Annotated in this window: 48 protein-coding genes and 2 tRNA genes (1 of these 50 only partly in view); 16 read left to right on the top strand and 34 right to left on the bottom strand. The window is 66.2% G+C overall.

Translation table 11 applies throughout. The annotated features are described in order from the left end of the window. The 3 genes from sppA to ACFQ27_RS09560 form a co-directional block, all read right to left on the bottom strand. Positions 1–1,048, bottom strand: partial view of a signal peptide peptidase SppA gene (sppA, locus tag ACFQ27_RS09570; RefSeq protein WP_377353434.1) — the 5' portion only. The gene continues 728 nt to the left of window position 1, outside the view; only the first 1,048 of its 1,776 coding nucleotides appear in the window; its start codon is at positions 1,046–1,048; its stop codon lies off the left edge, out of view. Between the two features lie 116 nt (positions 1,049–1,164). Further along, on the bottom strand, positions 1,165–1,836 hold the full coding sequence (locus tag ACFQ27_RS09565) for an OmpA family protein (RefSeq protein WP_374348412.1): 672 nt from the start codon (positions 1,834–1,836) through the stop codon (positions 1,165–1,167). Between the two features lie 67 nt (positions 1,837–1,903). Further along, a complete protein-coding gene (locus tag ACFQ27_RS09560) occupies positions 1,904–2,632 on the bottom strand; it encodes a DUF4386 family protein (RefSeq protein ID WP_377353433.1) in 729 nt (242 codons plus the stop codon). 130 nt (positions 2,633–2,762) lie between these two features. Between ACFQ27_RS09560 and ACFQ27_RS09555 the strand changes: the two genes are divergently transcribed. Then, entirely contained in the window at positions 2,763–3,398 is a 636-nt protein-coding gene (locus tag ACFQ27_RS09555) for a TetR/AcrR family transcriptional regulator (protein WP_377353432.1), read from the top strand. Between the two features lie 73 nt (positions 3,399–3,471). Here the strand turns inward: ACFQ27_RS09555 and ACFQ27_RS09550 are convergent. Beyond that, positions 3,472–3,548: transfer RNA gene (locus tag ACFQ27_RS09550), tRNA-Pro, on the bottom strand. A gap of 218 nt (positions 3,549–3,766) precedes the next feature. Between ACFQ27_RS09550 and ACFQ27_RS09545 the strand changes: the two genes are divergently transcribed. Further along, positions 3,767–3,840: transfer RNA gene (locus ACFQ27_RS09545), tRNA-Gln, on the top strand. A 10-nt stretch (positions 3,841–3,850) separates the two neighbouring features. On the opposite strand, the gene ACFQ27_RS09540 is transcribed toward ACFQ27_RS09545, so the two are convergent. From ACFQ27_RS09540 to ACFQ27_RS09515, 6 genes are all read right to left on the bottom strand, one after another. Continuing rightward, on the bottom strand, positions 3,851–5,035 hold the full coding sequence (locus ACFQ27_RS09540) for a tyrosine-type recombinase/integrase (protein ID WP_377353431.1): 1,185 nt from the start codon (positions 5,033–5,035) through the stop codon (positions 3,851–3,853). Continuing rightward, a complete protein-coding gene (locus tag ACFQ27_RS09535; protein ID WP_377353430.1) occupies positions 4,989–5,255 on the bottom strand; it encodes a hypothetical protein in 267 nt (88 codons plus the stop codon). Before ACFQ27_RS09535 ends, ACFQ27_RS09540 begins: the two co-directional genes overlap by 47 nt. Positions 5,256–5,460: 205 nt before the next feature. Further along, positions 5,461–6,357 carry a hypothetical protein gene (locus tag ACFQ27_RS09530; protein ID WP_377353429.1) on the bottom strand — a complete coding sequence of 299 codons (897 nt, stop codon included), beginning with the start codon at positions 6,355–6,357 and terminating at the stop codon, positions 5,461–5,463. Beyond that, positions 6,357–6,623: a hypothetical protein gene (locus ACFQ27_RS09525; protein WP_377353428.1), complete on the bottom strand. Its 267-nt coding sequence runs from the start codon at positions 6,621–6,623 to the stop codon at positions 6,357–6,359. The genes ACFQ27_RS09530 and ACFQ27_RS09525 overlap by 1 nt, the downstream gene beginning before the upstream one ends. Beyond that, positions 6,616–7,419, bottom strand: coding sequence for a hypothetical protein (locus ACFQ27_RS09520; RefSeq protein ID WP_377353427.1), 804 nt, complete (start codon positions 7,417–7,419; stop codon positions 6,616–6,618). The genes ACFQ27_RS09525 and ACFQ27_RS09520 overlap by 8 nt, the downstream gene beginning before the upstream one ends. 108 nt (positions 7,420–7,527) lie before the next feature. Next, the gene (locus ACFQ27_RS09515; protein WP_377353426.1) at positions 7,528–8,448 is read right to left on the bottom strand and encodes a hypothetical protein; all 921 of its coding nucleotides are present in this window, start codon (positions 8,446–8,448) and stop codon (positions 7,528–7,530) included. Positions 8,449–9,382: 934 nt separating this feature from the next. Between ACFQ27_RS09515 and ACFQ27_RS09510 the strand changes: the two genes are divergently transcribed. Continuing rightward, positions 9,383–10,774, top strand: a complete 1,392-nt coding sequence (locus ACFQ27_RS09510) for a hypothetical protein (RefSeq protein WP_377353425.1) — start codon at positions 9,383–9,385, stop codon at positions 10,772–10,774. On the opposite strand, the gene ACFQ27_RS09505 is transcribed toward ACFQ27_RS09510, so the two are convergent. After that, positions 10,771–11,562 (bottom strand): superinfection immunity protein, encoded by a 792-nt coding sequence (locus tag ACFQ27_RS09505; protein WP_377353424.1) that lies wholly within the window; start codon positions 11,560–11,562, stop codon positions 10,771–10,773. The two genes, ACFQ27_RS09510 and ACFQ27_RS09505, sit on opposite strands and share 4 nt — an antisense overlap. A 92-nt stretch (positions 11,563–11,654) precedes the next feature. Further along, on the bottom strand, positions 11,655–12,182 hold the full coding sequence (locus ACFQ27_RS09500) for a hypothetical protein (RefSeq protein WP_377353423.1): 528 nt from the start codon (positions 12,180–12,182) through the stop codon (positions 11,655–11,657). A 98-nt stretch (positions 12,183–12,280) separates the two neighbouring features. On the opposite strand from ACFQ27_RS09500, the gene ACFQ27_RS09495 reads away from it, so the two are divergent. Further along, positions 12,281–12,481: a helix-turn-helix domain-containing protein gene (locus ACFQ27_RS09495; RefSeq protein WP_377353422.1), complete on the top strand. Its 201-nt coding sequence runs from the start codon at positions 12,281–12,283 to the stop codon at positions 12,479–12,481. Between the two features lie 40 nt (positions 12,482–12,521). Here the strand turns inward: ACFQ27_RS09495 and radC are convergent, their stop codons facing one another. The 8 genes from radC to ACFQ27_RS09455 all read right to left on the bottom strand — a co-directional run bounded on the left by radC (position 12,522) and on the right by ACFQ27_RS09455 (position 21,693). Further along, a complete protein-coding gene (gene radC, locus ACFQ27_RS09490; protein ID WP_377353421.1) occupies positions 12,522–13,166 on the bottom strand; it encodes a RadC family protein in 645 nt (214 codons plus the stop codon). Positions 13,167–13,526: 360 nt separating this feature from the next. Continuing rightward, positions 13,527–14,492 carry a PGN_0703 family putative restriction endonuclease gene (locus ACFQ27_RS09485; RefSeq protein ID WP_377353420.1) on the bottom strand — a complete coding sequence of 322 codons (966 nt, stop codon included), beginning with the start codon at positions 14,490–14,492 and terminating at the stop codon, positions 13,527–13,529. Between the two features lie 99 nt (positions 14,493–14,591). Further along, a complete protein-coding gene (locus tag ACFQ27_RS09480; protein ID WP_377353419.1) occupies positions 14,592–14,963 on the bottom strand; it encodes a DUF2958 domain-containing protein in 372 nt (123 codons plus the stop codon). A 90-nt stretch (positions 14,964–15,053) separates the two neighbouring features. Further along, entirely contained in the window at positions 15,054–15,410 is a 357-nt protein-coding gene (locus ACFQ27_RS09475; protein WP_449305007.1) for a DUF2958 domain-containing protein, read from the bottom strand. A 689-nt stretch (positions 15,411–16,099) separates the two neighbouring features. Then, on the bottom strand, positions 16,100–17,338 hold the full coding sequence (locus ACFQ27_RS09470) for a thiolase family protein (protein WP_377353417.1): 1,239 nt from the start codon (positions 17,336–17,338) through the stop codon (positions 16,100–16,102). Next, entirely contained in the window at positions 17,335–18,585 is a 1,251-nt protein-coding gene (locus ACFQ27_RS09465; protein ID WP_377353416.1) for an MFS transporter, read from the bottom strand. Before ACFQ27_RS09465 ends, ACFQ27_RS09470 begins: the two co-directional genes overlap by 4 nt. Before the next feature lie 95 nt (positions 18,586–18,680). Next, positions 18,681–20,801, bottom strand: a complete 2,121-nt coding sequence (locus tag ACFQ27_RS09460; RefSeq protein WP_377353415.1) for a TonB-dependent receptor — start codon at positions 20,799–20,801, stop codon at positions 18,681–18,683. A gap of 241 nt (positions 20,802–21,042) precedes the next feature. Continuing rightward, complete coding sequence (locus ACFQ27_RS09455; RefSeq protein WP_377353414.1) at positions 21,043–21,693, bottom strand: TetR/AcrR family transcriptional regulator; 651 nt, start codon at positions 21,691–21,693, stop codon at positions 21,043–21,045. Between the two features lie 255 nt (positions 21,694–21,948). Here ACFQ27_RS09455 and ACFQ27_RS09450 point away from each other — a divergent pair, with 255 nt between their 5' ends. The 5 genes from ACFQ27_RS09450 to ACFQ27_RS09430 all read left to right on the top strand — a co-directional run bounded on the left by ACFQ27_RS09450 (position 21,949) and on the right by ACFQ27_RS09430 (position 27,415). Next, the gene (locus tag ACFQ27_RS09450; RefSeq protein WP_377353413.1) at positions 21,949–22,485 is read left to right on the top strand and encodes a cupin domain-containing protein; all 537 of its coding nucleotides are present in this window, start codon (positions 21,949–21,951) and stop codon (positions 22,483–22,485) included. Positions 22,486–22,537: 52 nt separating this feature from the next. Then, the gene (locus tag ACFQ27_RS09445) at positions 22,538–23,494 is read left to right on the top strand and encodes a fumarylacetoacetate hydrolase family protein (protein WP_377353412.1); all 957 of its coding nucleotides are present in this window, start codon (positions 22,538–22,540) and stop codon (positions 23,492–23,494) included. A 47-nt stretch (positions 23,495–23,541) separates the two neighbouring features. Then, entirely contained in the window at positions 23,542–24,090 is a 549-nt protein-coding gene (locus ACFQ27_RS09440; RefSeq protein WP_377353411.1) for a carboxymuconolactone decarboxylase family protein, read from the top strand. Continuing rightward, positions 24,091–25,602, top strand: coding sequence for a class I adenylate-forming enzyme family protein (locus ACFQ27_RS09435; RefSeq protein ID WP_377353409.1), 1,512 nt, complete (start codon positions 24,091–24,093; stop codon positions 25,600–25,602). It begins immediately after the preceding gene. A gap of 91 nt (positions 25,603–25,693) precedes the next feature. Continuing rightward, positions 25,694–27,415: an acyl-CoA dehydrogenase gene (locus tag ACFQ27_RS09430; protein WP_377353408.1), complete on the top strand. Its 1,722-nt coding sequence runs from the start codon at positions 25,694–25,696 to the stop codon at positions 27,413–27,415. 198 nt (positions 27,416–27,613) lie between these two features. On the opposite strand, the gene ACFQ27_RS09425 is transcribed toward ACFQ27_RS09430, so the two are convergent. Continuing rightward, a complete protein-coding gene (locus ACFQ27_RS09425; protein WP_377353406.1) occupies positions 27,614–28,087 on the bottom strand; it encodes a very short patch repair endonuclease in 474 nt (157 codons plus the stop codon). Between the two features lie 212 nt (positions 28,088–28,299). Between ACFQ27_RS09425 and ACFQ27_RS09420 the strand changes: the two genes are divergently transcribed. Further along, a complete protein-coding gene (locus ACFQ27_RS09420) occupies positions 28,300–31,278 on the top strand; it encodes a sigma factor-like helix-turn-helix DNA-binding protein (protein ID WP_377353405.1) in 2,979 nt (992 codons plus the stop codon). Position 31,279: 1 nt separating this feature from the next. Here ACFQ27_RS09420 and ACFQ27_RS09415 read toward each other — a convergent pair whose 3' ends face one another. Genes ACFQ27_RS09415 through ACFQ27_RS09400 form a run of 4 tightly spaced genes read right to left on the bottom strand, consistent with a single transcriptional unit; the run spans position 31,280 to position 38,682 of the window. Then, positions 31,280–33,361 carry an AIPR family protein gene (locus ACFQ27_RS09415; protein ID WP_377353404.1) on the bottom strand — a complete coding sequence of 694 codons (2,082 nt, stop codon included), beginning with the start codon at positions 33,359–33,361 and terminating at the stop codon, positions 31,280–31,282. Continuing rightward, positions 33,354–34,367, bottom strand: a complete 1,014-nt coding sequence (locus tag ACFQ27_RS09410; protein WP_377353403.1) for a PD-(D/E)XK motif protein — start codon at positions 34,365–34,367, stop codon at positions 33,354–33,356. The genes ACFQ27_RS09415 and ACFQ27_RS09410 overlap by 8 nt, the downstream gene beginning before the upstream one ends. Next, entirely contained in the window at positions 34,364–37,216 is a 2,853-nt protein-coding gene (locus ACFQ27_RS09405; RefSeq protein WP_377353402.1) for a Z1 domain-containing protein, read from the bottom strand. The genes ACFQ27_RS09410 and ACFQ27_RS09405 overlap by 4 nt, the downstream gene beginning before the upstream one ends. Beyond that, positions 37,213–38,682, bottom strand: coding sequence for an ATP-binding protein (locus tag ACFQ27_RS09400; RefSeq protein WP_377353401.1), 1,470 nt, complete (start codon positions 38,680–38,682; stop codon positions 37,213–37,215). Before ACFQ27_RS09400 ends, ACFQ27_RS09405 begins: the two co-directional genes overlap by 4 nt. 389 nt (positions 38,683–39,071) lie before the next feature. Between ACFQ27_RS09400 and ACFQ27_RS09395 the strand changes: the two genes are divergently transcribed. The 3 genes from ACFQ27_RS09395 (at position 39,072) to ACFQ27_RS09385 (ending at position 43,095) form a co-directional block, all read left to right on the top strand. Then, the gene (locus ACFQ27_RS09395) at positions 39,072–40,562 is read left to right on the top strand and encodes a DNA cytosine methyltransferase (RefSeq protein WP_377353400.1); all 1,491 of its coding nucleotides are present in this window, start codon (positions 39,072–39,074) and stop codon (positions 40,560–40,562) included. Between the two features lie 398 nt (positions 40,563–40,960). Next, a complete protein-coding gene (locus ACFQ27_RS09390; protein WP_377353399.1) occupies positions 40,961–42,451 on the top strand; it encodes a DUF262 domain-containing protein in 1,491 nt (496 codons plus the stop codon). Continuing rightward, positions 42,448–43,095, top strand: coding sequence for an MAE_28990/MAE_18760 family HEPN-like nuclease (locus tag ACFQ27_RS09385; protein WP_377353397.1), 648 nt, complete (start codon positions 42,448–42,450; stop codon positions 43,093–43,095). Before ACFQ27_RS09390 ends, ACFQ27_RS09385 begins: the two co-directional genes overlap by 4 nt. 549 nt (positions 43,096–43,644) lie before the next feature. On the opposite strand, the gene ACFQ27_RS09380 is transcribed toward ACFQ27_RS09385, so the two are convergent. The 4 genes from ACFQ27_RS09380 to ACFQ27_RS09365 all read right to left on the bottom strand — a co-directional run bounded on the left by ACFQ27_RS09380 (position 43,645) and on the right by ACFQ27_RS09365 (position 49,095). Beyond that, complete coding sequence (locus ACFQ27_RS09380; RefSeq protein WP_377353396.1) at positions 43,645–45,135, bottom strand: putative 2OG-Fe(II) oxygenase; 1,491 nt, start codon at positions 45,133–45,135, stop codon at positions 43,645–43,647. Positions 45,136–45,182: 47 nt separating this feature from the next. Beyond that, entirely contained in the window at positions 45,183–46,343 is a 1,161-nt protein-coding gene (locus tag ACFQ27_RS09375; protein ID WP_377353395.1) for an aspartyl/asparaginyl beta-hydroxylase domain-containing protein, read from the bottom strand. 109 nt (positions 46,344–46,452) lie between these two features. Beyond that, positions 46,453–46,998 carry a GNAT family N-acetyltransferase gene (locus ACFQ27_RS09370; RefSeq protein ID WP_377353394.1) on the bottom strand — a complete coding sequence of 182 codons (546 nt, stop codon included), beginning with the start codon at positions 46,996–46,998 and terminating at the stop codon, positions 46,453–46,455. A 9-nt stretch (positions 46,999–47,007) separates the two neighbouring features. Next, positions 47,008–49,095, bottom strand: a complete 2,088-nt coding sequence (locus ACFQ27_RS09365; RefSeq protein WP_377353393.1) for a S9 family peptidase — start codon at positions 49,093–49,095, stop codon at positions 47,008–47,010. Positions 49,096–49,260: 165 nt separating this feature from the next. Between ACFQ27_RS09365 and ACFQ27_RS09360 the strand changes: the two genes are divergently transcribed. Together ACFQ27_RS09360 and ACFQ27_RS09355 are read left to right on the top strand one after the other, a co-directional pair. Beyond that, positions 49,261–50,088 carry a trypsin-like serine peptidase gene (locus tag ACFQ27_RS09360; protein WP_377353392.1) on the top strand — a complete coding sequence of 276 codons (828 nt, stop codon included), beginning with the start codon at positions 49,261–49,263 and terminating at the stop codon, positions 50,086–50,088. A 2-nt stretch (positions 50,089–50,090) separates the two neighbouring features. Beyond that, entirely contained in the window at positions 50,091–50,588 is a 498-nt protein-coding gene (locus ACFQ27_RS09355) for a hypothetical protein (RefSeq protein ID WP_377353391.1), read from the top strand. A gap of 18 nt (positions 50,589–50,606) precedes the next feature. On the opposite strand, the gene ACFQ27_RS09350 is transcribed toward ACFQ27_RS09355, so the two are convergent. Beyond that, positions 50,607–51,053: a MaoC family dehydratase gene (locus ACFQ27_RS09350; RefSeq protein ID WP_374347033.1), complete on the bottom strand. Its 447-nt coding sequence runs from the start codon at positions 51,051–51,053 to the stop codon at positions 50,607–50,609. A 120-nt stretch (positions 51,054–51,173) separates the two neighbouring features. On the opposite strand from ACFQ27_RS09350, the gene ACFQ27_RS09345 reads away from it, so the two are divergent. Continuing rightward, positions 51,174–52,739: an aminoacyl--tRNA ligase-related protein gene (locus ACFQ27_RS09345; RefSeq protein ID WP_377353390.1), complete on the top strand. Its 1,566-nt coding sequence runs from the start codon at positions 51,174–51,176 to the stop codon at positions 52,737–52,739. 282 nt (positions 52,740–53,021) lie between these two features. Here the strand turns inward: ACFQ27_RS09345 and ACFQ27_RS09340 are convergent, their stop codons facing one another. From ACFQ27_RS09340 to ACFQ27_RS09325, 4 genes are all read right to left on the bottom strand, one after another. Beyond that, positions 53,022–53,606 (bottom strand): pyridoxamine 5'-phosphate oxidase family protein, encoded by a 585-nt coding sequence (locus ACFQ27_RS09340; protein WP_377353389.1) that lies wholly within the window; start codon positions 53,604–53,606, stop codon positions 53,022–53,024. 31 nt (positions 53,607–53,637) lie between these two features. Beyond that, a complete protein-coding gene (locus ACFQ27_RS09335; protein WP_377353388.1) occupies positions 53,638–55,569 on the bottom strand; it encodes a hypothetical protein in 1,932 nt (643 codons plus the stop codon). 31 nt (positions 55,570–55,600) lie between these two features. Beyond that, on the bottom strand, positions 55,601–56,152 hold the full coding sequence (locus ACFQ27_RS09330; RefSeq protein ID WP_377353387.1) for a hypothetical protein: 552 nt from the start codon (positions 56,150–56,152) through the stop codon (positions 55,601–55,603). After that, positions 56,149–56,577: response regulator (locus ACFQ27_RS09325; protein WP_377353386.1), on the bottom strand; the 429-nt coding region annotated here is incomplete at its 5' end. The genes ACFQ27_RS09330 and ACFQ27_RS09325, both read right to left, overlap by 4 nt.

Raw genomic sequence — 56,577 nt, 5'->3', positions numbered from 1 at the left:
AGTTCACCCGGAAGACGATGGCCTTGACGTCCTTGGACTCGGCGGCGGCGTAGATCGCCTCGGAGACGTCGTCGGAATAGACGGTCGAGCCGCCGGCGAAGGGATTGGCCGTGCCGTCCCGGCCGGTGACGATGGGACCTTCGGCCTCGACCACGGCGACCACCGGCCCGGAGCCGGCGCCGACCTCGCGGTTGGACCGCATATAGTCCTCAAACTCCACCAGCTTGGCGCGGGAGCCCGCCGACTTCAGGATCGCGGTCTGGGCCTCCTTCACCTGGCCGACCTTGTCGATCAGGCCGATCTTCAGGGCTTCCTCGGCCAGATAGGGGCCGGCCTCCAGGGCCTGGGCCAGGCCCGGGGCGGTGCGCTTGCGGTCGACGGCGGCGGTGGCCACGGCGGTGCGATAGATCGAGCCCAGCCAGGAGACCTCGCTCTCCTTGTGGGCCGCGGTGTAGTCGTCGTGCAGGTAGGGATTGACCGCGTTCTTGTACTCGTAGCGCTGCTCGTACTGCGGCACGATCCCGTACTTCTCAAAGAAGCGCTTGAAGAAAACGTCCTCGTTGGCGAGGCCCGTCACTTGGAACGAGGCGCCCGGCTGCATCCACAGTTCGTCGGCGGACGCGCCCAGCATGTAGGTCGAGGTGATCATGCCCGAGGGATAGAGCCCCTGGCTGTGGGCGATCACCGGCTTGCCGGACGCGCGGAAGTGCTTGATCGCCAAGCGCAATTCGTCGGCCGAGGCGGGCTCCAACCCACCCTCCGGCAGGCGGATCAGCACCCCGGCCACCCGGCCGTCCTCCTCCGCCTTGCGCAGGGTCTGGACGACGCTCATCACCGACATGGACCGCCGGCCCAGGGCCGCGAACGGGTTGTTCGGGTCCTGGTCCGTCAGCGGATCACGCAGGTCCAGGTTCAGGACCGCATGGGCGGGGGTGGGCTCCGGCTTGGCCGCGCCCGCCGCCATCACGATCAGCAGGAAGGGCACCCCCACCAGGAACAGCACGAGACCCGCGAAGACGCCGGCCATGGTGACGAGGAACTGCTTCATGCGAATCCCATGCGGGGAGGGAAGGTCGAGACCCAACTATATCGGGTCTCGTTTCGCCTAGATGAAGAGCCTGCAACCGCTGGGGGTTGAAGAATTCGCCGGAGCCCGCTGGGCGGTCAGCCCCGGAACGGCCGCACCACCACCTCGACCCGCCGGTTCTGGGCCCGGCCGGCGTCGGTGGCGTTGGAGGCGATGGGGTCGCTCTCGCCGCGACCGGCCACATACAGCCGCCCCGACATCACCCCGCGCCGCACCAGATAGTCCGCGACCGAGGCGGCCCGGCGCTCCGACAGGGCCTGGTTATAGTCGTCCGGGCCGGTGGCATCGGCGTGGCCGATGATGTCGATGGTGGTCTGCGGGTACTGGTTCAGCACCGAGGCGACTCCGTCCAGCGGGCCGAAGAACCGGCTCTGGATGTCGGACTGGTCGACCGCGAAGGTGATGTCCGAGGGCATGTTGAGGACGATGTTGTCGCCCTGGCGCTCCACCGTCACGCCGGTGCCGGCCAGCGACCGGCGCAGGTCGGCCTGTTGGCGGTCCATGTAGTTGCCGACGGCCGCGCCGGCCAGGGCGCCGACGCCGGCCCCGATCAGGGCGTTGGTGCGGCCTTCCTCGCCCTTGTTGGTGTTGGTCAAGTAGCCCAGCAGCGCGCCGCCCGCCGCGCCGGCCAGGGCGCCCGTGCGGGTGTTCGAGGCCACCGTCTGGCCGGTATAGGGATCGACCGTGGTGCAGGCGCCCAGCGACAGGGCGCCGACAAGGCCCAGGCTGATCAGGATGTTGCGCGACATAGGGGGAGGCTCCGTCAGTGTCAGGTTCCCGCCACAACGCCCCCAGAGCTTGACCGTTCCAAGGCGCTTAAGTCCGCGCAGGCCCCGCGCGCAGCAGACCCACGCCGGTCGCGATCAGCCACAGGGTCAGAGCCATGAAGCCGGCGACCGTGACCAGGGCGAGCGTCGCGTCGTCCCGGCCCAGGGCCAGGGCCACGCCTTCACCGGCGCCGAGCGCCAGAAGGCCAGCGGTGCAGAGACCGGTGACGGCGGTCAGCCGTGAGCCCGCTTCGGTGCGCTGCATCAGCGCCACCTGCAGCACGAAGGCGGCGGTCAGGAGCTGGCCGACATGCTCCCCGATGGCGACCCCGCCCCAGGCGTTCAACAGCTGGAAGTCGCGGGCTGCGGCGGGGGAGCCATCGCGGGCGAGGTCTGGCACGGCGAACACCCAGCGCGACAACCCGATGGCCTGGGCGAGGCCCGCCAGGGCGCCCGTCAAGGCCGCCCCCAGCGCCAGGGCCGGCCGGGCCGCCAGCCGGGCTGGAGTGACGGCGAGGCCAGGCGCCAGCAGGGTCAAGGCCAGGGCGCAGGCGAAGAAGCCATACCAGAGCAGGATCAGCTGCGGGCCGGCGGCCAGAAACATCGCCAGGGCGTCGTGCGCGGGGCGGCGCAAGACCTGGGGATAGTCGAAGCTGGCGGCGAGCCCGGCGTAGGGCAGGTTGAACCCGATCGCCAGGACGATGGTCGCTGCGCCCAGGGCGCGGGATCGAGGGGCGATACGGGTGGGGTCCAGGGCCCCGTAGCGGGCGTCGGTCATGTTGGCTCCTTGGATATCACCAAGCGGTGACATTAGGACTAGAGCAGCGTCGTCGCCTCCGCAAGCCTTTTTCTCACCAAGCGGTGACATCGTGTGGACAGGCGCGCGGGCGGCGTGCGAGGAAGGGACGGTGAGCGACGACGCCAATCCCAGACTGCGCGATCGGGCGCGCACTGAGGCCACCATCCTGGCCGCGGCCCGCGACGTCCTGGCCCAGACCGGCTTCCAGGGGTTCGGCGTCAACGCCGTGGCCCGCCAGGCGGGCTGCGACAAGCAGTTGATCTATCGCTACTTCGGTGGGCTGGAGGGCCTGGTCGACGCCATGGGCGCCGAACTCGCCCTGCGGCTGGAGGCCAGCCTGGATGCGGGGCCTGCCGTGGCGGCTCCCACCTACGCCGCCTTCGCCGAGCACCTGCTGCTGCGGTTCCTCGACAGCTTCCGCGATGACGTGCTGGTCCAGAGGATCGCCGCCTGGGAGATCTCCGACGCCTCGCCCCTGGTCGCCAGGCTCAGTCGCGCCCGGGGTGCGGCGATGCTGCAGTGGATGGCTCGCGCCCGCGGCGACCTCGTCGCGCCGGCGGGGGTGGACGCTCCGGCCCTCAACGCGGTGCTCATCGCCGCGGCCCAGCAGCTGGTCCTGGCCTCCAGCGCTATGGGCGGCTTTTCCGGGGTGGCCCTGCAGTCCGGCCAGGACTGGGACCGGATCCGGGCGGCCTTCGTGCGCCTCGTGCGCAGCAGCTACGCCGAGCCCGCGCCCGACGCCTGAACGCCACCCGGCGACATCGATCACGGCCGGGATTCGCCCGTCGTTCTGGAAGCTGGAATTTTGCGGGAGGAATTGGTCGGAGTGGCAGGATTTGAACCTGCGACCCCCGCGTCCCGAACGCGGTGCTCTACCAGACTGAGCCACACTCCGACTTGAGGAGGGGGCTTATAGAGGACGGATTTCGCCGCTGCAAGCGACCAAGGCGACCTCTTCGCCGGTTTGCGACAATCCTTTGAGGACGGACGAAAGCCCCGTCACGGCGTCCGCGCTTTTCCTGTGGGAAAACGCCCCCGAGGGGCGTTGCATCCGCGGATTCATTGCGCTAATCACACCGCCTCGCGCGGGCCCCGGCCCGACGCCGTTCCTGCTGGGGAATGGTGTAATGGTAACACTGCGGTTTTTGGTACCGTCATTCTAGGTTCGAGTCCTAGTTCCCCAGCCAAGGAATTCCCTCAGGAATTTGTCGCTCGACGAGGAGCCGCCTGCGTGCGGTTTACAAGGCGGTTTACAGCTTTTGTTTTCGGGGCGTTCTTCCCCATGCGCTTCACCATCGCCCGACCCATCGCCTCGGCGCTGATGTAGCGGGCTGCGATCTCGCGGACGCGCTCGGGTTTCCATCCCAGGATGAGCGCGACGTCGGCGATCTCAAGCCCCGCGAGCAGGTAGTTGGTGGCCGCGGTGCCGCGAAGATCGTGGAAGCGCAGGCCCTCTATCCCGCTTTCCGCCTGAGGGTCGTTTTGAGCCTTGCGCGCGGCCTCAAGCGCGTCGAGGCGGGCGCGACGGAGAGCGGCCGCAAGCCCAGCCTGCTTCCAGGGGCGCTTGCGGCTAGACGCCAGTACAGTTGTCGCGTGCTTTGGGATTTCGGCCAGCAGCTTCTGCAAGGGTTTGGTCATCGGGATGACGATGGTCCGGCGGCGACGGCTTTTGTTGGTCTGCCAGACGATCGAGTCTGTGCCGACCGCACTCCAGGGCAGCTCAATTAGGTCGCCTTCCCGCAGGCCGCTGAGCGCCGCCAGACGGACTGCAAACTGGAATTCCGGCTCTGAGTTCTGCAGCAGGATCTCCAGGTGGTGATCTTCCCAGATCACCTCTGCGCGGTTCGATTTGTACAGCCGCGGAAAGTCCTCGACCGGATTGGTCGCCAGTTCGCCCCGGTCATGCGCCCACTTCAAGACGGTCGAGACAGCGCCAAGGAGCTCGTCGGCCGTCTTGGGCGTCGCCTTGTAGCGGTCGCGCCATTCAATGAGAGTGGCCCGGGCGCGGCGGCTCTCAAGCGCCCGTAGTTCCATCTGGCCCAAGTCGCTGCGGGCGCGGTCCAGGTGTTTGCGACGGTCGGCCTTCGTCCGGGCGGCGAGAGTGTCGTCCTCTGCCATGGTCACCAGGTAGCGCGTAATCAGCCCGTAGAGGTAGTTTTGGTCGCCGCGGGGCTTCCTCTCGACCTCATAGGCCTGGATCGCCTTCGGTGTCGCCCGCGCCACCTCGCGTGCAAGCAGGACGTCGCTATTGGCCTGGGCCTTCAGGATTTGCGGGCCACCGCGCCAAGCATACCAGTACTCGGCCACCCCGCCATTCGCCCGGCGTTTCCGGACCCTATGAACGCCCGGCAGCATGACGGAGACCATGGTGGAAGCGGTCAAGGGCGGCTTCGGCATCATTGGCCTCGATGACGGCAAGTCGGGACGGTTTGGAAAGGCCGGAAATCTCGTCAAGGTGAGCATCCAGGGCGTAGCGGTCATAGAGAACCCGCGCCCCGAAGCAGACCCGGCCCAGTCGCAGGCGTTCGAAGGTCTTCACCGGCAGGCTGAAATAGGCTGCGGCCTCCTTCGCCGTGATCAGTCGAGGTTCCGGGCGGGTCATCGGACCGTCGTCGTCCAGCCCCCACCCGCAGCCGCCTCCCGACCGTGCGACAGCGAAGGACAGGTAGGCCGGCCGCACGTACCGATAAGGGCGCGGCAATTCCGGCGGCCTGTGCGGCGCAGGTGGACCGTGCCAGTCTTGGTCTGGAGACGACGCATGGGTGGGCTTCGGTGGGTGCGGTCGGAAGTTGCGGGTGAGGGCGCTTCTAGACGTCGAGCCCCGCGGTCATGTCCGCGAAGTCGAGGTCAGCCGGGGCATTGATGGCGGTCAGAGGAGGACGGACTCGGTCCAGAAAGTCGACTGGATAGAGCATTCGGACGTCCCGGAGGCCTTGATCATATCGGGACAGGAAGGGCGGTTGCGGACGAAGAACCGAAGTGAGCCCAAACGGATCGACAACCGAGGCATAGTTCGCGGGATCGTAAAGACCCGCCGGAATGCCAACCTTGCGCTGGCCCGGACCCAAGGCGTGGGACACGCCCACCCGATTGCGGAACATCCGCGGACCAGGATCGCGCCAAGGGAATGCGATCAGATCGCCGAGCCTCACGGCGCGGCGGTCAGGCGCTAGCTCGGCGGCCTGGACAATGGCTGCCGGATCATAGCCCTTCAGCAGGTAGTGGGTGTTCAACCAGTGCAGCCAGGGGGTCGGCTTGTTCGGCAAGCGGACACGCAACGCGCCGGGCACTTTGCGGCCGGTCCGGTGCATGCAGTAGCGGCTCGCCCACACCTTGAATTTGCTGCGATAGGGGAGCGCCCAAGGGGAGTCCATCACGGGCACAGCAATGGCAAAGTGCGTGTGCGGCCCAACCTTATGGCCGGTCTCATGCGAGTAGATCCAGGCGGGCGAGATGCCCCAATGGGCGTACCAGGCCCGCAAACACTTCAGGAACGCCGTCAGCTCAGCCTGAGGCGACGAGGCGCGCGCATCGGCCAGGCGGTCCCAGAGGATCGTCACGTGGCCATCAAGGACGAGGTTGAACTTGGACGCGAACTCCGCGGCCGCGTAGATGGCCGCAAAGTCGCGCTCGTTGATAAAATGCGCGGGCGGCGGAGCCGCCCGCTGGAAGGGGTTCGCCTGGCGTTGCACTTGCGGAGCCACTAATTGCCCTCCTTCTTCTCGGCCGGAGGCGTCACAATCTCGCGGGCGTTTTGGGTGGCCTTGCGGTTCGGCTTGCCGCGGGACCCGTTGTACTTCTTCAAGATGATGTGCGGACGTTGGCGCTGGGCCTCATCCTCTTCCCACGTCAGGGCCTCGAGCCAATCGGCTTCATCGCGGCCGTAGACGCCGCGCCAGATTTCGCCGTCCTCGCCCGGGAGGTTGCGGAGGCGATTGCGTTCTTCGGTCCCAGGATCGCGCTTAGGCATTGTTGGAGCCCTCAGCATCGGTGGCGTCCGCATGGACTTCGGCGCGATCAGCGGGCTCGCCGCGCTTGACCTCCATGGCCATGGAGTTCGGCGGGGTGACCTCGCCCGTGCCGGCTTCACGGTGGGCGTTGTCATCGATCGCCGCGAAGAGGTTGGGAAACGTGACGCGCTGGCGCGCATGACGCGGCTTCGACTTCGAACGGACCTTAGGCTTAGGGGTAGGGGGCGGGAGCAGCGGGCCGATGCCCCACGCGAAGGCAGCCATGCCCGCGGGGTTCAGGTCCTTCACCTTGTTGAGCAGGGCAAGCGCGCGGGGAGTATCGCCGCGGACCATGTTCAAATTCAGCGCGACGGCCAGAGCCCCAAGATCCTCGATCGCCTCCAGCTCGTCGATCTTCGCGGGGATCAGACGGAAGCTCGCGCCGCTGGGGACCGGGTCGATACCATTGCGGACAATCGGCACCACGCCATCGGACGTCAGAACCTCGTCGAGGACCGCGTTGCCCTGCTCGTCGACCTCAATGGAGACACCTTCGGTCGCCGAGTTAGACGCCTGAGCGATCTGGTCAGCGAAGCCCAGTTCGTGGGTGTCGTGGAGGCCGCTACCCAGGTCGGACGCGGGCGTAGAGCAGAGGGCTGCCGGATTGTTTGTCGTCGTCGGCGCTGCGACCGCCACCGGAGGCGTGGAGGAGTTGACGATGTCGGGCCGGACCTCGGGGCCGTCATCGTTGGAGCCATGTTGGGCATGAGTTTGGGTTAGAAGCATGTTCGTCCTCAGATTGATGAGGGCGATCAATTAACCCAGCTAATGCTCCACGGTTGTACGTAGGTCTTGTGCTGTTCAGAGGGTTTTTCAGGCTGCGCGCCGTGCCCCCACCCATACCCTAGGGGTTTTCCAGGGCCTCTATTGCATGTCTGACGAAGATTTATTTTGCATCCGTTCAAGATATGCGCGGCCACGCTGCAGTTGGTTGCGCCAGGTGTTGTGAGAAATTTCGACGCCTCGATCGAGAAGCAGCTTCTGCACGTCCCTAATCGACAACTCCTTGCCGCGGGCGCTGTTGAGCTCGTCGAAAATGACCACCGCAGTGGCGTCTGCGACGTCCTGGTCACGGTTGCTGAAGCTGGCCAACTTCGCATTGGCGGCGTCGAGCCGCTCCTTATAGTACATCACCTTCTTTTCAGCGCTGCGGAGCTCACGTTCCTGCCGGGACCGTCCCTGCAGCACATCTTCTGGGATGCCGTCAGTTGAGCCTGTCGCATGCTGGAGTTCTTGGGTAACCCGGACGCCGTGGCTGCGCGCGATACGAACCCAATCTGCAAGCGGTTGCTTGGCCGGCAACCTGTCCGCCTGGACTGCCGAGTCGAGCAGCTTCGTCGTCCGGTAGAGGTCTTCGGCGCGATCATCGAACGGGGAGTAGGCGCGGGCGAATTCCGCAATGAGCGGATTTGGACGCCAGCCATGGATGATCGCCGCTGCGTCGGGCGAGGTGATTTCAAGGCCTCGGGCGAATTCGTAAGCCTCTAGCTTCAATAGCTTGTGAAGGTGCTTCTCAGCGTGACTTTCGATTTCAGTACAAACGTGCCGAAACGCAAGCTTGCGGGTATTCGCATAGGCAAGATTGCGCAGATGGTCGTCATCAGAGAGTTCGACGGCGTAAGCGAACCGGTCAATATGATATCCGGGATGATCGATGTGTGACCCGGAGACTGGGGGGAACTCCAACGCGGCATATATCACGTGCAGTTTTATTTCGTCTGTCAGCGAAGTTTCTTCGAAGTTGTCATCCAAAGCGCGGTAACGAGGGTGAGTTTCGATGTTCATGCTGTGTCCGCAAAGGCTCGGCGTCGCCCTGCATAAGGCGCAACTCCAGAGGCCCTTACATCTTCAGATGGAACCCTTGGCAATCTGTCATTCTATGCAATGGCTTGGGTGGGCGTAATACATGAATAAATACAAATAATTATAAGTCTGTCTGACGCTAACCCGCGTTGCATTCCCGGCTTCTGCCTGCCCTTCATTGCCAGCTTAGGCACCCAGGCGGATGTTGGAGATCGCGATTCCAAGGCCCACGAGCCAGAACGCACACTGGATTGAAAGCGTGCTTGCTTGGCTATGACTCTGCCGAGATCGGTGAAACTCTTCAGCCTGGTCCAGCCTGACCGCACGCAATATCTCAGCGCGGAGCTCGTTAGGAGGCGTCCCGACCCAACGTAGGGGTCTCAATTCAGTGTGCGACCCCGGATCGGTGGCTGGGAGTGGGCCGGGCACCATGCTCAAACTTCGATGGCGACTAGCAGGATGCAATCTAAGGCGCTCGTCGGTGACGTGCGCGTATCTCATCGTAGCAACTGCCACAAACGCATGTGACGCCGAGGAGCTGGGCGGCCTCGCCATGCCATCCACGCCACTGCTGTGCGCGCGTCTCACATTCATTGCACCAAGCGTCCGGCCGAGGTCCGCTATGCGCGGAATTGATACCTAGGGGGCGGCCCGCGAAGGGTGCGGCGAGGTGCTGGCACGTGAAGGCAGCGGTGGATGGGCCGTGGATCGGGCATGCGAGGTGGCGGTCGTTGCTCAACATGCCGGCGAAGGGCCACTACGTTGAGACCATTGGGAGCCCGGCATCGCGCCTTCAAGGTCAGGTTCGGCCAGGCCTGCGCCCGATCAAGGCCACATTGCCGCGAACTGGATATGGGCCACGGCTAGCCGCCAGGCTCTTCGCCTAGGTGGACTGCGCCGCCACCAGGAGCTCGCCATGGTCACGCTCTCGCGAAAGGATCTGTTTGACGCTGTCTGGACCCGGCCACTCAGCGAGTTGGCGCCCCAGTACGGCTTGTCGGACGTCGGACTGCGAAAGGTCTGCGACCGCTTCGAGATTCCGACGCCCGGGCGAGGCTACTGGGCTAAGGTTCGGGCGGGCATGGTCTTTCCGAGGCCAAAGCTTAGGCCAGCTTCAGGCCCTCACCTCGATGTCGTCAGGTTTGCAGATGGGCCCACCCTGCCGGCCGCGGTCGCCGCAGCGATGCAGCAGGCAAAGGCGCTGCAGGCGCCTGCCGCACAGCCAAGCCAGGCGCAGGAGGTGACCAAGGGTGAGACCTCTGTCCAAGAGGTATCCGAGCGCTCGAGCCCGACGAGCGTGAGCGCCTCCCGACCCGATATAGCCAAGGCGCTCCTGCCGACGCAGCGGGCCCTCGAGAAGGGCCGCGAGGACAGCGACGGCTTCGTGAGCGTGCGGGGGCGCGCCGCGGTGCGAATGGCCATCGCACGAACATCTGCCCCCATTGCTCTGGAATTCTTGGAGAAGCTTCTCGCAGCTGGCGCTTCCCGAGGTTGGCGACTCGAGCCCGGCGATGAGGCCGCACATCTGGTTGTGGAGGGTGAGACGATCGCCTTCAAGATCGACGAGATCCCCCACAAGACGCCCCACACCCCGACGCCGCAGGAGCAGAGGCGCAAGACCGAACGAGATCGTTGGGGCGGAGACAGCCAGCCCTGGCCGACCTGGGACCTCAGCCCTTCAGGTCGTCTGGCCTTCATCATCCAGGAAAACGATTGGTCGGGGCTTCGCCGCACCTTCTCCCAGCGCCGGGGCTACACCTTCGTAGACGCCCTGGAGAGCGTGGTGGTGGGGCTGGCAGGTCATGCCGCCTACAAGATCGAGCGGCGACGCAAGGCTGAAGAACAGGCGCGGGCTGCTGCGATCGCGGAGGCTAGGCGCCAGCGGCTCGCCGCCTATCAGAAACGCGAAGACCGTCGTGGGCGGTTCGTCGCCCTCATCGCCGACCAACTGGCTGAACGCACGCGTCTAGAGGCTGTCTTGGCTCACCTTGAGGGGCTCCCTGAGGACGACCGACAGCGCCTTGCGAACATTGAGGCTTGGGGGCGCCGTAAGCTCAAGACCATCGAGGCGAGGCTCGGCGGGGCGTCGCTCTATGGGTCTGCCCGAGCCTCCAAAGTCTCCTTCGCGGAGCCGCCGCCTGAAGAGCAGTCTCCGTACTGGTACGGGCCGGAGATCGAGTTGCGGCTGTGGCGGCCGGATCCCGAAGCCGACCTGCTAAGGGCCGAGGATGAACTCGACTGGCTGATCACCGAAGGCTTGGTCGAGGATCCTCGCGCCGACCCCGACCTGCCCCCGGACGCGCCCTAGCCCAGTCGAGTTTTCTCAGCCTGGAACTCCTCCTCCGACAGGGCGCCTTGATCGCGCAGCCGGGCGAGGCGCTCGAGGATGGCCAGGCGATCCTCAGGGGCGGGGGCTGTCGCAGCTTCAACCGTGCGGCCGCGGTCAACGCCGTATTGGGCCGCGCCAACCGCGTCTCCCGCATTGCGGACGCCCACGCCGGTGACGTTGCCGATGAGCGGATCGATAAGCGCCTTTTCCGTCGGCCAGACCGCCCAGACGAAGGCGACAATCCAGCCGGCCCCGGTCCACCCGCCAAACAGGTTCACGCCTGCGATGACCCAGGCGTAGGCGTGCTTGCGCCAAAAGGCGACGATCGTTGGGATCATATAGATCGCCATGCCGATCAAGACCCCGAGCGAGAAGAAGAGGAGGCTGAAGTCTTCTTGCGACATTCCAATGCTTTCTGTGGCTTCGCGCGAAGGCGCGGCGGCGGCCATGATGTCGGAGGCGGAATCTAACGACGGCGCGACTGGAGCCTGAGCAACTGGCTCCGGGGCGAGCGCTTGCGGCGATGGCGGCGGGAGGGGAGGGGCCGTTGTGAGGTCCTCCCGGGTGTAGTGCTGGGCATGCAGCGTGGCCTGCCAGCGCACATAGGCGGCGTCGCCGCCGCAATCTGCGACCCGACCAGCGAGATCTGCGAAATCGCTGGCGGTCCAAGAGGCGTAAGGCGTCCCAAAGGGCGCCCCATCTGGCCCCCAGCTCTGCCGCGCCACCGCCTGTTGGTTCTGGATCGCGTCACAGTCTGGCAGGTCCACGCGCGCCCAGGCTGGCGACTGAGCGATCAGGAACCCAGCTACGGTCGAGGCGACGATCAGACCCGTACGAGCACCCTTTGGTCTGAGGGGGCTCATTGGGCGTCCGCCGTGTTGCCGGAAGCGTCCTCGATGTACGTCGTGTTCTCGACGTTTTGGTAGGCCATGATGTTGGCGTCCCGGTAGCAGGCCTTGTCGGCCTCTGTGAGGGCGACGCCGCGTTTGCGCACCGCGTCAAAGGCCGCGATCTCGCCATTGGCCATCTCGGCGAGCACGTCCGCGTTCAGGGGTTTCTCATCTGTGCCGGTCGCGTTGCAGAACTCGCGGGCCTTTTGCAGGACGGCTGAGACTGTGGCGGGGTTTGGCGCGCCGTAGAGGGCGGCGATTTCATCCTGTGGGATGACGGCGTCGCCATTGGCGATCTGAAGCGGCGCGGACACAGTTTGGCGGGGTGGAGCTTGTTGCTCGATCGCAGGCGGGCTGGGGGCGTCGTGCATCCGGTGGATGAAACCCCAGCCGGTGATGATGCACGCGCTCCCAAGCATGCTTATGGCTTTGGTATTCGCCTCCAGCCAGGACTTCGCCGGCTTCTCCGCCTCGGGTGGTGTTGGTTCGTCGGGCACACTCATCTCCAAGCTGTAAAAATGCTAGCTATAGACTGTCGCGTCAAAGTCATCACCCCCTTCATCGTGCCAAAATGGTCGAGGCGGGTGCTTCAGAGTTGCGGAGGGTTCTGGCGGCGAATGTCCGCCAGCTGCGCAAGGCCAAGGGCCTGAGCCAGGACGCCTTCGCCGACGAATGCGGGGTCCACCGGACCTATGTCGGCGGCGTTGAGCGGGGCGAGTACAACGTCTCTGTCGACAACATCGAAAGGTTCGCCAAGGCCCTGGGCGTGCCAGGCTTCGAGCTCCTCAAGCCGTAGGCGTGTGATCTTGGCGCGGGTTGCTACGTGACGTTTGGACCTAGATCAGGCCCAAACTGCGCATACTTGCGACTTGCCCCGCCCCCACAATCACGTGGTCGTGGACGGTGACCTTGAGCGCCGTGCCGGCCTGGATCACCTCCTTGGTCATGGCCACGTCGGCGGCCGACGGTGTCGGATCGCCGCTTGGATGGTTGTGGACCAGGACCAGGGCCGAGGCGCTAAGCTGCAGGGCGCGACGCACCACCTCCCGAGGATAGACCGGCGCGTGATCCACGGTGCCTTCGGCCATCAGCTCGTCGCGGATGAGCTGGTTGCGCTTGTTGAGGAACAGCACCCGAAACTGCTCGCGCGGATGATCGGCGAGCCTGGCGCACAGATAGCGGCGTAGGGCCTCGGAGCTGGACAGGACTTCGCTGCGCTTTAGCGCCCCAAAGGCGATCCTGCGGTTGATGTCACGAAGGAGCTTTAGATCGACAGCGGCTTGGCGCCCGACGATGGGGGCGAGGTCTTCGACGTCCGCTGCGAGGACACTCTCGAGGTTGGACCACCGACGAAGGAGGACCTCAGCCCAGGTCTTGGCTCCGCGGTCGATGGAGCGGCCTAGGAGCAAGGCCAGGGCCTCGACTTCGTCCAGGCTCTCCACGCCGAAGTGGACCGCCCTCTCGCGCAACCCATCGTGCATGTCGGTGCGCGTAGACCTGGTAGGTGATGTTCTTGGCAACCTCGGTTCCTTCAATGAAGAACTTCGCCGCCCGCGGCGGCTTTGCAAGGGAGGGCGACACCAACGAGCGGTGTCGCCCTGTGTGGCGGAGGAGGGCCTCCCTAGCTAGGAGCTGGAGCAAGGCTCCGCCGCCCGATGATCGCGATGACCGCGGCGGCCTTGGCGCTGTCGGCGCAGAGCTCGGCAATGGCCTCCATGTCCTGAAGGGAGGACGCCGACGAAGCTTGAGCGGCCGCCGCCTCCAGGAGGCTATAGAGCGCGCCTAAGAGCGCGTCCTGGGCGATCCGGCCCCGGGCTGCTGGAATGACCCTCATGGTCCCCTCAGATCAGCGCGTGGACGGGGGTGAAGTCGCTGTAGCGCTCATGAAGCGCCGCGGCGAAGTCCTCGGCTCCGGCCTCGCGGATCGTGCCGATCATCTCTTCGAGGGCAAGGGCGTCAAACCCGCAGGCCCCGTCGCGTTCAAAGAGCTTTTGGGCGTAGCCGACGCAGGCCTGCTGGACTTGGTGGTTGAGCCGCGGCGCCAGGCAGACGAAGACGCCGCGATCGTAGAGCCCGGAGGAGATGAGCTGCTCGGCCAGCATGTGTTCGCGCCACAGCTGCTGGTAGGGGCTGGTCCGCAGGGTTGGGTCGGCGGGATCGTGGTAGAGGCCGCAGGTCTCAGAGAGCTCCTCATAGCGCGGACGCCCACGGGCCGCGGGCTCGACCATGGCTTCAGAGTACTTCACCTCGATGGCCACGAAGGTCTTGGCGCCTTGCGCGTCCCGACAGGACAGCAGCACGTCGAAGGCCGTGCCGTCATCGGTGAAGGTGCGGTCGCCCCGGCCCGGGGAGTGCTCGAACTGGATATGGCAGATGTCCTGGACAAGCTCCGGCCACAGGGTGCGGCAGACCGCGTGCGCCAGGTCCCGGTTGAGCTTCAGTCCCCCGAACAGATTGAAGGTGAGCGGCATGGAGGACAGCATGTTCGACCAGACGCGGTGCTCATCGATCATGGCCCCAGGCTCGCGATAGGCCAGTTCGCGGCGGGTCAGTCGCTGAAGTTCGGGGCTGAGGAAGTTGGCCCCAGCGGCCGCGGCGAAGGCGCTGAGGCGGCTGCCCAGAGCCGTCTTGCGGCCCTTGCCGTTGACGTAGAAGCCCATGGGGATGTCGCGGCGGTCTCGCCACAGGGCCTGCAGCAGACGGGCGGCGGCGCGGAAGCGGGTGTCGTGGGGCTCATGAACCTTGTGCTGGCGCAGAATGGCCTCGGGCACGAGGGGGAGGCGGTCGGTGTAGGTGAGATCGAACAAGCCAAGCTCCTGTGGTGGTGAGGAAGCTTCTGGCGTGGCGACGAGAAATTGCGGCCCGAGCCCGGTACTCCTTCAGCGCAGGCTCGGTGATGAGGAAGGTCATCGAGCTTGGCCCGGCCCGAGCGCCTGGCCCCCAGAGCGGGCCTGCTCAAAATAAGCCCCGAGGCTCATGGTGGGCGCAAAGGTCAGGTCCCGCTCTAAACCCAGGCCGCGACGTTGGGCGTAGCGTTCCATGCCCGTGAGACGAAGCCAGCCAAGTTGAGGTCGGTGGTTCTTGGCGCTGAGGCCGAAGAAGAAGTCCGGGTCCCCTGGGTCAGCCTCTGAGAGGAGCCAGAAGCCCGGCGCCCCGGTCAGGGAGATCCTGACGAAGGGGTAGAGGTCGACCAGGTGATCGAACCGCCCAAGGGTCATCTGGAGGAGGTAGTTCGCATTGAGCCGAGCGCGGAGCCGCGGCGGCAGGGGTTCAATCATAACTGCCCTTAGGTGGCGGCCTGGGTGGTTGTTGGCGCTGTTCTGCGGTCCGCAGGAAGGGGGCGAGGGCCTTGGCTGCCGACATGGGGGTTAGGTCTGGATGTAGCCGAGCTTGCGGGCGCGGGCCGCGTAGACGGAGAGGGGCGCCGTAGCCTTCCAATGCAGGTCGCGTTCGACAGGAAGCCCCATCTTGCCCCGTAACCGGGCGAGCTCACCTAGGCTGACATGGCCGAGCTCAGGGGAGCCCAGGCCAAGGTCGCAGAGGCCAAAGGCCAGGTCCGGGTCATCAGGGTCGAGCTCGGTGAGGAGCCAGGTCGCGCCAGCGTCGGGGGTGAAGAGCTTCACGACCGGGTGGAGGTCCAATTCATCGGAACCACCGCGAACCGCGGCCTGCGCCTCGCCATTGGCCAAGAGTTGTCGTCGGGCGGTGGGGTTGAGGAGGGTCATCCTCAAGCTTCAGCCGAAGCCAAATGAAATTGACGTGCTGGAGCCCCGACCCATGAAGGGGCGGCAGGGGCGGCAGTAGAGGCTGCAGATATAGGAGGGTCGGGGGCGGCGGAGGTGGCGGAGGTGGCGGAGGTGGGGGGAGTAGATATAGTAGGTGTAGTAGGTGTAGTAGGTGTAGTAGGTGTAGTAGGTGTAGTAGGGGTGGGAGCCGCGGGGGGTGGTAAGAAATAATAGTGAGAAACACGCTGGGACACTACTTGCACCAGTTCTCCACTTAATCGGGGCCGCGCGATTGATAGGCGCGGCCCCGATTAAGTGGAGAACTGGTGCTCCCCCAGCGACCAGATATGCTCACAGATTGACGTTGTTCACCCGCTGCCCGGTCTGGCCGCCAAGTATGACCTCGACGTTCTTTAGTCTTAGGAGAGTGGCGCGGCGAAGACAGGACGTGCTGCCCATGGCGCGATATCTCCATGGCTGCCTGATAGAAATCCGGTTGAGCGAAGGAAACGAACGGCGCGCGCGGGGGCCTTTCAGCGCCAGGAGCGGACCTTGGGCTCAGGGCGGAAACCGGACTTTCGCACTACGCACAAGCGAGTCTCGGTGATGCGCCACTGGCGGACATTCACCTTAGCCCCCTGGGCGGACGTCCCGGCGGAAGTCGCGCGACTTAGGTTCCGGCGTAGCGACTATTTCGACAATATGGTGATGGCACAGACCGCCTCTTCGACGCCCCAGAGCCCGCCGCCGTTTTCGGCGATGGCGGTATGCGCGCCGGCGACCTGCCGCGACTCGGCCTCCCCTCGCAATTGGGCGACCAGTTCATAGATCTGCCCGAGGCCCGTCGCGCCAATGGGGTGGCCTTTGCTCTCAAGGCCGCCGGAGGGGTTGACAGGGATGCGTCCGCCTATGGCTGTTTCGCCGCTGAGCGCTGCAACGCCGCCCTCGCCGAAGGGCGCCAGCCCTAGGTTCTCCACCTGGATCACCTCGCCCACAGCCGTGGCGTCGTGAACCTCTGCGACGTCAATGTCCGCAGGACCGAGGCTTGCAGCTTCATACGCCTTGCGAGCCGTAACGCAGCCCAGGTGCTGGCGCAGATCGTCCGGCGCGCGATTGAGGGACGAGCCGAGAACGCAGGCGCGAACGCGGACCGCACGCGCCTGTGCGCCCAGCTTACGAAGGCCGCGTTCGGTGCAGACCACGGCGGCGGCGGCTCCGTCGGAGATGGGCGCGCACATTGGTAGAGTCAGCGGCCAGGCGATGCCACGGGCGGCGAGCACCTCCTCCACCGAAAACGACTGACGAAACTGGGCCCGCGGATTGGCCACCGAGTGGCCGTGGTTCTTGGCGGCGACAGCCGCAAACTGACGAGCTGTGGAGCCGTAGAGACGCATATGCTGTCGGCCGAATGCCGCATACACATCCATGAAGACGCTGCGCCGATCGGCGGGCGGAGGCAATTGCTCCTCGTCCATCCCGCCCAGGGCCACAAGCGCCCGGCGGTTCGCCTCAGGATCGGCGACATCCCAGCCTGCATCGAACACCGAGAACGAGCGGGCCCGGTCAGGATGGGTCATCTTCTCGGCCCCGACGGCCAGAACGATGTCCGCCGCGCCGGCCCGAAGGTGGTTGATGGCTCCGTGTAGGGCCGTGGTGGCGCTGGCGCAGGCGTTCTCGACGTTGATGATCGGGACGCCCTCGAAGCCGACAGGCCGCAAAGCCACCTGACCGCGGATCAGGTGCTGGCCCTCCAGAATACCCTGGCACGCATTGCTGAACCAGACGCCCTCCACGCCGGTCGCGTCGCAACCTGCGTCGGTGAGCGCTTCAGACACGGCCGCGCGGGACAACGCCGCCATGCTGGCGTGTTTGTGCAACCCGAACGGTGTCATGCCGACGCCGGCAATGAAGATGTCGGACTTGCTCATTGTGGGGACGGGCCCGTGGCTTCCGGGGTGAAGCGGCGCATGCGCAGGAATATCATTGCGCTCGCCGCGAGCATGGCTGCCGCTGCATAAAGGCCCAACCGGTACGATCCTGTAAGATCGACGGTGAGCCCGTACAGCACCTTGGATAGCGAACTTCCCACCAGAACCACGGCGTAGAACACCGCATAAATCCGCCCGTAACCGCCCATCCCGAAATAGCGGGCGGTCAGGTATCCGACGAGGTCAAGTTCCGCGCCGACCGAGAGCCCCATGGCGATCGCGCCCAGGAACCCGGCCTGACCGCCGAAGTGCGCCATGGCCGCCATGCAGGCAGCACTCAGCATCATCATGGCCGCTGCGACATGAGGTGCGAACAACCGATCCACCAGGAAGCCAGTGGCCAGGCGGCCGACGATCAGCGCCGCGCCGATAGCGCCCGCGATGGCGCCCGCGGTGGCCGGCGCAACACCCTCGTCGGCGAGATAGGCGAGGAAGTGAAGCTGCATCCCCGCCGCCCCGACCGCGACCAGCAGGAACGCGGCGCACATCGCCCAGAAAACGGGGTCGGCCACGGCGCCCCGCAGCGCGGGGCGGGTCACCGGCGCTCCGATGGACTGCGGCGGCGCGGGCGGTCGGCCGCGACCTATCAGCACCGCCACGAGCGGGGTCGCTAGCAGGACCACGGCGGCGAGGGCGACGAACACGGCCCGCCAGCCGGCGTGGGCGGCGTACGGCGCCATGATGACCGGCAGTACGATGCCGGTGACGCCGTTGCCGATCATGGCGATTCCGAGGGCGCGTCCGCGGCCGGCGGTGAAGTTGGCGCTAATCGCCCGCGCGTAGACGATAGTCGCCGCGCCGCTCGCCGTGACCGCCATCAGGGCCATCAGAGCGTAGTAAAGCCGGATGTCTGGTCCGAGTCGGCTGAACAGGAACAGACACAGCGCCAGCGCCAGGAGGGAAACTGTCGTGATCACCGCCGCCGAGACCCGGTCAGCGATCCAGCCCAGCACGGGCGACACCAAAGCCAGCACGCCCAGCAGGATGGTCGGCCCGATGGCGATCTCCGCTCGCGACCAGCCGAACTCTTTCACCAAGTCACGCAGGACGATGCCCAGTGCTGGCGTCGGCAGGGCGGCGATACCGACCGCGATGCCCAGCATCGAGCCGGCCACCACGGGCCAGCCCGCCGCGAACTCCTTTCTGACGGCCGATACCGCATCGGCGGGTCCCGCAGCGACCAGCAAAGGCATCTCCTCTTGATCAGCAGTCGGCGGCCGCAGGACCGCCGGTGATGCGCGCCGCGGCGTCGCCGCGGCGCGCAGTTGAATTGTTCGTCACCCTACCAGTTCAGGTCCAGGCCAAGCCCATAGGTCAGGGGGTCGCCGGGTGTCGCCACGCCGGTCACCCCGCCCACGGCGATGTTCCGGTAGTACTTCTCGTCACCGAGATTGCGGCCCCAGGCCGAAACGCGCCAGGAGGCCCTGGCCGGCGCATAGCTGATCCGGGCGTTCAGCAGCCCGAACCCAGGCTGGTACAGGCCGGGCAGCTCGCTGTTCAGGTTGTCGAAGAAGGCCCGCGACCGGTAGGTATAGTCGGCCCGCAAGGTGACCGAGGCCTGGTCGGCAAGGCTGATCTCATACTCGGCCGAATAGGCGCCCATAAAGTCCGGCGAGCGCAGTTGGTGGAAGCCCGCCAGGCTCACCGCGCCGTTCTGGTAGCGGACGAACTTCGCGTTCTGGAAGGTCATGTCCGCCGAAAGTCGCAGCGCGCTCACGGGCTTGGCGATGAACGACAGATCGGCGCCGTCCGTGCGGGTGGCGCCCGCGTTGTCGATGGTGGTCAGGCCGGGGGCCGTCACCCGAAGGATCTGCTGGTTCTCAATGTCTGCGCGAAACAGTGCCGCATTGGCCAGCAGGCGGCGGTCGAACCACTGGCTCTTCACGCCGAGCTCGTACGAGTTGACCCGCTCCGGAAGGAAGGGCGTCGCCGCGACCGTGGCATTGGCCGGGAACAGGGTCTGGAAGCCACCGCTCTTGTAGCCCCTCCGATACGACGCATAGGCCATCAGGGTGTCGGTGGCCTGGTACTGCAAGGTCACCGCAGGATCGAAGGATTGCCAGCTGTCGGAAGCGGACACAAAATAGACCGGCAGGTTCGTCTTTACGGACCGGTCGTCGCTCTTCTTGTCGTGCGTGTAGCGGGCGCCCACCGTCAGATCGAGCCGATCCGTGAAGTGGTAGGTGGCCTGGCCGAAGGCAGCGTAGCTGCGGGTGTTGATCTGGGAAATATCGACCCGCGACACGTTCTGCAGGGCGACTACCGGAAAGGCCGGACCGTGCTCGAAGATGTGCGTCTGGTCGATTTCCGCGTCGTAATAATAGATACCTGCGATCCAGTTCAGGGGGCCCCGGTCGCCCGTGAGGCGCACTTCCTCGCTGAAGGTGCGGGCGACTTCCCGCGAGTTCCAGGCTGTCGCAGCGGCGATGGTCCCGTCCTGGTCCTGCAGGCGCTTATAGTGGTTCGAACGCAAGGCAGTGATGCTGGTGAGTTGACCCAGCGGCGTCTCCCACTCGAGCCGTCCCGTGAGCGAGGCCACGTCCTGCCGCTCGAAGCCGTCGACGTTGTAGAAGTGGGCGTAGAACGACTCGCCCGGCGGTAGCGCGGCGATCGCCGCCGCGGAGAGCTGCCCGTTCTTCGCCGCCGACGAGATGAACTGCGCGTTCATGCCGTTGTCCGCCTTCAGCATGTCGCCGCTGAGCAGAAAGGTCGCCTTCTCACCACGCCACTCGAGCTGCCCCCGGACGCCGAAGGATTTCACCGTCCCCGGATCGGATCCGGTGGGAGCCAGGTTTTCCGTGAAGGCGTCGCGGTGCTTGTAGCCGGCCGACAAGCGGTAGGCGAAGCCGTTCCCCAAGGGCCCGGTCACGCTGCCGCGCAGGGTCTGGGCGTTGAAGTTGCCGATCTCTGCGCTGAAGTCGCCCGCGGCGTTCGGGGACGGCCGGCGCGTGGTGATGCTGATCGCGCCCGCCGCGGCGTTACGGCCGAACAGGGTGCCCTGCGGACCTTTCAGGACCTCGACGCGGTCGATATCGAAGAGATCGACCTGCAGGCCCGCGGAGCCGCCGAGATAGACCTCGTCCAGGAAGTAAGCCACGGACGGGTCCGAACCGGAGTCGAACTGGTTGGTGCCCGCGCCGCGCAGGTAGGTGTAGCTGACAAAGCCGCTGCCCACGTTGGCGACCGTCAGACCCGGCGCGAACCGCTGCAGGGCGTCGACATTGGTGACGCCGGTCTTGGCCAGAGTTTCGCCCCCGAGCGCCACTACGGAAATGGGAACGTTCTGGACGTTCTCGGACCGCTTTTGCGCGGTGACGATCACCTCCTCAATCGCGGCGGGCGCCTCGGCGGCGCGGGCATGGCCCGCGACGACGGCGGCAGCGCAGGCCGTGCCCAGCAGCATTGCGTGGCGACGTAGAGCTTGATGCATCCGACTCCCTCCCCCTGACCGTGCGTTGCCCACAGCCGTGATTAATCGCCGAGACTGAGCCCCGACGCCCGCTCGTTGGGCGGTACCATTTTGTGTACCGCGTTACCGCACTCGGGTCAAGGGGGCTCCAAGCGACCGCGGCAGCGGCGCAGCCGGTCGCGCGGCGGCGTGGTGGCGATCGTCAGGACAGCGGGGCTATATCGGCGGCCGGCCGTCAGGCCTTTTCGGACGCCGATGGACGAGAGGTGTCGCGGCGGCCTCTCCTAGTTCCGGACCTCGGGGCCAAGCCCTCGGTCAGGATCTGGTAGAGTTCGGAGAACGCCTCGCTGAAGCTCAGGCCGGCATCGCGCAGAAACTCGGGCTGGTTGAAGCGAGCGATGGACGCAAGGCACATCTCGGCGACCAAGTGAGCATGGACCGGCCGGAACCGTCCGCTGCGAACGCCATTCTCGACGATCTCGCGCAGCACGTTGATACGCTCTCGCTGGTGGGCCTCCAGCAGCAGGGTCGCCGGCCGCAGGGACTGCACGTCCTCGACAAACCGGCTGCTGGCCATCGCCGACTCGGTCACGCCAGGGGTCAGGTAGGCCTGCATCCGGTCGGCCGGGTCCAACTTCTCGGCGGCGGCGAGCGAGCCCATGTAGCGCACCCGCGCTAGCCAGCGCTCCATCACCAGCAGGACGATCTCCTGCTTCGTTGGCGCCAGTTCGTACAGCGTCCTCTTCGAGCACCGCAAGCGCGCCGCAAGGTCGTTGACCGTCAGGTCGCGGAAGCCCTCGGAGAGGAAGATCGCTTCCATCTCCTCGACCAAGCGCTGGTGTCTTTCGGTCAGGCGTACGCCGACGGTCGGCGCGGGCGGAATCAAACGTCGCTCTCCAAGTCCATAGGGTAGTCATGCACCGGTTGGCGGCCGACCGCAATTTGCGACGGCGCGCGCTCCCACTCCGACGTTAACGACCGTGCATGCCTCGGCGCGACATCGAAGAACTTGACGATGTTGCCGGTACCAGTATACACGTTTTCGTACCGCTCCTTAGGAACCGTACAGGCTTCCGCGCGGCCGCCGACAACGATAAGGCGCCTTTCAGGACGGAGGCGCTCATGCCAGGGAGACCCTCAGATGCCGATGAAGTACGTGGTCGGAAACCGCGCCGACGGTAAGTCCGACGTCCTCACCCAGACAGACATCACCACACTGCCGGAATACGCGCCCGGCGCGCCCGGCATGGATCTCTGGCTCAACACCGAAACCCCGGCCGACCTCAGCGGGACCGAGGACCCGGTTGCGGGCAAGTCGATGACCCACGAGCCGCCAGATGGCGGCGCGGTGTTTCGAATCGTACACCTGATGCCGAACACCACCTCACGCAAGGCGCCTGAGGATTGGTTGGACAGCCACGCTCGGCTCAAGAGCGTGCACGTGCCCACGCTGGAGGAATTGCAGGCCGCCAAGCACCCGTCCATGCACAAGACGGACACGCTGAACTACTTCGTGGCGGTGGCGGGTGAATGCTGGATGCTGACCGAGGGCGAGGACGTCCTGTTGAAGCCTGGCGACGTCATCATCCAGAAGGGCTGCATGCACGGATGGCGCAACGACAGCGACAAGCCCTTCGTCCTGGTCGCGGTGCTGATCGACTCCCACCCGGCCTCCTGAAAGCCCCTCGATTGCCACGGCCCAAATGGCCGGCCCCCTTCGGAGACAGACCATGAAGCTCGTGACCTACCGCGGGGTCGGCGCACGGCCGACCCTGGGCGCGCTTGTCGATGGCGAGCGCGCGATCCTCGACCTGCAGGCTGCGCAGACCGCGACCTCAGGGGGCGGTCATCCGGCGCTGGAGAACATGCAGGCGCTCATCGAGGGCGGCGAGGCGGCGTGGGATCTGGCCCGCAGCCTGGTAGCGGCGCCCGCCGCCGGAGCCTGCACGCCGGTCACAGGGCCCGGCCAGTTGCTCGCCCCACTGCCGCGGCCGGTGCAGGTGCGCGACTGCCTGTGCTTCAAGGACCATCTGCTGGGGGCAGCGTGGCACAGGGCCAGGAACGAGGGACGCACCGAGCTGACCGCCGCCGACGAGGCGCGTGTGGCGCTCATCATGGGTCGGCCATACTGGTACAACTGCAACCGCATGTCGATCATCGGCCCGGACGAGACCGTCCACTGGCCGTCCTACTCCAATGTCATCGACTACGAACTCGAGATGGCGGTCGTCCTGGGGAAGGGCGGCGTGAACATCCCTGCAGCGTCCGCGCGCAGCCACATCTTCGGCTACTCGATCTACAACGACTTCAGCGCCCGCGACGTCCAAACCGATGAGATGGCCACCGGGATCGGGCCGTCCCGCTCGAAACATTTTGACGGCGGCAACGGGCTGGGTCCGTGCATCGTCACGGCCGATGAGTTCGACCCCTACAACGCGCGGACGGTCGTGCGGGTGAACGGCGATGTGGTCGCGGAGAACAACACCGGCACGATCACCATCGATTTCGAGACTCTGATCTCCTTCGTCTCGACGGACCAGACCCTCTTTCCCGGCGAAATCCTGTGCTCGGGCACCGTGGGCGGCGGATGCGGCCTCGAGCGCGGCGAGTTCCTGCAGCGGGGCGACACCATCGAACTTGAAATCGAAGGCATCGGTCGCCTTCGGCACACCATAGCGATGGCCTGAGCGGGCCCCTCGCCCTCTGAGCCGACACCACGAACAGGACTGACCCGATGCCTAACATTCCCTACCGCGATGAGCTGGACACCGAGGCAGAAGCGCTAGCCGAGCGGATCCGCGCCCGACGCGGCGGCGTACTTCTCAACCTGGACCGGATGCTGCTGCACCACCCGTACCTGACGGCGGGCTGGACGGAACTGTTCCTGCGAATCCGTGCCGGGCAGCACATCTCCGACCGGCATCGCGAACTGGGTATTCTGGCCGTCGGATCCCTGACCGGCGCGCGGTACGAGCTGCATCACCACAAGGCTCCGTTCCTCGCCGGCGGCGGAACGGAAGAGCAGTACGCCGCCGTGGTCGACAGCGTGCCGGCCGCGATCGCCAACGCCGACCTGTTCGACGCGGCCGAGCGGGCAATCCTGACGCTGGCTCTGGAGAGCACCCGCGACGTCGCCCTGTCTCCGGAGACCGTCGGCGCGGTTCGCTCGCACTTCCCCGAGCCCGCCCAGTTCCTGGAGCTGCTGATGAGCATCGCCTCCTACAACTTCGCCGCCCGTATCCTCGTCGGCCTCGGGATCGAGATCGAGGCCGAGACCCCCTGAATGGACGTGACCTCCTCAGGCCTCCTGATCAAGTCCATACGCGGTCACGGCAGCCGTCGCGCGGTCCTGGCCGACGGACGCGCCTACAGCTACGCCGATCTCGACGCCGCGTCGGATGGCCTAGCGGGACACCTTCGCGCATTGGGGCTCGGACGCGGGGCGCGCGTCGCGCTGCACCTGCGCAACGGCGTCGAATACCCCATAGCCGAGCTCGCAATCCTCAAGCTCGCCGCGGTGCGCGTGCCGCTGAATGAGCTGATGGGACGCGAGGAACTGGCCTATTGCCTTCGGCACGCCGCCGCCGATGTCCTGATCTCGCACGCTGACCTGCCCACCCCGCAGGCGGAACCCGGCGAAGTCCTGGCGCGCCACCGGATCAGCGTCCCCGCCGCGGGGACGGTGCGACCGGGCGAGACCCCTTGGGATGCCGCCGTGAGCGCGAAGCCGTTGGATGGGATCGTCGTCGCCGCCGCCGATGACACCGCAGTCATCCAGTATACCGGGGGCACGACCGGCCATCCGAAGGGCGCGCACCACACCTACGGCCGGATCGGCGTCTGCCTGCTGGCCCATGTGGTTTGCGGCGACATTCGGTCCGACGAGGTCATGCTGCTCACGACGCCGCTGCCGCATTCTGCGGGCTTTCACATGGCCGCGTGCTTCCTGCAGGGCGGGTACGTGGTGCTCGAGGAACGCTTCGACGCCGCTCGCTTCGCCGAAATTTGCGAGCAGCACAGCGTCACTTGGACCTTCGCAGTGCCGACCATGCTCTACCGGCTTCTGGATCAATTGGAGGAGGGCGGCGGACGGCGGCTCAGCCTGCGGACCGTAGTCTATGGCGCCGCGCCCATGAGCCGACCTAGGCTGGAGGAGGCGTTGGCCAAGCTTGGGCCGGTGTTCGTCCAGATCTATGGGCAGACGGAATGCCCGAACTTCATCACCACCCTGACCAAGCACGACCATCTGGACCCGGCACTGCTCACCTCCTGTGGCCGGCCAGTGCCGTTCGTGGACCTGCGAGTGCGGCGTGACGATGAGGGCCCCGTCGGCGAGGTCGAGGTCCGCTCGCCCTACCTCCTGACCGAGTACTACGGTAACGCCGAGGCCACAGCCGCCGCCCTGAGCGACGGCTGGCTGAAGACGGGCGACCTGGGCTACTTGCGGGACGGCTATCTGTTCCTCGTCGACCGGGCGAAGGACATGATCATCACCGGCGGCATGAACGTCTACTCCAGCGAGGTAGAATCCGCGCTTCGGCAGCACGAGGCGGTGCGCGAAGTGGCCGTGATCGGAATGCCGGACGCCGACTGGGGCGAAGCCGTCACCGCTGTCATTGTGCCCGCGGCCGACACCTCTCCCGCGTCGCTGCGCGCCTTCGCCAAGACGCGCCTGTCGGCCTACAAGGTCCCAAAGACTGTCGTCCTCGTAGAGGAACTGCCGCTCACCACCTACGGCAAGATCGACAAGAAGCGTCTGCGCCAGGCTCTCGCCGACGCCGCTACTGCATCCTGACCGCAGCTGCGCCCAGCCCCGGGAACAAGCATCGCCGAAGGAGCCGGTCGGCACGATCGACCCGCCCCCTAAGTCAACTCGGAAGACGCCAATGACATTCCGCGCCCCTGTCCACGACTTGGCCCTCGCGTTGAAAGTTGTTGGTCATCCAGAATTGCTGGCGAAGGCATTCCCAGATCTCGACGACGCCACCGTCGATGCCGTGCTGGCAGGCGCCGCCGCCTTTGCCGACAACGAGCTCGCCCCGCTGAACCGCCAAGGCGACCTGCGAGGCGCGACGTATGCGAATGGCGCGGTCACCGCCCCGCCCGGCTTCGCCGCCGCCTACAACGCCTTCGCTGAGCAGGGCTGGAACTCGCTGGCCGCCGACCAGGCGCACGGCGGGCAGGGCCTCTCCAAGGCGTTGGAGCTGGCGGTATTCGAAATGGTTCAGGCCGCCAACATGGCGTTCGGTCTCTGCCCGATGCTGACCCAGGCCGCGATCGAGGCGCTGCATCGGCACGGCACCGAACGTCAGAAGCGCCTGGTGCTGCCGAAACTGGTCTCGGGCGAATGGACAGGCGCCATGTGTCTGACAGAGCCCCAAGCGGGCTCCGACCTGGCCGCGCTCGCCAGCATCGCCCGCCCGGACGGCAAGGGCGGCTACCTTCTGTCGGGCCAGAAGATCTTCATCACGTGGGGTGACCACGACGCCGCCGAGAACATCGCCCATCTGGTAATCGCCCGCACCCCGGACGCGCCGCCGGGCGTGAAGGGCATCAGCCTGTTCCTGACCAACAAGTTCCAGGTCAAGGACGACGGCACGCTCGGCCCCCGCAACAGCTTCCGGCCGGTCTCCATCGAGCACAAGCTGGGCATCCACGGCTCGCCGACTTGCGTCATGCTCTACGAAGACGCCGAGGCCGAGCTGGTCGGCGAGTTGGGTCAGGGCCTGCCCCATATGTTCGTGATGATGAACGCCGCGCGCCTGCACGTCGGCGTCCAGGGCGTCGCCATCGCGGAGCGCGCTTTTCAGCAGGCCTTGGCCTTCTCTCAGGAGCGGAAGCAGGGCCGGGCGCTGTGGGACAAGGAGGGCGCGATCTGGGGCCATCCCGACGTCCGTCGAACGCTGGTGCTCTCGAAGGCCAAGATCGAGGCCGCCCGGGCCATCTGCCTGCTGACTGGGGTACTGGCCGACCAGACGCACGACCCCGCCGCCAAGGCCCGCCAGGAGCTGTTGACGCCCATCGCCAAGGCCTGGTCGACGGACGTTGGCGTTGAGGTGGCGTCCGCCGGGCTCCAGGTCCACGGGGGCATGGGCTTCATCGAGGAGACCGGCGCGGCTCAGCATTATCGCGATGCCCGTATCTTGCCGATCTACGAGGGCACCAACGGCATCCAGTCGCTGGATCTGGTCGGCCGCAAGGTGCGGCTGGATGGCGGGGCGGCAATGCGCGCCCTGTGCGCCGACATGCAAGTGACCATCCAAGAGCTCAATGCGAACCCCGAACTCGCGGGCGTCGGCTCCCGGCTCGACGCTGGCGCGGCGGCGCTAGAGCGGGCGACCGAGTGGCTGCTGCAAGTCTCGGCCGACGCCTCGCTAGCCGCGGCCACGCCCTACCTTCGCTTGGCGGGCGATGTCATAGGCGGCTGGCTACTCGGACGCCAGGCGCTCGCGGGGGCCGGATCTGACGATCCGTGGCTGCGATCAAAGGCGACCCTGGCTCAGGTCTACGCGAGCCAGGTCCTCACCCTTGCGTGCGGCTTAGCCGAGGGTCTGCCCGAGGCGCTCGACCATCTGGCAACTGTAGATCCAGCCGCACTGTCGCGCTGATAGCGGCTTCAATGCGGCCGATACGCTTCGATCGACGGCGAGACAGGACCCGTCCCACCCTTCCGCGCATTTGCCTTCCGGTCCCGATCGGCTCTTGGAGGTCCGCCTTTGAGCAGACGGTCCCAACGTCAGCTAAGAGCCCTAAGCGGTCCTTGGCTTCCGCCCGCCAACCGCGGCTCCTCGGCCGATGTTGGATAATCAGCGTCGATCAGAGTCAGGCGCGGGCTTGGGGCTGTCTGCGCTGCCCATTTCCCGGTCCATCCCGGCCGGCCCCAGAAAATCGACCAGGCGGATCGCGAGCGTGGCGGGCTCGCGGGTCTCGCACTCCCAGACAACCAATGCCCGCCAGCCCTCCGCCTCAGCCCGGGCAAGAACTCGGAGGTCACGGGCCCGGTTGCTCTCGAACTTCGCTTCCCAGAACTCACGCCTAGTCGAGGGCATCGTCGCCAGACGGCACCCCGGATGCTGGTGCCAATAGCAGCCATGCACGAAGATGATCCGGCGGCGGCCGGGGAACGCTACATCGGGTCGACCCGGAGCGGCCTTCCAATGAAGCCTGAAACGGTAACCGAGCCGGTGCAGCAACCGCCGCACGGCCCATTCTGGCTTTGTGTCCTTGCCCCGGATGCGGGACATGTTCGCGCTGCGATGTTCCGGCGTCAGGCGATCCATGGTGACCTGATAGCGTGTGACGCGCCGCCATGTCCCCCAAAGGGTCGGGTTCCATCCACGGCAGGTCGTGCTGGCATCGAGCCCCCGGAACCCGCTACTTTGGCGAGCGCAAGGGGGACACTCAGCAGATGCAATGGTTACGCAGGCTCCTTGGTGTGGCGCGCGAACTGGCTGAACCCGCGAGGGGGGCCGAGCAAGGGAAGCCTGAATTCATGCCGGCCAAGCCGATGGCGCCGGTCGGATCCCCCATCGCCGCCCTACAGGCCGCCGCTCCGGCACCGATCGCCTTTTCGGAGGCTGGCGAACAGCAAGCAGTGGACATGAGCGACCCCGGCGCGCCGGACCGTGAAAGCCGTGCTGAGGTGAGATGCGCCGAGAACCCGGGGCAGGACGCTCCGGTTGTAGATGCGGCGAAGAGTGTGGCGGCCGAGACGCCCGCGCCTGCGATGGGCGCAGCTGAGCGGGCCCTGACCATTCTGCGAAACACCACGCTGGGTGAACTCGTAGCCGCGAGCGGTTCGAACCGGCTGAAGAATCGCGCTGTCGGCGCCAAGCCTTTCGAGCTCTCAGTCAACGACTTCCAGGCGGACGCCGACACGGAGCGGCTCTTTCTCGCCCTGCCGGCCTTCGGGCCCACGACCTGGAACGAACTTGTGATGCGCGTGGGTGCCTACCGCCGGCAGGTGCTGGCTGGCGGCGATCCCCTGGGTCTGCTCCAGTCGATCGCAATTATTCCCTCCTCGGTTAGCGCTGACTACGCCTCTATTCCGGATATCACTTTGAGCGAGCTCATCCGGACGGCAGGGGCATCGACGCGGCTTACGAACTGCACCCATCGAAGCGACCTCTTCGAGCTTCACACGGTGGATGACCTCCTGTCAGGCCGCCTCACGGAGGCAGAAATCCTGCAGGTGCCTGAACTCGGCCGCAATAGCTTGCGGGAGCTCCTCGGTCTCGCCGAGGGGCATGCGACGGGACGACTGCAGCTCCCCGCAGAACCTGCGGCCGTGGAGCAGCCGTCGCAGCGATCCACACCCCCGGTCCTGGAGGGGCGTACGGTCGCCGACCTCGCCGACCACGCGGACCTACCCGTGCGCATCGCTAACAGGCTTGGCGGCGACCCCTGCCTTGCGGAGATGCCCTTGGCAGACATCTGGGCCGACCCGGATGAGGCTCATCGACGCCTCTGCAAGTTGGACGGCCTAGGCAGGCGCTCGATCGCGGAGCTCATCCTGCTGGTTCAGCGCATTGGGGCCAGCCTGCCCGCGGAGGATGGCGGACCCGGGCGCCTGGAGCGGGGCGCTGGCCGCGCTGAGCCGGACTTGTCGCGACCGCTCGTCACTGTGAGGGTCGAGCCCTTCGACCTCGTTCAGGAGGCCGTGGAGGCCCTCTCAGCGAAACACCGGTTTGTCCTTGAAGGCCGCTACGGGCTTTCGGGAGAGCCGCCGCGCACGCTCGAGGAGATGGGACGCATTGCGGGCGTAACCCGGGAAAGGGTGCGCCAAGTTGAGAAGAAGGCGCTGGGCGTGCTCGCCAAGCGTCCCTGGCGAGACACCTTCGAGACATGGCTCGCGGCGCAGCGCGGACAGATATGGGAGACGCTGGCCGACGGCGCCGACCTCGTCCCTCTGCCTGGGGCTGCGGCTAGGGCGGCGCAGCTGCCCCCCTGGCTTCTGCTGGCGATCGATGTGGTCCATGGGGATATCCGAGGCTGGCTGCAGGCAGAGGCGGTGCAAAGCCGAGCCGGCTGGCTTGCACCCGGCCGGTCCGCCCGCGATCTCGACGCAGCGGTCCTTACGCTGGAAGTGTGGCTGGCCTCAGCGCACTTGCCGCGTCCGCTCGCCGATGCATGCGCCGGGACCAACCTTCAACCCGAAACGGTGGAGGCGGCGGTGCCGCTGTTGCAAGGCATACGTCTGCACCAAGGCTACCTCCATCGTGGTCACCTGGGCGCGAAGGCCCGGCGGATCGGCCGGCTGCACAGGATGGCCATGGAAGCTGCCGATGGCGCCATCGTGGACGTCTGGCGCTTGGTCGAGCTGGACGAGGCTGCGGATCACGAGGACGATCGTTCTCCGCGGATGGTGCTGACACAGCTGGGTGAGGCCTCACACTTGTTCCATCATCTCGTCGACCACTGGTGGCTGGTGCTGCCGGCGGTCGAAGGCTTAACGGACACCGGCCGTCTGCCGGACACCAGCCACGCCGCGTTCCCGCGTCAGGCTGAACCCGGAACCCTGGCGGCCCGGCTTCAGGACACTCTTCGCGAGAGCGGCCCCATGCGGCACGTGGATCTCCGCGACAGTATTCGGGACAGCTTTCCGGAGTTCTCCGCTGCAAGCGTCGGCCCCACCCTGCTCGGCAGTCCAATTTATCTGCGCGTTGCGCCCGGAGCGTGGGACATTCGTGGCGCTCGCCGGCTGGTGACAGGGCCTGCGCTCCTCAGCTTAAGCCATGCGCGCGCCTACGCTCGCGCCGCGCGCTCCGGCCAGGGCCGCGGGCTCTATCCCGCCTGGACCGCGGAATTTGAACACGCGATCTGCGTCTGGGCCCGGGACGGGGCCGAGGACGAGGTGTTCCGCTCGTTGTTGGCCGAGGTCGATCCGACAGCGTGGCCAGTGCCTGAGCAGGAGCGGCTGGAATGGCGACGTCTGAAGCGTCTGCATGGCGTGTGGTCGATGCCGACGGAACGGCGACGTCGTCTAGGCGACGATCCCCCTACCGCCGACGAGGTGTTGAGCAGTCTGGTGCTCATCCAAAGGCTGGGCGGCATGGGGTGGATTCTAGCGGGGCGGCTGGCGCACGCGGCCTCGGGTGCCCAAAGCTCTGCGGATCTTCTGGCTATTCTCGCCGCCGCAGGCGCAGTCCGTGCTCCTGAGGACTGGCAGCTGCATCATCCTGCCTCGGAGGTGGTTGGCGATATGCTGGTCGGGATGGCCGCAAGCAAGTACGCGACGGGTCGGCTTGACTGGACCGACGACGTGATGGTCACTCTCCTCGACCGCGCGAGGCACGGTGCGGCGAACGTGCCATGGGCGACGCCCGAGGAGGTGCATGGTCTCCTCGATGCGATCGCGGCCGGCGGCGCTCCGTCACCCCACGTTCCGCGGTCGGTTGTCCGCGCTCTGGACGGCGCCGAGGATTTGTTCGGGTCGGACGAGTGGGATCGGCTCTTCTCGGCGCTCGACTAGTTCAACCCGCCCGTTCCGGGTCGAGCGCCCCCCCTTCAATGGCCATAACGATGACGGGACGCGCCCGTAACGCCCGCTTGCCGGTTAGACGGCCAGCGGGCCATCCGCCGGCCGCCATGGACGCCATCTCGGCGGCGATCTCGCGTTGTCGCAGGTCCAGACGCCCGGTCTGCATGCCCCACTCGACCATCCTGATCCAGTCCGCCGCGTCGATCAGCCTGCACTGGCGGATCGCGTCCATCTCGTCTGGGCTGAGGGCGACCCGATCCTCCTGTGGTGAAGCGCCCCAACCACCTGCGATTCTTACTGTTTGGGAGAATTCCGGAGGTGGCGGGTCTGGCAGTTCGAATGTGGCCTGTCGTACAGCCTTCCAGCAGTCAGCCTTCTTGCACCATTCCCCGATGTCGCGCCCGCCTGCGGTCTCGCGGATCGCGTCGGCGATGATGTGGGTCCATCTGCGGATGAGCTCCTCGAGCTCTGCGGAAAGACGCTGTTCCCGCCAGATATGCCCGAGGTCAAGCATGTCGCCCGACACGAAGGCGACCGCAGATACAGTGTAGGGCAGGATCTGAGATCGGTGCCCCTCGAAGGGCTCCCGCTTGACGATGCGAGCTGTCGATTCGAATAGTATGCCCTTAGCCACGAGATCGCGGAAGAAGGCGTCATCAGGCTTCCACGAACGGGCCCGCGTCTCGCGGAGCCGTTGCATGAACAGCACGAAGTTCTTCTGACCGCCCAGGGCCACCTGGTGAGGCAGCTGATCCCAGGCGTTGAGGTATTTTCCGAGCTCCAGCTTCCCGAATCTGCGATGCACCGGCGTGCGCTCCCGGAAGCGGCGGGCGAGCGCCTCCGTGCGACCCTCGTTCGCCAGCGCCACGAGATATTGCCCCCGGGCCCGCTCATAGAACCACCGGCCCTGTTCGCCGGGGATCCATATTTGGTTGGCGAGCCGCTCGATCTCAATATGGAAGGGGTCGTTGGCCGAGAAGTCGGCCATCTGGATCGGATTCTGTGTATTGGCGAATTCCGCTATCCGCGGGGCTAGGGTGTCGATGAGATCGGGCGCCACAACAGTGAGCTTGGCCTGCACATAGACCCCCGAGAGGTCTGCCTTGTCCTGCTTGGCGGCGCGGTGGATGGAGGATGAGGTCTGCCCGCCGTTGACGATCTGAAGCCCCCGGATACGCCGTACAGCCGTCTGGCCGGTCGGCAGTGTCGTGGTCTCCACCACCTCGGCGGTCATGGAAATCCCGTTGTTGTAGGCCATGAACCTGTGAGGCTCGTTTCGGATGGTGTCGCGGATGCCGCGGTTTACCTTTCCCTTGGCCTGCAGGAACGACCGCACGTTCCTTTCCAGCAGCTGTGAACCGTAGAGCTCGTAGAGCTGGAACAACACCTGTCCCGGGATGATCATAAGATAGGCTGAATAGTCGGCCTCGGCGTCCGGCAGGGCGACGCAGGCGATGGGACCTCCTATCTCGTCCAGATCCACGTCGATCTCGGCCTGCGGGCGGCCGTGGGCGACCGCCCGGCTCAGCCTCTCGATATCCCACACCTCGAAGCGCAGCTCCACGCTTCCGACCCTCTGGGCGGGGATCGAGGCCCGCGTCATGCCGGTCACGCCGTCTGTGAGCACGAACACGCGGACGCGACTGATACCGCTGGCGAGCTCGGCGATCCGCGCCGTCATCGCATAGCGGTCGCTGGCCGGTTCAAGCGTACGATGCAGCCCCTCGACGGCACCCCGGAAATAGCGCACCGCCTGTTCGAGGGCCTTCCTCACATCCTCCGCCGCAACCTTCTGTGGGCTCGCCGCTCCCAGGAATATGCTGACGAAGAGGTCGAGGGAGTCCTCGTCGTCGGAGACCGCGTAGCCGTTGATCTTGCTGCGTCCGCGCCCGACAACGCCTTCGAAATAGGTGGTGACGGCGTTCTCCACGATTCCGACCTGGTCGGAGAGCGCTTCGATCATCATGTCCGTGAAGACGTTTTCCTTGAAGTCGGGCACCACTCCATCGCCGCCGCTTGCGCGGTTCAGCAGCTCCGCATTGAATTCGGCGACGAAGCCTTCGAGATCAGACATTCGGACTCCCGATGATCAGCGCGGCCCTGGTGGCATCGACCTCGTAGGGCGCACAGGCTGAAAGCGACACCATGTAGGTTGCCGCGCTGACGCCCGGCGGGACGGTTTCGGGGGTGAGCCTGGGAAACCCCTCACTGACCAAGTAGCGCGTCAGAGCCCGTACCTCGTAGGCGGGCGTGCGATAGGAAGAGATGTGGGCGTCCAGATATCCCGCCTGGAAAAGGAGGTCTTCGAGCCGGTGGCTGGTGGCCGCGCCGGCACGCTCGGCGAGCGCACGCAGCTCATCCACTATCTCCGGCAACGTCCTTGCGGTGACGCCCGCCAGGCTCATGGAGAGATGACACAGCAGCACCGGAAGCCCCCCAGCACCGGACAGCTGCTCCAGATTGGCCACGCGGAAGGAGGCTGGCGCGGCCGCGGTCGATCCCTTCACCTCAACGAGCCCAGCTGGGAAGCGGAAGTCCTGGGGAGCCTTCGACGGGCCCTGCCAGGCGGCCAACGCCTCGGCGACAGGCAGAATCGTCAGGACTTCCCGCTCCAGGAAGAGCAACTCGGCCACCAGCCCCGTCCGCGCCTCTTCGGAAAGCGGGCCTGGACCGTTCTCCGACATGAACCGCTGCCACGCCGCCAAACGAGATAGCAGGATCGCCACGGCGGCTGGCGGGCCAGCGGCCTGTGCGATGTGCTGCGACACCTGCGTCGCCATTACCGTGAAGAGCTCCCGCCAAAGCGGCGACCGTTCCTCCAGGCAGATGCGTACGGCCCCGCCAGGACCTGGCACCATCATCTCAGGACCTACGACGAAACCTACGCACTCGGGCCATTCCGTCCCGGTCGGCACGGCCCCGGCGGGAACCTCCAGTAGCAGGGCCCTTGTCCCGACCGGCTCACGCAGTCCGGCCCGTATAACGCAGGCGGCTTCGGGCAGAATGCGGCGGGAGTACCAGCCGCTGCGACTGCGCGGCTCGTCCTCCAGGATGGTCCAGGCGGCTTCGAGCCCGCTCACGCGACCTCTCCGTATTCCTGATCCCAGTAGATGTTATTGACGCTGTAGCGGACCGGGCGCGCGCCGGCTGTCTCCGGAAAGCTGACACCGATCCCGATCGCTGGTCGCGCATGACCCTTCAAATCCCAATCAACTGTCGTCAGCGGATAAATCAGCAGAAGGCCACGCTCCGGAGCCAGCTGCCCCCGGACGCGTCGGAGTGCGGGGCCGGACGGGGAATCAGGCGCAGAGCGCCGCCTGGGCGATCGCCCTGCATCGGCTTCGAAGTCGCCGATTGTGATCCTAAGGGCCTTGGCCCACGCGGTTGCATCAAGGTCGATCGCCTCGTCGCGTGGGGCCAGCAGCCTTCGGATCACCACACGACCTTCGGACTTCTGCTGGGGCAGTGGGATGCGAGGATTCAGGCTGCGCAGGACCAGCGGAGTCGCCAGACCGGCCACCGGCACCGCGGGCTCCACGCTACCGCCCAGCAGCACCACGTCCCAGTGCGTCAGGCATCCGTCGGCCAGCTGCATGCGCGTGTAGTCGGCAAGCAGCCGGGCGTTCATTCTGACGGCGGTCGGGTGCGTAGCGTATCGTTCGAGGTAGTCCGCGACCTGTTCGCCCGGCACAGAGGTCCATCGTCGCGCAGCCTCCCAGTCGTGCGAGGTTCCGTTGGGGCGATCCTGCCGCACCCCCTGGGGGGTCGGGCCGAGGCTGCGCAGGAACGCCTCGGTCAACTCCAGATTTCCGTTCAGGACGCCAGCGTCGCGGTGGAAAACCACAGTCTCCTGCAGCGCCCCGGAGAAGATGAGATCCAGCGTGGTGGAATTCCTCATCTTGACCCTGGAAGTCACCATGAGGGTCGGGTGTGCACGTACCCTCAGACCATAGTCCTTCGGACTGCCTCCCACCGAGTGCATGTGATCGAACTCGCGACGCAGCTCTTCTGAGGCTTCGGTCACGTGACCGAACCATTCCTCCAGGTCCGAAGTGGTGTAGAGGCGGCAGAGGTCCAGGTAACCCGGTCTGAAACCGAACCATCGCCCCATCTGCATCAGCGTATCGTACATGCGCGCCGCCCGCAGGAAATAGCTGACGCTCAGACCCTCCAGCGTCAGGCCCCGTGCCAGCTTGTCGCCGCCGATCGCGATGACGTTGAAGCCGGTGGCTCGATGGACCTCATAATCGAGCACATCACGAGCGCTCCCGTTGATTTCCTTGACGTGAATGTCAGCGGCGACGCTGGGAAGTACGGCGTCCACCTCCTCCCAGATGACGGGAGTGAAGGTGCGCTCCGGCAGCACAGCCGCGACCTGCTCCGTCGTGGGCAGGAAATCCCGCTCCCAGAGCGCCCGGAGCTCATGGCGCACCTCATCGCCGCCCCGCCCCAGCCTAAGGCGGTTCACGATCGCGGCCAGTTCCTTCTCCACCTGGTCTCGAACCTGCCGCTGGACGCTGGTGAACCGAGTGACGTGAACCAGCATGGAATTGTGGACAGCAACCTGTCCACGAACACGTCTGGCGGCGCAGGTGAGTAGGAATGCTAGAATCGCCTCCCGCAGCGAGGGGGGAACCTGGGCAGCGCCTTCATGCAGGACGGTGAAGCCGTTGCGGTGCACAGGGGGCATCCAGCCGTTGCGTTCATCCGGACTGTCCGATGCGGCATGGTCCCGGATGATACGGACAAGCGGCAGGCCTGGTTGACCTGCTGGGTCGTCGGAAGATGGTTCCAGCCCGAAAATGCGTACCGGACCATCGTAGTTTGAGGCGGCCGGGAGGTTGATGATGAAGCTCCGTGGGAAGAGGTCCTCCCCTTCGGCCTCGGTTCGCGCTCCGTCATGTATGAAGATGTTGGCGAAGGGCGTCGCGGTGTAACCGACATAGGCGGAACGGTCGAACCGCTTCAGGAGACTTCTGATCAGACCGTTGATGACCGCCGGCGCGTGCTCCGGATCGGGTCGGCCGTCCTCATCGACGGCCATCTCACGCGTATCCACGCTGGCGTGGTCCGCCTCGTCATCCACCAGCAGCAGCGGCACGTCCATGGCCGTACGCCCGTTCAAAAGGCCGTCGACCCAGGAAATGATGTTCTTGAGGACCGTCTTGTTCTTCTTCACGACGAACAGCAGCGGTCGTCCGCCTGGACTGATCCCCATGTGCTGAGCGGCGGCGAGCCGGAAATCGCCATTGTCGGCCCTGTTCGTCACGTAGTCGGGCCGTATCGCATGATCAGAGTCGATCAGACCGACCCCGATCGAGGCCAGCGCCGTGGGATCGCGCTGTGGTGAGGTCTCATAGCCTAGAAAGCCCTCGTCCAGACGCATCTGGGTCTGACTGCGCAGGTTCTTGTGGATCCCGGCCAGGACGATGACAACCTTGTAACCCGCGTCAGCGGCCTTGCAGATCAGCCCGGTGTAGTTGGATGTCTTGCCTGACTGAACATGGCCGACAACAAGGCCGCGCCTGTCCCAGATGCCGGGGCGCGCCGGGTCCTCGAGGCGGCCGAGGATGTCGTCGGTGGCGTCCTCCAGTCCCCCGATCGCCGCCGGGGCCCAGGTCTGTTCGAGATACTGCCGATAACGGGGCCACAGACGCCACCCCGACTTGCGATCCTCGGTCAGCCAAGCTTCGTGATCGCTATTGTCCTCCAAAACCCTTGTTCGTCCGATCCAGACGCTGAACCGCGTCTCGAGCTCCCGCAGCACGCCCTCGCGATCGACTGACGTCTGCCAGCGTGGGTTCATGGCCAGTACGCGGTCAAGCACCGCAGCGATGCCGGAGACCGTCAGCGGCTCGTCGCCATTGAGCTCGTTCTGAAGCAGGGTCTGCGCGAACTCGAGCGCGGCCTGGTCGTCAGATTTCCTCATTTCTTCTCCACGAGATCCGCGATGGCGCTCTCCACGATCGCCGGACAGGTCTGAAAGGGGTCGGTCCCGAGCAGTCGACGCCGGGCGACCTCGGGAACTAGCCTGATCGTCTCGGTCATATGCCGGTAGAGCGCCCGCGCCATTTCCTTGAGCGCCTCCTCCTCCTCCGGCGGAATCTCCGGCCCGGCCGAGCCGACGTCACCCGCCTCGACGGCGTCGAGCCAGATACGCTGGACCGGTACGGTCCTTTCGAGCACGCGCAGAAGATCCTCGAGGGACGCGCTGTTCGGGCCGAGCATGTCTCGGATGCGCCCCACTGCGGGATGCTCGCGGTTGATACGATAGGACGGACCTGAGGCTGCTCCGGCAGTCCAGGCTGGCGTGAGCTCGGGATTGGCCGCCGAACGCCCATACGAGCCCCGATGCGCGAAGACCCGCCGGGCGTCGCGCCTGACGGTCTCGGCTAGGTCGGTGAGCCTAGGGCGCACCTGACGCGGGGGACGCGCAAGCGATTTTCGGATGTCCACGCCCCAATCCGCGTCGGCCGCATTGGTGAAGGACACCCAGAGTCGCGCCAGCTTGTATGGCTCCTCCCGCGTCCAGAGGCGGGGTTCGCCAAGTCCAAGCCACCCGCCCGACACTAGGAGGCGGTCATTGCGGTAGACGTAAAATCCCTGCTGCGAGGTCCACCCCGCCGGCCCGGCCGCGCGTCGCCAAGTCTCCTCATCCAGCTGGTCCCGATGGGGCAGGACGAACCCCTGCACACTGACAGGTCCGGTCGGCGTGGCGATGTTGTCGACGGGCGTGCAATCGGTTGCCGGATGGCTGGTCAGGAAGGGGTCCCAGGGCCGGATCCGGGTAGCCCCCATCTGCAGGCGGATGCGTCCGTTCTCCAGATATCGGTGGAAGACCATCGCAAGGTGGGCTTCGACGCGGGAGGCCATCGACCAAAACGCGTCCTCGGAGCGCCGATCATGCGAAAGGCCGGCCGTCAGTCGATCCATGCGCTCCCATAGGACGACGGTACCGGACGCCGTTCCGGGAATCTCGACACGCGGCTCCGAGCCGGCCGCAGCTCCAGAGAGGAGTCGCCACTCGTTCACGTCGGGCCGCGCGATGTAGTCGAGGTCCCAGCGACGGATGGCTGTCCTACCGCCCGCTAGGCGGGACGCCACGGTCAGGCGTCGGCATTGGGCGAAGGAAGCTGTCTTCAGCCCCATGCCGAAGCGGCCGAGGTCCGAGGCCGACCGGACGTCGAGCGGGCTCCGGCCGCCAACGGTCATGGCGAAACGGAGCGCTTCCGCGTCCATGCCTCTACCGTCGTCAGTCAGGGTCATCCATGATTCGGGACCATCAAAGTGGAAGTCGACGTGGATGTTACGTGCGCCAGCCGCGATGCTGTTGTCGACAAGGTCGGCGACCGCGGTCTCAACCGAATAGCCCACCCCCCGCAGTGATTCGATCATGGCGTGGGCTGGTGGCCACGCAAGTTCCCATTCCGAATGTTCGCCAGTCACGCCACAACTTCCTCAGAGCTTCACGTTAACGCGGTGAGCTTCGGGTTTGGAAGGGGAAAGCGCTTCATGGACGCTTTCTGGTTGAAGTCACAGCCGCCGTGCAGGCGCATGTTGCCGGCTTCTGTGTACCGGGTCGGGGGCGGAGGCTCGGTTCCTGTCATCCTGTTTCTGGCGGGGTTTGATGCCCCGCCCTTCGAGCGGCCGCGCGCTGGCCAGGGGCGAACATAAGGTGTACGCTTCCGTGCTGGCGTCAGGGCCGGGCAACGCGGTTGTGTGTCGCCGCGAATCCCGTGAGTCGAGCAGATCACCCGCCCGCGTTTGATAAGGGCCCGAACCCGATGAAGATCGACTCCGCTGCGCGCTCCTTCAAGCTTGATCGGGTCCGGAACGGCGCTGCGCCTCGTGTGCTCGAGCTCTGTTCCGGATGCGGCGGCATGTCCCTCGGTCTCCAGGCGGCGGGTTTCGACCTCCTGGCGCACGTCGAGTTCGACAGCACCGCCGCCGAGAGCTATGCGCGCAATTTCGTGCCGCCACCAGGAACCCAAAAGGCGGCTTGGGCTGCTCCCCGCGACATGGTGCTGTCCGACCCGGCGACGTTGTCCGCGGAGATCGGACTTCAAGGGCCAGTGTCCCACCAATTTGAAATTCTCGCCGCGGGCCTACCCTGTCAGGCCTTCGCGCGGATCGGCAGATCGAAACTGAGGTCCGTGACCGGCGATGAGGACGCCTTCCGGAATGATCCTCGCGCCGGGCTTTACAGGCGCTTCCTGCACTACGCCGAGGCGGTGCAGCCTCTGGCGATTCTAATAGAGAACGTGCCCGACATCCTGAACCACGGCGGGCACAACGTTCCGGAGGAGATCTGCGCCACGCTTGAGCACATGGGCTATGTCGCCCGCTACACACTGCTCAATGCTGCCTACTACGGCGTCCCCCAGATGCGGGAACGTCTCTTTCTGGTCGCGATAGACGCCTCCCTCGGCATCGAACCGGCGTTTCCTCAACCCACTCACGCCGCACGGCTCCCCTCGGGCTATGAGTCCGCCCGGACGGTTGCGCTGAAGCATGTGCCGGAGACCGGCTCCCGGTTTGCTCCCATCCCCGCCGCCCGGCCTGGGCTGCCACCCGCTGTCTCCGTGCGGGCGGCCCTCTCGGATCTCCCGCGTATCCGCGAGCATTTTCGCAATCCCGAGGTCATGAGGCGCCGCAAGGTCTCGGACGAACTTCCCTATTCGGCCTTTGCCGCGCTCAGTCCCTACGCCACCCTCATGCGCAACTGGAGCGGGATGCAGAAATCGCATGTGGCGACCGATGGACATGTCGTGAGGCTGACCCCCCGCGACTTCCCGATCTTCAGCCGGATGCGGCATGGCGGCGACTACCCGCACGCGTTCGCAACAGCCGAGCAGATCTTCAGGGAGGCGCTCGCAGCCCAGCTCCCACCTCCAGCGAATGGATCGCGGGCCTATGAGGCGCTGCGTAGGGCGGTGGTACCGCCCTACGACCCCGGCAAGTTCCCGAACAAATGGTGGAAACTGGACCCGGATAGGCCTGCGCGAACCTTGACGGCGCACATGGGCAAGGACACGTACTCCCACATTCACTGGGACGGGGACCAGAGGCGCACCGTTTCCGTCCGCGAAGCCGCGCGGCTACAGTCTTTCCCAGATGCCTTCCGGTTCGCAGGTGCAATGAATGCCGCGTTCCGCCAGATCGGTAACGCCGTGCCACCTCTTCTCGCTCAGGCAGTCGGGTCCCAGTTGAAGAAGGACCTGCTGAGAGGTTGTGAAATTTCGGCAGAGAGGTTGTTTCAAAGGAAGACCGGCTAGCCTGGGTGTGCAGGAGCAGGTCGCTCGAAGGCCCAAGCAGGTGTTGGGTTCAGGCAGACTGGCCATGCTGGTTGCGGCTTTCGTCGACGTGGCGGCCATCCGCCGCCCCTACCTGCCGCATCCCCCGGAAAATGGTTACTCGCCGTCCTAGCGCCGGTTGAGCACCTAGGTCGCCAGCTGCGCCCTGCCCGTAGGGCGGGCGGTGCCCGTGGCACTTTGGTTGGACTGCCTCAAACAGGGGCTGTCGTGTCATGCATGGGCATCGTGACGCTTCTTCCAACCCCTTGGCGGTGCCACGAAGCTTGCCACTGCGCTACACCACCATCGCGTCTACGCCCCGCTCCTGGCCGGGTGTTCAAAGTGTAGGGGCAGCGTCGCCGTTGCGCCTGAAGCGCGGAATGCAGACCTCTTCAACGGAAGCGCTGAGCCCTTGGCTGACCTGCCGGGCATCGGCTTTCTTGCAGCTTCCGCCGTTGGCCGGGCGCCCGGTGGATATCACACCCGGTCGACGGTCAACTGTTAGGGACGATGGAAAGCCGGCCGCAATTGACCGGCGTTCACTCGCACGCTCCGTGCCGGCGCATCTTGACCCGCCTCGCGCCTGGAGCCGACATTGGCTGCAAGGGGCGAGTTCGGCCTCACGCGTTCGATTTGAGGCGCTTTCCCAACTGCCAATATTCACAAGTGATGAGGCGATGCGTGGTGCAATTTTGCGGGAACTCGCCGAAGCTGCGCTATCGGCATTTCGAAGCTTAGATGGACCGGCAGGAACCAAGATGCTCACAGACGAGATTGAAGCGGCACAGCGCCTTGTGCGTACGGATGCATATCCGATGTCGATCGGCGAGATTGTGAGCATGTATCAGGAAGGCGATCTTGTTATCGATCCTGAGTTTCAGCGCTTGTTCCGATGGGAGATCGGTCAAAAGTCTAAGCTCATTGAATCCTTGCTCTTGGGCATACCACTTCCGTCAATTTTCGTGTTCGAGAAAGCCGACGGAAAATGGGAACTCATTGACGGATTGCAGCGAATATCGACCATCCTTGAATTCATGGGTGTCCTGAAGCGGCCGACGGGCGATGGGCTAGAGCCACCCTCGATCTTAGAAGCGACAAAGTACCTGCCATCGCTCCACAACACCGTTTGGGAAAAATCAGGTGAAATTGGTCACGTCCCACTGAACGCTCAAAAAGAACTCGAAAAGCCGCAGCAGCTATCCATACGAAGATCGCGGCTTGGCTTGGAGATTCTCAAGCGACCGAGCGATGATCTGACTAAATTCGATCTATTTCAGCGGTTGAATGCTGGCGGCACGCAAGCGAACCCGCAGGAACTTCGCAACTGTATTGTTCTGATGATTAATGGAGCTTATTTCCGCAAGATCAAGGCAGCCGCCAACGAGCACACGTTCTTAAAGGTGGCCGGCGTGAATGAAGATCAGATGGAAAAGCAGCGGCATATGGAGTTGGCCGTTCGCTTCCTGGTTCACACGTTTATTCCGTACGACGGCAGACTTGATGTCGAGGAATACATCGATGAAGGCATCGTAAGGCTAGCGGGCGATAACCAAGGCGAGCTCGCCGCTCGAACAATCGCGGAGACGTTTGGTCTGCTTGATGAGGCCTCCGGCGGTGATGCTTTGCGCCGGTTCGAAAATGGCCGTCACGCCGGAAAGGTCGGTTTGGTTGCTTTGGAATGCATCGCTGTCGGGATTGCGAAAAATCTCGATGCGATCAAACGGCTTCAAAAGCCCGTAGGGTTCGTCAAAGAGAAGCTTCAAACCTTCTGGCAGCAACAAGAAGCCGCAGGCCTTACATCCCCCGGCCTGCGCGGCACCTCACGCATCCAGCGCACGGTGCCGTTTGGCGACCGCTGGTTCCGACCATGAGCAAACCCTACACCGAAGCGATCCTGGCGGAACAACTCTCACGGGACCGGACTTGGCGAATTCGGGAAATTTCGGATTTGAAGGTGGCAGTGAAGCGCGCCGACAGCAGCCTCCGTCAAGTGCTTCTACGCTCCCTTGTGACCATCTGCTATGCGCATTGGGAAGGGTCGGTGCGCTTAGCTGCGCGAAAATACCTTGAGCACATTGCTTTGCGGAAATTTCGTTTCGATCAGCTCAATCCGCAATTCTTGAGAAATTACTTTCTCCCGAGATTGGCGTCCCTGGCAAACTCTAAGGGAAGCATTTCGGAGCGCTGTGATATAGTTGATGAGATTCTTTCCGGTCCCGGAAATCAATTTAAGCGCGTAAATGAAGATCTCGTAAACACAAAATCAAACTTGAACTATGATGTTCTTAAAGACATATGCCTTGTGTGCGGTATTTCGCTTGATGCATTTGAAGGTCGCGAAACTTTTATTGATATTGTATTGCTGAAACGCCGAAACGCGATTGCTCACGGGGAGGACACGTTGATCGGTCTGGAAGACCTCGATCTCGTGGCGGACGGCACCGTCGAGTTGATGCGCGCATTCGGTGATGCGCTAGAAAATCACGCCTACCTTGGGGCGTATAAGGCGGCCTGACGTTCGAGCGTAGAGGCGAGCAACGCGTGCCGTAAGCTCTCTTCGCCGGGGCCCTTGCCCCATGGCCGGACGAGTGAAATCGGATTCCGCCCGGCGTGATCCTGCAGCAATGAAGTACCACTTCCGAACGTCTGCGATGATTTAGAGTCTGCCTTGAGGACCGCGTTCGGTACTCTGCCGCATAGTGGACCCTCCGAACGTCGCTGAAGAGCCCAATGCGGTCGCTTTGATATCGTGCCGACCTCTGCCTGCCCCATAGGGCATTGCAGCGTGACCAACTACGTTTTGATCGATCCCGAGTTTACCCAGAAGGTGCTACGGCGTTGATTTCCAGAGCGGACAGTCGGCAGTGGTTTACCCTTACTGCTATGATATTCCGGAAATAATGGCGGCTTTTGGTACCGTCATTCTAGGTTCGAGTCCTAGTTCCCCAGCCACTTCCTCCTGAAGCTTCACACCACCTCTAGCGGCGCTCGCGCTGATCCGCGTCGGTGCGTGTTTTCGAGCGCGGGGGCTCTAGGCCTCTTGCTGCCGCGCCGCCGGCCCTAATCAGGCCGGAACGATGTCGAAGGCCACCGTCATCCGCGACTCGTCCGTCGTGAAGGGCACGGTGCCGTGCCACATGTACGAGGGGAACAGGGCGAGGCGCCCCGGCTGCGGGCGGATGTAGTGGTCGGCCTCCATGGGCGGCTTGACCTCGATGGGCGGCTTGCCGAAGCGCAGCCAGCCTTCGCGGGTCTCGCGGTCCAGGGCTTCCGTCGGGGTCTCCACATAGAAGGCCGAGGACAGCCAGCCTTGCGAGTGGAAGTGGTCGGTGTGGAAGCCGCCCGGCCGCAGCAGGACCGACCAGGCGCCGGCCATGCGGTAGTCGCCGGTGTTGCGCTTGCGCAGGATGTCGTCGCCTTGGCCCAGCTTGGCGATGTGGGCGCGGATCGGGGCGTCCACCGCCTTGAACAGGGCGACCAGGGTGGGTTCGCGCGAGCCCACCAGCATCTGCATCGTCTGGCTGCCGCCGCGGACCGATTGGTTATGCGGGTGCTGCTGGTAGACGTGCATGCGCCGCAGGGTGACGGCGAGGTCGGCGAGGAAGGCCTCGAGGGTGGGCCAGCCCTCGGGCGTCTCGATGTCATAGGGCGCGACATTGCCCTCATAGTTGGACAGGGCCGCGTAGAGCGGATCACCCGCCGCGCGCGCGGCCGTCGCCGCCCAGCCCCACAGGGACTGATCGTCGGGGGAGATGGCCAGGCCCTTCCGGGCGGCGGCCAGGGCCTCCTCGGCCTTGCCGGCGGCCAGCAGGACGATGGTCAGCTGGTTCAGCACGCCGGGGCTTTTCGGCGCCAGCACCTGAGCCGAGCGGACCAGGCGCTCGGCGTCGGCGACCTCGCCCCGCTCGGCCTGGGCGCGGGCGACGGCCAGCAGGACGCCGACGTCCTGGGGCAGGCGCTGGGCGGCCAGGGCCAGGAGGTCGGCGGCCTTGTCGCGCTCCCCGGCGGCTTCCCACAGGCGGGCCTTGGTCAGGATCGGGCCGCCGGGAGGGGCGCCGGAATGGAAGGCGAAGTCCATGATGTGCTGGGCGCCGCTCATGTCGCCGCGCCGCATCCAGACCAGGTTCGCGTACTCCGAGGCCAGCTCCACATTGGCCGGCTGGCGGCCGAAGGCTTCCTTGTAGGCGGCCTCGGCGCGGTCGTGCTGGTTGGCGGCCATCAGGGCGCGGCCATAGACGCGGAAGCTCTCCGGCGCGTTGAGGCCCAGGGCGAAGCCACGCTCCATGGCGGCGCAGGCCTCCTGCGCGCGGCCCATGTCGTCGAGGGTGGCGCCCAGGTTGTGCCAGGCGACCGGGCTGCGGCCATAGCGTTCGGCGGCCAGCTGGTCGAAGACCAGGGCGTCGGCGTGGCGCTTCAGCACCTTCAGGATCTGGGAATGGGTGGCCAGTTCCTGGTGCGAGGGATTGGGGCCCTTGGCCAGGGGCTCGGTGAGTTTGAGGGCGTCCTCGGTCCGGCCCTGTTCGAGCAGGGCCACGGCGCGGTCGATCTGGCTCATGGGCGAGGCTCCGGCAGGCTTGGGACGCCTTCTTTAGGCCCGGCCGCTCAGGACGAGAAGAACTCGTTCTTGGCGTTCATCATCCGGGTGATCAGCTCGCGCTCGACCTCGGTCAGCAGCGGGTTCCAGATGTCGATGATCAGGATGACCCGCAGGGCGTCGGCCTCGTTCACCGCCTCGTGGTCGATGGAATCGTCAAAGGCCCAGGCCTCGCCCATCTTCCAGTAGCGGGTCTCGTTGCCGACCCGGAACCAGGCCGGACCGGGCAGGATCAGCGGCAGGTGGACCAGGAGCCGGGTGTTGGTCGAGCCGGAGTGCGGTGGGATGCGGGTGTTGGCGGCCAGGGCCGAGAACATCACGGTGGGCGCGAACTTGTCCTGACGGGCCAGGGGCAGGCGGTCCATCAGGGCGGCGGTGCCGGGGCACTTGGCGCAGGCGGCCTCCTGCTTCACGCCATCTTTCCAGAGGAAATAGGTGCTCCAGCGCGGATTGTAGTTCAGCTCCGCCCACTGGTTCACCGGCGCGCCTTCCGGCGTCTGGATGTAGGGGACGAAGTCGGCCTGCTCCTCACGCAGCACCTGTTCCAACTCGCCGCGGATCATGTCGGTGGCGGCTTCAAGCTCCGGGAACCAGGGGAACATGGCCCGGTCGAAGAAGGGGATGGCCGGCAGGCGGGGATACTTGAGCAGCACCGCCTCGGATTCGTAGTTGCGGGCCTTGCCGGTGAAGATCTTCAGGCTCTCGGCGAAGCGGGCGCGGGTGGCCGTGTCGAGTGCGGCGTCGGTCGCGCCCACCCGGGCCTCCAGATAGGCCTCGAGCGCGTCGGCGGTGCGCGCCACCACCTCGCGGGCGTGGGCGATGGGGGCGGCCAGGGCCGGGGGCGGCGTCTCCGGCGCGATGGTCAGGGCGTTCTTGTAGATCGGCGTCGCCGCCTTCTCGCCGTCCATCCGCTCGATCAGCGAGGCCTTGGAGAGCAGGGCGACGAAGTTGTACGGCTCCAGGGCCAGGGCTTGGTCCAGGGCGTTCACCGCCCCGGTCAGGTCGCCGGACAGGCGAAGCGCCATAGCCTTCTGCAGCTTCAGTTCGGCGTCCTGGGGCTGGGCGGCTTCGGCTTCGGCCAGGACGCGCAGGGCGGCGCCGGGATCCCGGCGGGCCAGGGCCTGCTGGATCTGTGCATTGAGCGCGAAACTGTCTGCGCCGCTCGTCATCTACGCCCCCACACCTCACCGAACGCCACCGGCGTCCGGGCCAACATCGTTATCCAAACTCGGACGACGCCGCTATGGGAACATTGATCTTGGACAAGGGGCCGCGGGCTCAGTGGCCGGCCAGCGGGATCCCCGGGGCGTCCGGCGGGGTCGAAGCGCCGCCGTTCAGGGCTTTCTGCATCCAGACGATGTCGACCCAGTCGCCGTGCTTGAAGCCCAGCGCGCGGCCGACGCCCGCGTGTTCGAAGCCGAGCGACCTATGCAGGCCTATGGAGGCTTCGTTGGCCGAATTGCCGATCACCGCCATGACCTGGCGGACGCCCAGGGTCTCGCAGGCCTTCAGCACCTCGCTCAGGACCAGGCGTCCGACGCCCTTGCCGATGGCCTGCGGCGCCACATAGACGCTGTCCTCCACCGTATAGCGATAGGCGGCGCGGGGCCGGAACGGTCCGGTATATGCGAAGCCCAGCACCTTTCCGTCCGCCTCCGCCACCAGATAGGGCAGGCCTAGCGCCACGACGGCGGCCCGGCGGCCAGCCATGTCGTCGGCGCTCGGCGGCGTCTCCTCAAAGGAGCCCAGGCCGTGCAGGACGTGGTGGCCATAGATGGCGGCCAGGGCCGGGGCGTCGGTCTCCAGGGACGGGCGGACGATCATAGGGCCTCCTTAGGCGGTCTTCTCCCAGGCGCGCTCGAAGGCCCAGACCGCAAAGGCGTAGTCCAGGGCGATCTCCTTGAGGAAGTCGAAACGCCCCGAAGCGCCGCCGTGGCCGGCGTCCATGTTGATCTTGAGCAGGATCGGCGAGGCGCTGGTGGAAAACTGGCGCAGTTTGGCCACCCACTTCTGCGGCTCCCAATAGGTCACCCGCGGGTCCGACAGCCCGCCTGTCGCCAGGACCGGCGGATAGGGCAGGGCGGCGACATTGTCATAGGGGCTGTAGGACGCGATCCGGTCATAGGCCGCCTCGTCCTCCAGCGGATTACCCCACTCCGGCCACTCGGGCGGGGTCAGGGGCAGGGTCGTGTCGCTCATGGTGTTGAGCACGTCGACGAAGGGCACGGCGGCGATGATCCCGGCCCACAGGTCGGGGCGCATGTTGGCCACCGCGCCCATCAGCATGCCGCCGGCCGAGCCGCCATAGGCGACCATGCGGCCCCGCGCGCCATAGCCGTGGTCGGCCAGGTGTTCGGCGCAGGCGATGAAGTCGGTGAAGGTGTTGACCTTCTTCTCTTTGCGGCCATCCAGGAACCAGCTCCAGCCCTTGTCCGAACCGCCGCGGATATGGGCCGTGGCCCAGATCCAGCCCCGGTCCACCAGGGACAGGTTGCGGATCGAGAAGCTCGGCTCCATGGCGATGCCGTAGGAGCCGTAGCCGTAGAGCAGCAGGGGCGCTGCGCCATCGAGCGGGGTGTCCTTGAGCATCACGACGGTGATCGGCACCTGGGCGCCGTCGGCCGCCGTGGCGGTCAGGCGGCGCGCCACATAGCGGCTGGGGTCGTGGCCTGAGGGGATCTCCTGGGTCTTGCGCAGGGTGCGCTCGCGGCTGGCCATGTCGTAGTCGAACCACTGCCGGGGCGTGGTCGGGGACTGGTAGACGAAGCGGGTCAGGGTCGTGTCGTACTCATAGCCGCTGTCCAGTGACAGGGCGTAGGCCTCCTCGTCGAAGGCCACCACGTGCTCGGCGCCGGCGCGGGCCATGATGGTCAGCCGGTCCAGGGCGTCCACCCGTTCCAGCCGAACCAGATGGTCCTTGTAGGCCGCGACACCGGAAATGAAGCGGCCCGGCTGGTGGGCCACGAAGTCCACCCAGCTGGCCCGGGACGGGATCTCGGCCATGGAATAGGCCAGCTTGAAGTCGACGGCCTCGTCGGCGTTGGTGCGGATCACCCAGCGATCGCCCCAGTGCTCCAGCTCGTACTTCACGCCCTCCTGGCGGGGCTCGGCGACGACGGGCGCGGCGGTCGGATCGGCCGCGGGGATCAGCCACTGTTCAGTGGTCGAGCCGTTGCCGGAATGGATGACAATGTGGCTGTCGTCGGCCGTGGTCCCGACGCCCAGGAACATGCCGTCGTCGGGTTCCTCATAGACCAGCACGTCCTCGCCGCCGCGGGCCGGGCGACGGAAAATCCTGGCCGGCCGCGCATTGTCGTCGCGCCAGATCCAGAACAGCCACTGGCTGTCCGGCGAGAAGCAGAAGTCGCCATAGGCGCTGTCCACGGTGAAGGGCAGGGTCTCGCCGGTGGCCAGGTCCTTGACGCGGATCGTGTAGTACTCCGAGCCCTGTTCGTCGGCCGCCCAGGCGTAGAGCCGATGGTCGGGGCTGTGGTGGGCCGCGCCGACCTGGAAGAAGGCCTTGCCCTTGGACAGGGCGTCCTCGTCCAGCAGCACGACCTCGCCGTCATTGCGGCCGCGGGGCCGTCGGGCGTGGATCGGGTGCTCGGCGCCGATCTCGTAGCGCACATAGTAGTCCCAGGCGCCGTCGGAGGCGGGGACCGAGCTGTCGTCCTCCTTCACCCGGCCCTTCATCTCGGCGAACATCTGGGCCTGCAGGGCCTCGGTGCCGGCCAGCATCTGGGCGGTGTAGGCGTTCTCCGCCTCCAGGTGCTCGCGGATGTCGGCGCGCAGCAGCTTGGGATCGCGCAGCACGTCCTTCCAGTTGTCGTCCTTCATCCAGGCATAGTCGTCGGTCCGCGTGCGGCCGAGCTGGACGGTGGTTTTCGGGGCGCGGCGGGCGGTCGGGGGAAGAGGAGCCATGGCCGTTAGATGAGGCGCGGGAAGCAGCCTGGCAAGCTTGGGCTAGGGCGCGCGCGCGGCGATAGACCACAGTCCTGTGATCGCGGCGCAGGATTGCGTTAACCCTGTGCTTAGGGGAACGTCGTCTAGTCGGGATGCGAGTACGGCATCCTGTCGGGGGCGCGTATGGACTACGACCTTTCCCTTGAGCTGATCCACGCCACGGTCCAGTTGGAGCAACCGCTGGGGGACGGAACGCGCACGGTCGGGACCGGGTTCCTGATCGCCGCGCCGACGCCCGATGGCCGGCCGCGCGTCGTGCTGGTGACCGCCAACCACGTGCTGGAGAAGATGCCGGGCAAGGACGCCCGCATCGGCTATCGCATCGAGAACGCCGATGGCTCCTGGAGCTATTCGCCGACCCAGCTGCCCATCCGCGACAGCGCCGGCCACGAGCTGTGGACCCACCACCCGTCGCGGGATGTGGCCGCCATCTCCATCACCGCTCCGCCGGAGTTCGCCAAGGCCGCGATCCCCGAAGCCTGGCTGGCCGAGGACAAGACCTTCAACAGGCTGGAGGTCGGGGCCGGAGACGAGATGATGGCGCTCGGCTTTCCGCGCGGCCTCGCCGCCAACCAGGCGGGCTTTCCGATCCTGCGCTCGGGGCGGATCGCGTCCTATCCGGTGGCCCCGGCCAAGATCTTCCCGACCTTCCTGCTGGATTTCAGCGTCTTTCCGGGCAATTCGGGCGGGCCGGTGTTCATGTCGCAGGCCGCACGCCGCCGGGCGGGCGCCGCCGAGTCTCAGCCGGCGCAGTTCATCGCAGGCCTGCTGACCCAGCAGGTCGAGCTGAACAACGAGCGGCTGGAGATCGGCATCGTCACCCACGCCAAGTTCATCCGCGAGACCATCGCCCTGTTGGACGACGCGGCCGCCCCGGTGACAACCGCCATGGCCGCGCCGATTGTCGGCGCCCGCGCCGCCTCGGCCGAAGAAGCCGCCAGACCGGATTGAGCATGCATCGACGTCACCTGATCGCCGGCCTCGCCCTCGCGGGCCTGGTCGCCCCGTCGGCGCGCGCCACGGTTCCGGGCGAAGGCCTGCTCAGCCACCTTATCGGTGAATGGGACGTCACCGGCCAGACCCGGGGCAGGGCCACGGCCACCGGCGCGGTGGTCAGCCGCCTGTTCGGCGGACTGTTCATTGAGTTGCTCATCAAGGACCCGACCGGTCGTTCGCCCTATGTGGCGCGGGTCTTCTTCGGGATGGACGTGAAAGGCGGCCTGGTGGTCCACTGGCTGGACGCCACCGGCGGCGAGAGTTCGAAGACCCTGGGCTTTGGCCGTCTGGAGGCGGACGCCGCGGTGTTCAGCTTCGCCTATCCGGACGGGACCTTCCGCGACCGGCTGTCCTATGACGCGGGGGCCGATACGTGGCGCCTGCGGATCGAGACGGGGGACGAAGCCAGCCCCGTCGTCTTCTCAGACTGGAGGTTCACGCGCCGCGCCCGCTAGGACGCGGCGCGCCTAGTCTTACGCGTAGAGCAGGGACAGGGTCTCGGCGATGCACGCCGGCTTGGCCTCACCCTCGATCTCGATGGTGCACTCGTTGCGGATCTGCACGCCGCCAGCCTTGGGCTCGACGCCCAGCAGCTTCTGGCGCAGGCGCACGCGCTTGCCGATCTTGACCATGTTGACGAAGCGGACCTTGTCCGAGCCGTAGTTGATGCCGCGGCTGACGCCCTTCACCGGCATCAGGCCGGCCGACAGGAACGGGATCAGCGACAGGGTCAGGTAGCCGTGAGCGATCGGGCCGCCCATTTCCTTGTTGGCGCGCTCGACGTCCACGTGGATCCACTGGTGGTCGCCGGTGGCCTCGGCGAACTTGTTGACGCGGTCCTGGGTGATCTCATGCCAGTCCGACACGCCGACTTCTTGACCGACCAGGCCGGCCAGATCCTTGAACTCCACGGGGTTCATTCGTTCGCTCCCTTGAATTGAAACAGGTGTTCGAGGGTCTAGCATCTGACGCCCTTCGCGCAAGCCGGGTTTGCGCGCGGGCCGAGCGCCATTATGGAGAGCGCACACACGGAGTTCCCTATGCAACGCGCTCTCAGCGTCAGCCGCACGACCGGCAACAAGTCGACCTTCCCCGACTGGTACCAGGCGATCGTCCGCGAGGCGGACATGGCCGAGCTCAGCCCGGTGCGCGGCTCCATGATCATCAAGCCGTGGGGCTATGGGGTCTGGGAACGCATCCAGCAGACCATGGATCGCCGCATCAAGGAGATGGGCGTCGACAACTGCTATTTCCCGCTGTTCATCCCCCTGGGCTTCTTCGCCAAGGAGGCCGAGCACGTGGACGGCTTCGCTAAGGAGATGGCCGTGGTCACGCACCACCGGCTGAAGGCCATCGACGGAAAGCTGCAGCCCGATCCCGACGCCAAGCTGGAAGAGCCGCTGATCGTGCGGCCGACGTCGGAGACCATCATCGGCGACGCCTTCTCGCGCTGGGTGAAGAGCCACCGCGACCTGCCGCTGAAGATCAACCAGTGGGCCAATGTGGTCCGCTGGGAGATGCGCACCCGGCTGTTCCTGCGCACCTCGGAGTTCCTCTGGCAGGAGGGCCACACCGCACATGCCGACCGCGAGGATGCGCTGGCCTCCACCCAGCAGGCGCTGGAGATGTACCGCGAGTTCGCCGAGACCGTGCTGGCCCTGCCGGTGGTCGCCGGCGAGAAGCCGGAGAACGAGCGTTTCCCCGGCGCCGACAACACCTATTCCATCGAAGCCATGATGCAGGACGGCAAGGCCCTGCAGGCCGGCACCTCGCACTATCTGGGCACCAGCTTCGCGCGCGCCCAGAACATCCGGTTCCAGGGGGACAGTGGCGAGCTGGAGTACTGCCATACCTCGAGCTGGGGCACCTCGACTCGCATGATCGGCGGGCTGATCATGACCCACGGCGACGACGACGGCCTGCGCCTGCCGCCGGCCGTGGCGCCGCGCCAGATCGTGGTCGTGCCGATGCTGCGCGACAAGCCGGAGGACGCCGAGGTCCTGGCCTTCGGCGAGGCGCTGGTGAAGGCGCTGAACGCCACCTTCGCCCTGGGCGAGCCCATCCGTGCGCTCTTGGACACCAAGGCCCAGCGCTCGGCCGAGAAGCGCTGGAACTGGGTGCGCCGCGGGGCGCCGATCATCGTCGAGCTGGGTCCGCGCGACGTGGCCAACGGCATGGTCAGCTTCATGCGCCGGGACGACCTGCGCGACGGCGACAAGGTGAAGTCCCAGGCCCTGCCGAAGGACGAGTTCATCGCCAAGGCCCCTGCGCTGCTGGCCGCGATCCAGCAGGGCTTGTTCGACGAGGCCAAGGCCCGGCTGGACGCTAACATCCACCGCGACATCACCACCTGGGACCAGCTGGCCGAATACTTCGGCACCGGCGCCGACGAGGATGAGGACGGCGGCGGCGGGGCGTTCAAGGGCTGGGTCCGCGCGGCCTGGTCGCGGCCGACCGGCGAAGGCCTGGACGCCATCGAGGCCCGCCTGAAGACCCTGAAGCTCACCCTGCGCAATGCGCCGATGGACCAGCCGACGACGTTCGCGCCGTGCATCTTCACCGGCGAACCGGGCGTGGAAGAGATCATCATCGGCCGGGCGTACTAGGCGGCGCGTATGTCAAAGACCGTGAGGCCCGCTGAGGGTCTCACGGGGTGGCCCAAACCGACGACCGGAATCGTTCGAGACGTTTGACGTCAACATGGACGAAGGGCGTTGGGGAAAGCGGCAAGCAATAATTATTTCTTAAAAACAAATACTTGATGGGATTTTGGCTTGCCGCGCCGCACCCACGCCCACCGCTCATCCCCGCGAAGGCGGGGATCCATCGGGCGGCCCTGAAGACTGACCACGAACCACACGAAAAACACGAACGGGCGGGCGGCCCAGCTACCGCCGCCGCGTCGGCAGCACGTCCGTGAACAGGGGGTGCGCCTTCCAGGCCGGCTCCACCGGCGGGGCGTCGGCCTGCGGGATGTGGGGCGAGGCTTCGCCAGCGGCGGGGATGTAGCGGCCGCAGTTGGGGAAGATGTCGGTGGGGGTGACTTCGACGATCAGCTGGGCGCCGGGGGTGGCGGCGAGGTCTGGGTGGTCTTCGAAGACCTGGGCGGTTCCGTTCAGGCGCAGGCGCCAGGGCTCCGGCCCCATGGCGACGAACAGCAGGCCCACGTGCGGGTTGGCGGCGATGTTGCCCAGGCTCCGGAACATGCCGTTGCCGTCATAGTCGGGAAAGACCAGCCGGTCGGGGGCGACGACGCGGGCGAAGCCGACGGGGCCGCCCTTGAATGAGCAATCCGGGCGGCCTTCGGCGTCCGCCGTCGCCAGGAAGAAGAAGCCCTGGGCGGCGATGAAGGCGGCGTCCTGGTCGGTGAACCGGTCATGCCGGGTGCGCTGGTCCAGCCGGTCGGCCAGCGCGCGACTGCCGAAGCTGTCCTGCAGGTGGCGCTGGGCGTCGTGATAGAAGGCCTGGGTCATGGGGGCAGGGTGCGCCTGTACACGCCCCGGCTCAATGCATCTCGCGGGTCCCGGCCTGGAAATCGAGGCGGAGGGCATGGCCGGCGAAAGCGATGTCGATGGCTTCCGAATCGCGGGGGACCTGGGCGTAGGGCGAAGCGTGGCGGGGATAGGCGGTGTCCAACGGCCGGCCGTCGCGGGCGCAGCCCTTCGCCATGGCGGCGGTCAAGGGGTGGCCGCCGGCCCGGTAGGCGAGCACGCCCTTGTCCAACCTGGGCGGGTTGGCGCGGACGCGGGCGACGAAGGCCGAGAAGGTCTCGGCGCGGGCGGAGCTGGCCTCCGTCACCCAGGCGGTTTCGCGGCCGCGCTGGATGATCTCGTCCGGGCCGGCTGGCTCCAGGGGCGCGGTGGCCGAGACGGCGAGCCAGGCCTCGCCTTTGCGCAGGAAGAGCTGGGTCGGCTCGAGGATCACCTGATCAAAGCGAGCCCGGGGCGCGTAGAGGTGGGTGAACTCCAGGTGTGTCTTGCGCCCGAAGCCCGGGGTCTTGGGCAGACGATAGAGGGACAGGTTCACCGGGCCGTCCTGGCACGACAGGGGCAGGCGCCCGGAGCCGGTCCAGTAGCCGGGGGAATTGCCGTTGGGCGGCGGCTCGCCCGGGCGCACCGCCGGATGGGAGTGAAACACCGTCAGGCCGGGGCCGAAGGTGGCGATGAACACGCGCTGCTGGTTGCCGAAACCGCCGGGGCGATGGGCCTGGGTGGTGGACATCACCAGGTTTGAGGTGCGCCAGGCATAGACGTCAGCGCGGCCGAGAACTGTGCCGTTGGTGGGCAGGTCCAGCGTTCGGCTGAGCCAGGGCAGGGCGGGGCTGAGGGCGCGATAGTTCAACTGGCGGAACCCCGACAGGAACGGATTGGCCAGCAGGCCGTGGCCCCGGATGTAGCGCATCGACTGGCTGACGCCTTCCGGATTGGTGAAAGCCTCCATCCCCCACTGGGCCATGATCCGACGCTCCGGATCGGCGAGGGCCCGGTCGGCGGCGAGCTCGCCAGGGTCGCGGCCGGTGGAGGTGCGGATCACGGCGGCGCCGGGGTCGGCGGCGATAGCGGCCAACACCGGCGGCGCGGCGTAGCGGCTGAGGAACAGGTTGATCTCCAGGCCGTGTGCGGAGCCCGGGGCCTGACGCTGGACAAAGGCGTGGCGAAGCACCCTGCGGACCGCCTCGTCACCGGTCTTGGCGTTGTTTTCGTACAGGCGGCCGCTGGTGGCGATGAACTCGCCGTGGAGCGAGCGGCCGGCAAGGTCGAGCATCAGGAGGTCGAGGATGATCTCGGCCTTGCGGGAGACCTCGGGGGCCTGGGCGAAGTCGGCCAGGTTGGCCAGCGCCGCGATGTCCTCGAGATAGTAGTGGGAGTTCCACTCCGAGAAGCCGAAGCGCCAGCGCTGATCCAGCCAGAAAGTGATGCGGTCGCGGGCCTGGGCCCGGTGGTCGGCGCCGGTGCGGCCGTCTGCGAAGAGCGCCGCGGGATAGAGGCCACCGGCCAGGAACTCGGCCTGGGCGAACAGGATCTGGTGGTTCTCGCTCCAATAGACCATCGGCCCGCCGGAGCCCTTGACGTCCATCCAGTAGGGAAAGGCGACGAGGGTCCGCTTCAGGCGCGCCTGGGCTTCCTGGCTGAAGGCCGATCCATAGGCCAGGCGGGCGCGCAGGAGCGTGGCGAGGCGGAAGTCAGAACAGTCGTTGTGGGCGTCGATGAAGGCGAGGCTGGGCGCGAGGTCGGCGGTGTCCGCCTGTCCGCCAGCAGCGAGGCGCTGGAGGAGGGCGGTCTCGCCGGTGTCGGTGGCGTTGGCGACCGTGGAGCGTGACACCTCGACGGCGCGGTTGGCGCGAAGGTCCTGGACCGTGACCACGGCGGCGGCGGCGGTGGCGGCGGCCAGGATCAGCAAGCCCGCCAGCATCGCGCCGCGCCGCCATCTGGTCATCGGGCCGCTCGTCTCCGCTGTGGCCCGGCCGTCATGGCGCCACCCCCACCAGCTGGAGGAAGCTGACCGCGGGCAGGCTGCCGCCGGTGGGGCGCTTGGCTTCGATCCAGAGGGGGATGATCACCCAGGCGCGGGGGAAGCGCTTCAGGGTCTTGTCGGCCATGCCCCCCAGGTGCGGGCAGCGGGTGAGGGCGGCGCTGGCGCAGGCGTGGTGCAGGGGGGCGATGGCGCCGCAGTTAAGCAAGGCTCGGTCGTCGGCCAGCGTTGCGGGCAGGGCGGGGCCGAAGCCGTGGGCGCGCAAGTCGCCCGCGTTGGTCCAGGTCGCGGTCTGACACCAGCGGTCACCCTCGGGCGTCGGCTTGCCGCACATGGGGCAGAGCATTTCGCGCACCGTGCGGCGCTGGCGGAAGAGGTGGTTCTGGGAATAGAGCGGCCGGCCCTGGCCGGGCTTCTCGGCCTGGCTGGCGGCCAGCTGGCCGTCGACGCTGGCGCAGGGGCCGATGGGGCCCAGGGGCTCGTCGGACCAGCTGGTCACCCAGGGCACGTCGACCCCGACCTGGAGTCGGGAGGTTGCGGAGGTCATGCGGCCGTCTCCAGCACTTGCGAAATGGCTTCGGCCAGGGCGTCGGGGGACACCGGCTTGGACAGGTGGCGGTCGGCGCCGGCGTCGAGGGCGGCGGCCACGTGTTCGGACATCACGTTGGCGGTGACCATGATCACCGGGGTTCGGGGCGCGTGGCGGTCGCGCTCGCGCCGGCGCAGGGCGCGGGTGGCGTCCAGCCCGTCCATCACCGGCATCTGCATGTCCATCAGCACCAGGTCGAAGGGCTCGGCGTCGAGGCGGTCCAGGGCCTCGGCCCCGTTCTGCGCGATGACCACGTCGTAGCCCTGCATCTCCAGGATCGAGCGGATCACCCACTGGTTCTGGGGATTGTCCTCGGCGAACAGGACGCGTTGCGGGCCGGGCGCGGGGGGCGGCTGGGGCGTCGGCGGGGCGGCGGCCTGGGG

The sequence above is a fragment of the Phenylobacterium conjunctum genome (genome assembly GCF_042679085.1).
GTDB lineage: Bacteria > Pseudomonadota > Alphaproteobacteria > Caulobacterales > Caulobacteraceae > Phenylobacterium > Phenylobacterium conjunctum.
The sequence above is the reverse complement of the archived record's forward strand: the minus strand, read 5'-3'. Positions and strand labels throughout refer to the sequence as shown.

Bases quoted from the DNA above. Each gene is read 5' to 3' on its own strand.
- ACFQ27_RS09405 (WP_377353402.1), bottom strand. From the start codon at position 37,216: ATGAGGAAATCTGACGACCAGGCCGCGCTCGAGTTCGCGCAGACCCTG.
- ACFQ27_RS09375 (WP_377353395.1), bottom strand. From the start codon at position 46,343: ATGACGAGCGGCGCAGACAGTTTCGCGCTCAATGCACAGATCCAGCAG.
- radC (WP_377353421.1), bottom strand. From the start codon at position 13,166: ATGCACGATGGGTTGCGCGAGAGGGCGGTCCACTTCGGCGTGGAGAGC.
- ACFQ27_RS09475 (WP_449305007.1), bottom strand. From the start codon at position 15,410: ATGACCCTCCTCAACCCCACCGCCCGACGACAACTCTTGGCCAATGGC.
- ACFQ27_RS09565 (WP_374348412.1), bottom strand. From the start codon at position 1,836: ATGTCGCGCAACATCCTGATCAGCCTGGGCCTTGTCGGCGCCCTGTCG.
- ACFQ27_RS09350 (WP_374347033.1), bottom strand. From the start codon at position 51,053: ATGAACCCCGTGGAGTTCAAGGATCTGGCCGGCCTGGTCGGTCAAGAA.
- ACFQ27_RS09365 (WP_377353393.1), bottom strand. From the start codon at position 49,095: ATGGCTCCTCTTCCCCCGACCGCCCGCCGCGCCCCGAAAACCACCGTC.
- ACFQ27_RS09390 (WP_377353399.1), top strand. From the start codon at position 40,961: ATGCAGACCTCTTCAACGGAAGCGCTGAGCCCTTGGCTGACCTGCCGG.
- ACFQ27_RS09480 (WP_377353419.1), bottom strand. From the start codon at position 14,963: ATGATTGAACCCCTGCCGCCGCGGCTCCGCGCTCGGCTCAATGCGAAC.
- ACFQ27_RS09395 (WP_377353400.1), top strand. From the start codon at position 39,072: ATGAAGATCGACTCCGCTGCGCGCTCCTTCAAGCTTGATCGGGTCCGG.
- ACFQ27_RS09385 (WP_377353397.1), top strand. From the start codon at position 42,448: ATGAGCAAACCCTACACCGAAGCGATCCTGGCGGAACAACTCTCACGG.
- ACFQ27_RS09370 (WP_377353394.1), bottom strand. From the start codon at position 46,998: ATGATCGTCCGCCCGTCCCTGGAGACCGACGCCCCGGCCCTGGCCGCC.
- ACFQ27_RS09330 (WP_377353387.1), bottom strand. From the start codon at position 56,152: ATGACCTCCGCAACCTCCCGACTCCAGGTCGGGGTCGACGTGCCCTGG.
- ACFQ27_RS09430 (WP_377353408.1), top strand. From the start codon at position 25,694: ATGACATTCCGCGCCCCTGTCCACGACTTGGCCCTCGCGTTGAAAGTT.
- ACFQ27_RS09450 (WP_377353413.1), top strand. From the start codon at position 21,949: ATGCCGATGAAGTACGTGGTCGGAAACCGCGCCGACGGTAAGTCCGAC.
- ACFQ27_RS09360 (WP_377353392.1), top strand. From the start codon at position 49,261: ATGGACTACGACCTTTCCCTTGAGCTGATCCACGCCACGGTCCAGTTG.
- ACFQ27_RS09345 (WP_377353390.1), top strand. From the start codon at position 51,174: ATGCAACGCGCTCTCAGCGTCAGCCGCACGACCGGCAACAAGTCGACC.
- ACFQ27_RS09525 (WP_377353428.1), bottom strand. From the start codon at position 6,623: ATGCCTAAGCGCGATCCTGGGACCGAAGAACGCAATCGCCTCCGCAAC.
- ACFQ27_RS09460 (WP_377353415.1), bottom strand. From the start codon at position 20,801: ATGCTGCTGGGCACGGCCTGCGCTGCCGCCGTCGTCGCGGGCCATGCC.
- ACFQ27_RS09470 (WP_377353417.1), bottom strand. From the start codon at position 17,338: ATGAGCAAGTCCGACATCTTCATTGCCGGCGTCGGCATGACACCGTTC.
- ACFQ27_RS09415 (WP_377353404.1), bottom strand. From the start codon at position 33,361: ATGTCTGATCTCGAAGGCTTCGTCGCCGAATTCAATGCGGAGCTGCTG.
- ACFQ27_RS09335 (WP_377353388.1), bottom strand. From the start codon at position 55,569: ATGACCAGATGGCGGCGCGGCGCGATGCTGGCGGGCTTGCTGATCCTG.
- ACFQ27_RS09515 (WP_377353426.1), bottom strand. From the start codon at position 8,448: ATGAACATCGAAACTCACCCTCGTTACCGCGCTTTGGATGACAACTTC.
- ACFQ27_RS09340 (WP_377353389.1), bottom strand. From the start codon at position 53,606: ATGACCCAGGCCTTCTATCACGACGCCCAGCGCCACCTGCAGGACAGC.
- ACFQ27_RS09535 (WP_377353430.1), bottom strand. From the start codon at position 5,255: ATGACCCGCCCGGAACCTCGACTGATCACGGCGAAGGAGGCCGCAGCC.
- ACFQ27_RS09380 (WP_377353396.1), bottom strand. From the start codon at position 45,135: ATGAGCCAGATCGACCGCGCCGTGGCCCTGCTCGAACAGGGCCGGACC.
- ACFQ27_RS09355 (WP_377353391.1), top strand. From the start codon at position 50,091: ATGCATCGACGTCACCTGATCGCCGGCCTCGCCCTCGCGGGCCTGGTC.
- ACFQ27_RS09420 (WP_377353405.1), top strand. From the start codon at position 28,300: ATGCCGGCCAAGCCGATGGCGCCGGTCGGATCCCCCATCGCCGCCCTA.
- ACFQ27_RS09560 (WP_377353433.1), bottom strand. From the start codon at position 2,632: ATGACCGACGCCCGCTACGGGGCCCTGGACCCCACCCGTATCGCCCCT.
- ACFQ27_RS09445 (WP_377353412.1), top strand. From the start codon at position 22,538: ATGAAGCTCGTGACCTACCGCGGGGTCGGCGCACGGCCGACCCTGGGC.
- ACFQ27_RS09440 (WP_377353411.1), top strand. From the start codon at position 23,542: ATGCCTAACATTCCCTACCGCGATGAGCTGGACACCGAGGCAGAAGCG.
- ACFQ27_RS09435 (WP_377353409.1), top strand. From the start codon at position 24,091: ATGGACGTGACCTCCTCAGGCCTCCTGATCAAGTCCATACGCGGTCAC.
- ACFQ27_RS09400 (WP_377353401.1), bottom strand. From the start codon at position 38,682: ATGATCGAATCACTGCGGGGGGTGGGCTATTCGGTTGAGACCGCGGTC.
- ACFQ27_RS09510 (WP_377353425.1), top strand. From the start codon at position 9,383: ATGGTCACGCTCTCGCGAAAGGATCTGTTTGACGCTGTCTGGACCCGG.
- ACFQ27_RS09425 (WP_377353406.1), bottom strand. From the start codon at position 28,087: ATGGATCGCCTGACGCCGGAACATCGCAGCGCGAACATGTCCCGCATC.